Raw genomic sequence first — 57,671 nt, forward strand, 5'->3', positions numbered from 1 at the left:
CGTTCTGCAAGCGCGGCAACCATATCTTCATCGACGGCACCGTTCTTGAAAGGCGTGACGAGCGCAGTGATGGAGCCCTTGAACATGTTTCAATCTCGAAAGCTGATTATGAGGCGGCGGACCATATCGGGGCAATCGGTCTGGGCCAAGCTTTCTCAACAAGGCTGGACAGCTGCGTCTGATTGCGGTGAAGTGATTTCGCCCCAAACCCCAGGACGCGTATTGCGAACAATGATCGCCCGTAGCCTTTCCGTGCTTGTTATGCTGGCTGTCATGGCCCCCGCCATGGCCCAGACCCCGACGCCGCGCATGCGGCCTGCTCCCGAAAACCATTCGGCCTATCTCGATGATGCCGATTTCCACCTGTTCCGCGCCGGACTGGATGCGGCCGAGGATGATCAGTGGAGTGAAGTGCGCGACGTCCGCGATCGCATTACCGACCCGGCTTCACGCTCACTCCTGTTGTGGATGATCTCCCTGAATGATCCCCGCGCGACTTTCCCGGAACTCGACATGGCCCTGCGCGAGCTGGACAACTGGCCGCGTGACAGCTTCATCCGCTCCGAGGCCGAATCCAAGATTTCCACCTCCGGCCTGTCGGCGCCGTTCATCGTCAGCTGGTTTGAGAACAACCCTCCGGTCACCGGGCGGGGTCGTATCGCCCATGCCGAGGCCCTCTTGGACATGGGCCGGGTTGATGAAGGTGAAGCCCTCTTGCGCGAAACCTGGCGCACGGGCCGCCTGCCCCTGCCCGAGCAGCGCCGCGTCTACCGGACCCACACAGACCGCTTCACCGATGAAGACCATCTGGCGCGGGTCGACTATCTGATCTGGTCGGGCCAGCGCACAGCCGCCCGCCGTGTCGTGCCGCTACTTGAAGGCGGCAACCGCCGGGTCGCCGAGGCCCGTCTGCGCCTGGCCGGACGCCAGAGCGGTGTCGATCGCGCCGTGGACGCGGTGCCGACCAGCCTGCGCAATGATCCCGGCCTGGTTTTCGAGCGCGCCCGCTGGCGCCGCCGGTCCGGCCTGCGGGACAGCGTGCTGCCGCTGCTGCTGCAATTGCCCGATGCGCATACTGACACCAATGCGCTCGACCTCATGTGGACCGAGCGCAAGCTGATGATCCTGACACTGATCCGCGACCAGGATTACGCCACGGCCTATGAACTGGCGCGGGCGCACGGCATGGAACGTGGCGCCGATTTTGCCGATGCTGAATTCCTCGCCGGCTGGCTCGCCTTGGTCCATCTCGACCGGGCGCCCGATGCAATGGCTCATTTCCGCCAGCTGCGTGAAAACGTCTCGACGACCGTGTCGGTCTCCCGCGCCGCCTACTGGATTGCCCGCGCCGCGGACGCGATGGGCGACCCGGTCATGGCTGCGGAATATTACACCGAGGCCGGTGAACACAGCACCGCCTATTATGGCCAGCTGGCCATCGCCCAACTGGCGGGAGACGAGGCCCAGCTCACCTTCGAGGCGGACCCGGAGCCGTCGCTCGAACGCCGCAATGCGTTTGAAAACCGGCTTGAGATCCAGGCCATGCGCCGTCTCGCCGAACAGGGCGAGGACTATTACTACCGCCTGTTCAGCTATCGCATGGACGACCTGGTGGATAATCCGGAAGATGCTGTCCTTCTGGCCAGTCTGGCCAATGAATATCTCTACACCCGTCAGTCCGTGCGCGCCGCCAAGGCGGCTCGCCAGCGCGGCATGGTGTTGCCGCAAAGTGCCTATCCGACGATCGACCTGCCGCAGACCGGCGCTCAGGTGTCGCGTCCGTCCGATGAGATCGTTCACTCGGTTATCCGCCAGGAAACCGAGTTCTCCCAGCGGGCCGTCTCGGGTGCGGGCGCGCGCGGCATGATGCAGCTGATGCCGGCAACGGCGCGCCAGACCGCCCGCGAAATCGGCGAAAGTTATCGGAGCAACTGGCTCACCGATGACCTGGATTACAACCTCACTCTGGGGATGCACCATCTCGCCGAGGTGCTCGAGGAATATGACGGCAACTATGTCATGGCCCTCGCCGCCTATAATGCAGGCGGACACCGGGTGCGGCGCTGGATCCAGGACTATGGCGATCCGCGTGACCCCGATGTCGATCCGATCGACTGGGTGGAGAGCATCCCGTTCTCCGAAACACGCAATTACGTCATGCGCGTCTTGGAAAATATGCAGGTCTATCGCACCCGCCTGGCTAATGATGAGCCGGTGGCCCTGACGATCGAGGATGACTTGCGGGCCGGTTCGACGGCCGCGCCGGATCCGTCCAACTAGTCTTCGCCGCGTTCCAATGCCCGCTCGAACATCGCCCGGTCGACATTGCCGCCGGAGATGATGACGAGTGCAGTCTTACCGGCCAGGTCGACCTTGCCGGTCAGCGCTGCAGCCAACGCAACGGCGCCGCCGGGCTCGACAACGATCTTCAGATGGCGCCAGGCAAAGGCCATGGCGGCCAGAACCTCGTCATCGCTGACGGCCGTGCCGCCGGCCAGCTGGTGCGAATTGACGCGCCAGGTGAGATCGCCATGGGTCGGCGTGATGATGGCGTCGCAAATCGAGCCGGCGAGCTGGTCATTGGTCACCTTGATGCCGGTCTCGATGGTCCGCTTCATGTCATCAAAATCGACCGGCTCGGCAGCCAAGATCTGGGCGTCGGGATGGTGCTGCTTTATCGCCAGCCCGACACCGGCGATCAGACCGCCGCCGCCTGCACAGCACAGGACATGGTCCGGCACCGCTCCGGCTTCGGCCATCTGCTCGACCGCTTCAAGCCCGGCCGTACCCTGGCCGGCAATGATATATTTGTTCTCGAAAGGCGGCACCAGGGTGCGGCCCTCTTCCTTGGCGACGCGGGCCCCGATTTCCTCGCGATTCTCGCTGTAGCGGTCATAGCTGACGACTTCGCCGCCCCAGAAGCGCACGCCCTGCACCTTTACCTCCGGCGCATCGGCCGGCATCAGGATCTTGGCGTGGGAGCCCAAAAGACGGGCCGCTGCGGCAACGCCCTGGGCGTGATTGCCAGACGAATAGGCCATCACGCCGCGCTTGAGCTGATCCGCGCTCAGACGGGAAATACGGTTATAGGCTCCGCGGAATTTGAAGGAACCAGTGCGTTGGAGCGCCTCCGGCTTGACGAAGACCCTAGCCCCCGTGCGCGCATCAAGCTGGTCGTTGCGGAGCAAGGGGGTTCGCACGGCCTGACCGGCAATCTGCTTCGCAGCCTCCTCAACATCTGCGTAGACCGGGATCTCGCTTTCATCGAAGGGCATGAAGATTCTCCAAAAATTGCCTGTCGGGGGCTCTTGCCGCCAAAGCCATAAGCAATATCGTTACGCCGTGCAAAGGGATTGCGCCGCGGTGCTAGAAGCCTTTTGATAAGACAATACCAAAACGCCCAACCGGTTGAATAAAGGGGAGAGAGATGACCATGCGCGGACTCATGATGGATTGCCCGCTAATGATCTCGGACATTCTGGTCCATGCCAGCAAATGCCATGGCGACCAGGAGATTGTGACACGCCTGCCTGAGAGCGGTGAAACCCATCGCCAGAATTATCGCACCACGCATGAGCGCACCAAACAGCTCGCCAATGCGCTGATCGACGATCTCGGCATCGAGATGGGCGATGTGGTCTCCACCATCGCCTGGAACTCGCACCGCCATATCGAGCTCTATTACGGCATCTCCGGCATCGGCGCGATCGTACACACGGTCAATCCGCGTCTCGACCCCAAACAACTGATCTGGATGCTCGCCCACGCAGAAGCAAAGGCGGTCTTCTTCGATATCCAGTTTGCCCCGCTGATCGACGGCATTGCCCAGCATTGCCCGAATGTGAAGCACTGGATCCTGATGGCGGAGGATGGTCATCTCAGCGCTGTGCAGACTGAGTGCCGCAGCTATGAAAGCCTGATCGCGGCCAAATCCTCCGATTTCACCTGGCCGGTCTTCGACGAGCGCACGGCTCTGGGCCTGTGCTACACGTCCGGCACGACGGGTGACCCCAAGGGCGTTCTCTACTCCCACCGCTCCTCCATCCTGCACGCTTTGGCCTGTTCCGGCTCGGATGTGATTGGCGTCGGAGCCAGCGGTGTGCTGCTGCCGGTCGTTCCGATGTTCCACGTCAATGCCTGGGGCATCCCCTACGCGGCCCTGATGAATGGCGCCAAGCTGGTCATGCCAGGTCCGCAACTCGATGGCGAGAACCTGCACGCCATGATCGAGGAAGAGGAAGTCAGCTATGTCGCCGGCGTCCCCACCGTCTGGCTGGGTCTGCTCAACTATCTCGAGCAGAACAACAAGCGGATTGACACGATCCAGCGCGTTCTGATCGGCGGCTCGGCCCTGCCGGAAGCCCTGCTGCGCGCTTATGAGGACAAGTATGGCGTGACCATGCAGCAAGGCTGGGGCATGACCGAAATGTCCCCGCTGGGCACCGTCAACGCGGCCCTGCCCAAGCACGCCGATCTCGACCGTGAGGAAGAGATCAAGATCAAGCTCAAGCAAGGCCGCCTCGTCTTTGGTGTCGGCATGCGCATTGTCGATGATGAGGGCAAGGAACTGCCCTGGGACGGCGAGAGCTCCGGCCATGTCCAGGTCCGCGGTCCGTGGATCGCCTCGGGCTATTTCAAGGGCGCAGGCGCGGAAAGCTTCACCGAGGATGGCTGGTTCATGACCGGCGATGTCGCCTATCTCGACAGCGACGGCTTCATGACCATTACTGACCGTTCCAAGGACGTCATCAAGTCCGGCGGCGAGTGGATTTCCTCCATCGACCTGGAAAACGAGGCCATGGGCCACCCGGATGTGGAAATGGCCGCGGCTGTCGGCATGCCGCACCCGAAATGGCAGGAACGTCCGCTGCTCGTGGTCCAGGCCAAGGCCGGCGCACCAAAGGATGCGGAGAGCATTCGCGCCTTCCTCGCCGACAAGGTCGCGAAATGGTGGATCCCGGATGGTATCGAATTCATCGACGCCATGCCGATCGGTGCCACGGGTAAAATGCTCAAGACCAAGCTGCGGGAAATCTACAAGGATTACGAATTCCCGGCGGTCGACGCCTAATCATCCTAACCGCGTGACGCGACAAGAGAGCCGGCAGATCCATCTGCCGGCTCTTTTTGTGAACGTGGGCAGGCTTTCAAGGAGCGGGACGCCGATCCGTATATTCCCCCCTCCCACACCCTTGCGCCATACCGCACCCGCTCCTACATTCATATCGTAATTCGATAAGGACCAGGACGGCGACGGGCCTGGGTAGAGACAGGAACAGGAATGGGACCGGAAATTGTCATCGTCAGCTTTCTCTTCGGCTTCTTGCCGACGCTGATTGCGCTGCTTCGCGGCCACGACAATACGTTCGCGATCTTCCTGACCAATCTGCTCTTGGGCTGGACCGGCATTGGCTGGGTCATCGCCCTGATCTGGTCCTTCACAGCCATCCGCTCGCGCGTGCGGTCATAGCCCGGCGTCCCCTCCCCGCCGGATAAAACAGACAAACGCGTCTCCTCCCCAAGGACGGAGCACCCGGGCCAACCTCACGGCCCGGGTGTTCTCGTTTGGGAGCTCTGCTAGGCTGGGATGTATCGGAGGCCCCAATGAGCACAGACACCAAACACAGCGCCCTGGAGAGCATGATCGCCAACATGCCGGAGAAGACCGGCAAAAGCCTGGACGAATGGCTGGCTCTACTGGGCCCCGTTGGAGACCGCAAGCATGGCGAGTTGTTGAAACAGCTCAAGGGCGAGCATGGTTTGAGCCATGGCTATGCCAATCTCGTCGCTCACACCGCGCGAGACAGCTTGTCCAATGACCAGCCGGACGACCCGGTCGCCGCACAGTATAACGGCAAGGAAACCCTGAAACCGGTCTACGAGGCCCTGATCAAACTCGTCGAGGACTTCGGCAATGATGTCGAGATCTCGCCCAAGAAAGCCTATGTCAGCCTGCGCCGGGCCAAGCAGTTCGCCGTGCTGCAACCCTCGACCAAGTCCCGTCTCGATGTCGGCATCAAGCTCAAGGATGTCGAGCCAGAGGGACGCCTGGAAGCCTCAGGCAGCTTCAATGCCATGGTCACCCACCGCGTCCGCACCTCGAGCCTTGATGACATCGACGCCGATCTGAAGGCCTGGCTAAAAGCGGCCTATGACGCAGCGGGCTAGACCCAGCTGGAAATATCCTCGAGGGATTTCTTGATCAGCGCGTGCTCGGGCACGGTGGCATCCTGCGTCGGATGACCGGCGACGATCAGCATGTAAGCTTTCTCGTCGAGCGGCCGCTCGCAGACCTCGTTGAGGAAGCGCATCGGATTGGGCGTATGGGTCAACGTCACCAGACCGGCCTGGTGCAGGGCTGCGAGCATGAAACCGCAGGCGATGCCGACGCTTTCATTGATGTAGTAATTCTTCTTGCTGTCCTCGACCGACACCCCGCCGCGCTTTTGCGCAAAGACGGCGATGATCACCGGCGCGGTTTCCAGGAAGGGCTTGTCGGCGTCGGTGCCGAGCGGTCTGAGCGCTTCAAGCCATTCATCGCCGGCCTTGCCCTCGTAGAAAGCCCGTTCCTCGGCCTCTGCAGCCTCGCGCAACGCCTTGCGCTTGTCCGCATCGACGATGACGGAGAAGTGCCAGGGCTGATGGTTGGCGCCCGAGGGTGCAGAACCGGCTGCCTGGATCGCTTGCTCAATGATCGCCCGGTCGACCGGCCGGTCATCGAAATCGCGGACCGTGCGGCGACGTTTCAAGTCCTGCGTGAAATCGGTGATCCGCGACAGCATCTGCTCCGGCGGATAATCGACCACGTTTTGCAGCGGTACGCGTTTTTCGGACATGACTACCCCCAGTCCAGAATGACTTTGCCGGACTTGCCCGACCGCATCGCGTCAAAGCCCTTCTGGAATTCGTCGGCGCCATAGCGATGCGTGATCACGCGGCTGACATCGAGACCACTCTCGAGCATGGCGATCATCTTGTACCAGGTCTCGAACATCTCACGCCCATAGACGCCTTTCAGCGTGATGGCCTTGAGGACCAGCTGCCCGAAATCCACCGGGATCGGCTTGGCGGGCAGGCCGAGCATGGCGATCTTGCCGCCCATGATCATATTGTCGAGCATGGATTTGAAGGCTGGCTCAGCGCCGGACATTTCCAGGCCGACATCAAAACCCTCGCTCATTTTCAGCTCGCGCATCACGTCTTTCAGGTCTTCCCGGGAGACATCGACGGTTCGGATATTCGGCGCGACCTGGCTGGCTAGGTGCAGGCGGTGGGTATTGATATCGGTCAGCACGACATGGCGCGCACCGACATGGCGGGCGATGGCGGCGGCCATGATGCCAATCGGCCCCGCGCCGGTGATCAGCACGTCTTCCCCGATCAGGTCGAATTTCAGCGCCGTGTGCACCGCATTGCCGAGCGGGTCGAGAATTGAACCGAGCTCATCGGTCACCGCTTCGGGCAGCGGCACGACATTGAAGGCCGGCAGTTTGAGATATTCGGCGAACGCACCGGGGGCATCGACACCAATGCCACGGGTTTCCGGGTCGAGGTGAAAACGGCCGGCACGCACCGCGCGGGACTTGTCGCCGACCACATGACCTTCACCGGACACGCGCTGGCCGACCTTGACCCGTTTCACATTACCGCCGACCTCAACGATCTCGCCGGCATATTCATGCCCGACCACCATCGGGGTCGGGACATGCTTTTGCGCCCAGTCATCCCAGTTATAGATATGGATATCTGTGCCGCAGATGGCGGTCTTGCGAATCTTGATGAGAACGTCGTCCGGTCCGATCTGCGGGACCGGCTCATCGCTCATCCAGATGCCTTCTTCAGGCTTGGCCTTCACCAGCGCTTTCATGGGGATCTCCCGCCATTCCTATTTTCCGGCGCGAAGATAGACGATTGCGATCACAGGAAAAGAGAGCATTGCAACAACAAGCAGCGGATAGGTCATGGCCATGACACTGCCATCGGGCTGGGTGAGCCAGCCGATGACAATCGGTACCGCCCCCAGAACCGGAAACAACGCCAACATGCGGCGCTTTTCGAGAAACAGGACGAGGCTCATCCAGACCATATAGCCGGCGATTGCCCACCATTTGATCCAGCTGTGCGAGTTGAGGGCATCGAGGCGCTCGGTCGGGTCAGCACCGGCCTCCAGGTCAGCCAGGATGCGATTGGCCACTTCATTCTCGGCGAGGTCGGCGCCGATGACGAACAGTGCGGTCAGCGTTCCGACCCAGGCCAGGTGCACGCCACGCAGACCAAGCGCGGTGAACAGGCAGGCCGCCAGACCGGCAAAGGCGAAGGGGAAATACATGTCATAGGCCTGGACCTGCATCAGATATTCGCGCAAGGCCGCCCCCGCGTCTCCGGTGATGAAGGCGAGGTCATCCAGCGATTGGGCGAAGTAGAGCGCCAGAATCTCGCGCTCATGGCCATTGGGCAGAGGCTCAGCGCCGGCAGGCGCGGGCTGCCCCATCATATAGGCCAGAACCAGAGCGGCCACGGTCAGGGCCAGACTAAGCAGCAAGAAGATGCGTGAAAGTGACATCGAACCTCTCCCGGGGTTTCCCCGACGCTCCCATGCGAAACGGGCGGAGGCAAGCCCCGCCCGTTGGTCAGCTTATCGCTTTCAGCGCGCGATCGGCCGTGAGGCCTCCAGGATCGGCAACCCCGCCTCGGTGGGGATATAGATCACATCCTGACCGTTCTCGCCGAGCGACTGGATCCAGAGATAGCGCAGATATCCTTCGGGCCCGCCAAGACCCTCCGCAACAATCGAGTTGGCTTCCGCGACACCGCGGGCCCGGGCGACTTCAGCCTCGGCATTGAGCTCTTCTGCCTCGAGCCGGGCCTGTGCCTCCAGCACGGCAATGCGGCGGTTTTGCTCGGCGCGCACCAGCTCGGCCCGTCCGGCCAGCTCCTGTTGCCAGACGCCATATTGCGGCAAGCCCCACAAGGCGCCGCCAATCAGGGCCACTGCGGCCACGCTCAAGGTGATGATAGAACCCGTCTTCATACAGCTCTCCTGTTTGCGCGCGGGGAATTACCCACGCGATGGCAACAGGTTAGCGACTTCGCAGCCGCACAATAGAAGGAATGGCGTCGTAAGAATCCGGGGTCCCTATATGACCCCGAGTTCCTTGCCGACCTTGGTGAAAGCGGCCACGGCGCGATCGATCATTTCCGGTGTGTGGGCAGCCGACATCTGCGTGCGGATGCGCGCCTTGCCCTTGGGCACCACCGGGTAGAAGAAGCCGATCACATAAACGCCCTCATCCATCAGCTTGGATGCCATTTTCTGACTCAGCGCCGCATCACCCAGCATGACCGGGATGATCGGGTGTTCGCCTGGCAGAAGGTCAAAACCGGCGGCGCTCATGCCGGCACGGAAGCGCTTGGCATTGTCCTGCAGCCGGGCGCGCAGATCATCGCCCTGCTCGACCATGTCCAGCGCTTTCAGCGACGCTCCGACGATGGACGGGGCCAGCGAATTGGAGAACAGATAGGGCCGCGAACGCTGACGCAGCATGTCGATGATTTCCTTGCGCGCAGCCGTGAAGCCACCCATGGCCCCGCCGAGCGCCTTGCCCAACGTACCGGTGATGATGTCGATCTCGCCGAGAACACCACAATGCTCCGGCGTGCCGCGGCCCTTGGCGCCCATGAACCCGTGGGCATGACAATCATCGACCATGGTCAGCGCATCATATTGCTTGGCCAACGCCACAATGGATTTGAGATCGGCGATATAGCCGTCCATTGAAAACACACCGTCAGTGACGATCAGGATGTGTCGCGCGCCATCGGCCCGGGCCTGTTTGAGCAGAGCCTCCAGGTCGGCCATGTCGGAATTGGCATAGCGATAGCGTTTGGCTTTGCACAAGCGGACGCCATCAATGATGGAGGCGTGATTGAGCGCATCGGAGATGATTGCGTCTTCCGGCCCGAGCAGCGGCTCGAACACGCCGCCATTGGCGTCAAAGGCCGCCGCGTAGAGGATCGCATCCTCGCAGCCGGTAAAGGCGGCGATCTTGGCTTCCAGCTGTTTGTGAATGTCCTGCGTACCGCAGATGAAGCGCACTGAGGCGACACCGAAACCGTGCGTGTCCAGGGTCGCCTTGGCCGCGTCAATCAGCTCCGGGCGATTGGCCAGGCCGAGATAGTTGTTGGCGCAGAAATTGATGACATGGCTGTCCTTACCGTCTTCGCGCACATCGATTTCGGAAAACTGCTCGGAGGTGATGACCCGCTCGCGCTTGTACAGCCCGTCCGCTTCGATCTGCTTCAGTTCGCCGGCGAGAAAATCATAGAAGGCAGAGGACATGGGTTCGCTCCAAATCGGGCCAAAACAGTTTGGTCTGCGCCCCTTCTATTCAGACCGGTAGCGCTTGTCATCCCGGTTGGATGTGAGACACGGCGAGGCACTACCCGATGTGATCGCTCATATCGTATGACTAGGTTTTTCCTCGCCCTTAAGCCGTTCCGGTTAAGCCTGTGGACAATAAGAATGAGTGGGGCATGGCGTGAAAGCCAGCGAGCGGAACGCACAAATCCAGGACGAACTCGTCACCACCTTCCGTCCCATCGTGAATGGCGCGGGCCTGGTCGGCATGGCATTTTTCGCGTTCAACGCTGTCAACGCTTTGCGTTCTCTGACGGCCTTGGGCAGATTGTTATGGGCCCGCTGGCGATCTTTTTCTGTCTGGCCAGCGGCGCGATGTGGTTGTGGACCCGTAAGCATCGCACCGCGTTTGAACTTGAAATCTGCAGCGCCGTCATTTGTAGCGCCTTGTTCTCCAACACTCTGATCCACCTGTTGGTCGGATTTGAGGCGGAGAACCTGATGTATTTCGCCATCATGATGCCGGCCTTCGCCATGATGACACCCAATCTGCGGATCGCCATATTCTGGACGGTGCTGTGCGTCGGCGCCATGCTCGTCATTGTGCATATCAACCTTCCGAGCATGTTCACCGAATATGTCTCGGTCGGTATTGCCGGCGCTCTGGGCGCTGCCGGCGCGACGACCCTGGTGCGCGGGGCCATCTTCAACGCGGTCTCCGCTCGTCTTGAAGCAGTCAAGGAGCGCGAAGAAGCATTGCGCATCTCGGTCAAGGACACGCTCACCGCCCTGCCCAACCGGCGCAGCTTCTTCGATGCATTTGAAGACCGCCTCGACGGGCTGCGCGAGGACGGGCGCAAATTCCTTCTCATCCTGATCGACCTGGACGGGTTCAAGCCGGTCAATGATGTTTACGGGCACAGCACTGGTGATGACTTGCTGCGGGCGGTGTCCGGGCGGCTGCTGGCGGCCAGCCCTCGCGGCGCCATGGTGGCGCGCCTCGGCGGCGATGAATTTGCCCTGCTGGCCGACCACCGGGCCCAGACCAATGAGGTCCGGCGCATCGCCTCCCGTCTCGTCGACGCGCTGGCCCTGCCCTATTCGCTGCCGGCCGGAGTCGTACGGATTTCCGGGTCGGCCGGCGTCTATGTCTGCGATCGTGGCGAGCTGGAATGCAGCGCCATGATCGAGCGCGCTGACCACGCGCTCTACCGCGCCAAGAATGCGCGTCCGGGGGAAGCCGTGGTCTTCTCCGACCTGGATGAGGTGGACCTGGCCAATGTGAACCATGTCGACCGCTGTCTGCGTCAGGCCGATCTGGAAAAGGAAATGTCGCTGGTCTTCCAGCCGCAATTCGATCTGGTCAACCAACGGGTCTCCGGGTTCGAGGCACTCGGCCGCTGGAACAGCGCCCAGCTCGGCGCGGTCCCCCCGAGCATTTTTATCGCCGCCGCTGAACGGACCACGCAGATGAGCCGGGTTACCCATATTCTGCTCGGCAAGGCGCTCAAGGCGATGGAAAGCCTGCCAAAGGACGCACGGCTCGCGATCAACCTGTCGGCTCACGATCTGATGTCGGAATCCAATGTCCAGAAAATCGCCGAACAGATCCGTCTGAGCGGTGTCGATGCATCGCGGCTGGAGCTGGAGATCACCGAGACCGCCATGCTCGACGACCAGGACTTCGCCGCCCGCTCGCTCGGCGAGCTACAGGCGTGTGGTGTCTCTATCGCCCTGGATGATTTCGGATCTGGCTATTCCAACTTCAGCTATCTGCAGCGCCTGCACGTCTCCAAGTTGAAAATCGACCGCAGCTTCGTCAAACCGCTGATGAGCGAGGCGTCCGCGGCCAAGATCCTGCGCACGCTGATCTCGCTGTCGAAATCACTCAACATGGAATGCGTGGTGGAAGGCATCGAGAAACCGGAAGAGATGGCCTACGCCACCGCCTTCGGCGCCCGCTACCTGCAGGGCTTCCTGCTCGCCAAGCCGATGCCGGCCGAAGAGGTGCCGGACTTCATGGCCAGGGTCCCGGCCTGGATCGAGCAGATGCGGGACCAGGTTGGCGAGGTGGATATCGATGCGGCCATGCCGCAGCCTGCACTCAACCTGTCAACAATCCGGCGGGCCCAGTCCTAGTCCACTGACGGCAAATCAAGACCCTGCTCGCGCGCGCAGTCCAGGGCGATGTCATATCCGGCATCGGCATGACGCATGACGCCGGTCGCCGGATCATTCCACAACACCCGCTCGACCCGCTTGGCCGCCGCCTCGCTGCCATCGCACAGCACGACCTGGCCGGAGTGCATGGAATAGCCCATGCCGACCCCACCGCCATGATGCAGCGAAACCCAGGTGGCGCCGGACGCGGTATTGAGCAGAGCGTTCAGCAACGGCCAGTCTGCCACGGCATCGGAGCCGTCCTTCATCGCCTCGGTTTCGCGATTGGGTGAAGCCACCGAGCCACTGTCGAGATGATCGCGACCGATCACCACCGGTGCAGACAACTCGCCCTTGGCCACCATCTCATTGAAAGCCAGTCCCAGACGGTGACGATCACCCAGTCCCACCCAGCAGATTCGCGCCGGCAGGCCCTGGAACTGGATCCGCTCGCGCGCCATGTCGAGCCAGCGGTGCAGATGCGTGTCGTGCGGCATCAGCTCCTTCACCTTGGCGTCGGTCTTGTAGATATCTTCAGGGTCGCCGGACAGGGCGGCCCAGCGGAAGGGCCCGACCCCGCGACAGAAAAGCGGGCGGATATAGGCCGGTACGAAACCAGGGAAGTCGAAAGCGTTCTCAACGCCCTCATCCTGAGCCATCTGGCGGATGTTATTACCGTAATCGAGGGTCGGGATGCCCTGTTTCCAGAACGCCAGCATGGCGCGGACATGCACCGCCATGGATTTCTTGGCCGCGGCCTCGACCTCCTCCGGAGCAGTTTCACGCTTGGCATCCCACTCCTCCAGCGTCCAGCCGGCCGGCAGATAGCCATTGACCGGATCGTGGGCCGATGTCTGGTCGGTGACCATGTCGGGATGCTCGCCGCGACGCACCAGCTCCGGGAAGACCTCAGCCGCATTGCCCAGAAGGCCGACCGAAATCGCCTCGCCGCGGGCACAGGCGGTCTTGATCATCTCCAGCGCCTCGTCGAGCGTATCGGCGCGCTTGTCGAGATAGCCGGTCTTGAGCCGCATCTCGATCCGGCTGGGCTGGCATTCCACCGCCAGCATGCAGGCCCCGGCCATGGTCGCAGCCAGCGGCTGGGCCCCGCCCATGCCGCCAAGCCCGCCGGTCAGGATCCACTTGCCGCTCAGATCACCGTCATAATGCTGCCGCCCGGCCTCAACGAAGGTCTCGTATGTACCCTGCACAATGCCCTGGCTGCCGATATAGATCCAAGACCCGGCCGTCATCTGGCCGTACATCATCAGGCCCGCCTTATCGAGCTCACGGAAATGCTCCCAATTGGCCCAGCCGGGTACGAGGTTGGAATTGGCGATCAGCACCCGCGGCGCGTCGGCATGGGTGCGGAACACGCCGACCGGCTTGCCGGACTGGACCAGGAGCGTCTCGTCTTCCTTGAGCCGTTTCAGTGCGGCAACAATCCGGTCAAAGCTCTCCCAGTCCCGGGCGGCACGGCCAATCCCGCCATAGACGACGAGTTCTTCCGGTTTCTCGGCGACCTCCGGATCGAGATTATTCATCAGCATGCGCAAGGGCGCCTCAGCCCCCCAGTGCAAGGCTTCCAGCTCGCGGCCATGTTTGGCGCGAATGATACGGGCATTGTCGAGACGGGTTCCGCTCATGATGAAGCTCCGGCATGAAATTCGGCCGCGGCATCAAGCGCGGCGCTGATAATGGAATTGAGTACGGGACGCAGTCGGGCGGCCTTGGCCGGATCGAACGCGTATCCGGGGGCGCCGCCCATATAGGCGTTTTGGCCGATCTCCATTTGCAGGGCGTGGACGCCCAACTCCGGCCGGCCATAGTGGCGGGTGATCCAGCCGCCCTTGAAACGGCCATTGCTGACCGAGGAGAAATCCGTGGCCGCCTGCATCATTCGGACGGCCTCGGCTTCGATGACGGGCGCGCAACTGGCGCCGGAATTGGTCCCGAGATTGAGATCAGGCAAGCCGCCCTCGAACAGGCGCGGCACTTCACTCGCGATCGAGTGCGCATCCCACAGGAACGCATAGCCATGACGTGACCGGGCCCGCTCAAGCGCGCGCTCAAGCGCGGCGTGATAAGGCTCGAAATAATCGCGCTTGCGGGCCTCGGTCTCGACTGTATCGGGTGCCTCGCCATCCCGATAGATGGGCTCGCCGTCAAAACGGGCCACGGGTACAAGAGCAGTCGTGGCCTGGCCCGGATAGAGCGACTGGCCGGACGGGTCCCTGTTTAGATCGATGACATAACGGGAATACTCGGCGGCAATAATGGTGGCATTGAGCGGTGCCAGGAAATCATAGAGCTCCGGAATGTGCCAATCGGTATCCGGCAGCGCCCGAGCTTCGGGGCTCAAGCGCTGCTCGAGCCCGGGCGAAAGCTTGAGCCCTGAATGGGGCATGGAGACCACCAGCGGGCCGCCTCCGATGTGTTCGGTCACCACCATCATTGCACCGCACCGGGAAGACCGCGCACCATCGCAGCCGCGCCGATCAGTGCCTTGGCGGCCTCCAGGTCCGGCGCGAGATAGCGATCATCACCCAAATGCGGGATTTCACCGCGCACCTGGTCATGAACGGTGCAGAGCACCGGCGAGCTCTTCAACGGAGCGTGGAAATCAAGTGCCTGGGCAGCCACAATCAATTCGATCCCGAGCACGCCGCGCAGATTGTCCGCCATGTCCAGCAGCCGCCTGGCCCCATGCGTCGCCATGGAGACGTGGTCTTCCTGGTTGGCACTGGTGGGGATGCTGTCCACGCTGGCGGGATAGGCACGCTGCTTGTTTTCCGACACCAGGGCAGCCGCCGTGACATGGGCAATCATATAGCCGGAATTCAGCCCCGGCTCCGGAGACAGGAAGGCCGGCAGACGGCTCTGGCTGGCATCCGTCAGCAAGGCGATGCGGCGCTCTGACAATGATCCGATTTCTGCCGCCGCCAGGGCCAGCTGATCGGCCGCAAAGGCAACCGGCTCGGCATGGAAATTACCGCCGGAGAGCGCTTCATCCTGACCGGGGAAGATCAGCGGGTTATCGGTGACTGCATTAGCCTCGGCATGAAGGACACCGGCGGCGGACCGCATCAGGTCGAGGACCGCGCCCATAACCTGGGGCTGACAACGCAGGCAGTAAGGATCCTGGACCTTTTCGCAATCGGCATGCGAGCCGAGAATTTCACTGTGCTCCAGCAGGCTGCGTATGCCGGCCGCTGTTTCTATCTGTCCCGGCTGTCCGCGCAGCGCGTGAATTCGGGCATCGAACGGTACCATAGAGCCCTTCGCGGCATCGACGCTGAGGGCGCCGCAGACCAGGGCATTGCTGAAAGCGGTATCGATCTCAAACAGGCCAGCCAGAGCCAGGGCAGTCGAAACCTGGGTGCCATTGAGCAAAGCCAGGCCTTCCTTGGGCGCCAGCTCTACCGGTTCGAGCCCAGCCGCGTTGAGAGCCTTACCCGCCGGCATCCGCGTGCCGCGATAGAAGACTTCGCCGCCGCCCATCAGGGCCAGCGACATGTGCGCGAGCGGCGCCAGGTCACCGGAGGCGCCGACCGAACCTTTTTCCGGGATCAGCGGGAGGATATCGGCATCAGCCATGGCCTGAAGCGCCATAAGGGTCGACCAGCGTATGCCAGACGCCCCGCGGCCGAGACTGGCCAGCTTGAGCGCCATGATCAGGCGAACAATGGCCGCCGGCAAAGGCTCTCCGAGCCCGACCGCATGGGACTCCACCAGGCGCTGTTGCAGCAGACCCAGTTGATCGGCGGCAATGCGCGTATGTGCCAGTTTTCCGAAACCGGTATTGAGGCCATAGACGGTCCGGCCGGAGGCAATCAGCCGCTCTACGCTGGCCGCAGAGGCATCGACATCGGTTTTCGCCGCCTCGGCCAGCGTAAATCCTGCGCCGAGGAAAATCTCCCGCCAGTTCGCCAGCGCCATCGCACCGGGCTTGATCACAACCTGGCTCATTGCCACTCCCCATTGAGAATTCGAGCATGCAGCGGGCGGTGTCCGACCCACTGGATAAGTTCTGCCGGCCGGTCGATATCCCAGACCGCCAGATCGGCGCGTTTGCCGGTTTCAAGTGTCCCGATCTCGCGCTCCAGCCCGAGGGCGCGCGCAGCTTCCCGGGTGATGCCCGCTAACGCCTCTTCAACTGTCAGGCCGAACAGCGTGCAGGCCATGTTGGCGGCGGTCAGCAATGACAGGAGTGGCGAGGAACCGGGATTGGCATCGGTCGCCACCGCCATACAGACACCTTTTGCGCGCAGCACAGCGATCGGCGGCAGCTGCGTTTCGCGCAGCGTGTAGAAGGCCCCCGGCAAGAGCACAGCCACGCTGCCGGCCTTTGCCATCGCCGCGACGCCCTCTTTGCTGGTGTATTCAAGATGATCGGCAGACAAGGCGTCAAAACCGGCTGCCAGGGCCGCACCACCACAATCGCTGAACTGGTCGGCATGCAGTTTCACCGGCAGGCCGGCCTCCCGTGCCGCCTCGAAAACACGGCGGGTCTGCTCAGCCGAAAAGGCGATGGTTTCGCAATAGGCATCAACCGCGTCGGCAAGACCTTCGCGCGCTGCTTCACGGATCAGGGGCAGGCAGACTTCGTCGATATAGGCATCGGACCGGCCGGCGTATTCTGCCGGGACCGCATGAGCGGCGAGGAGCGTCGTCACCACCCGCAGCCCGGAGGCCCGGCCGCAAGCGCGGGCTGCCTTGAGCATGGCGAGCTCGCTTTCGAACTCGAGACCATAACCCGACTTGATCTCAACTGTCCCCACACCCTCACGGGCGAGCGGGTCGAGCCGGGTCAGCGCCGCTGCAGCGAGCTCAGCCGCATCGGCCCGGCGGGTTTCGCTGACCGTGCGCGCGATCCCGCCGCCGGAACGCGCAATGTCCTCATAGCTCTCGCCCTGTAGCCGGCGGGCATATTCATCCGAACGGTCGCCGGCAAAGACGATATGGGTGTGGCAATCCACCAGGGCGGGCGTCACCCAGCGGCCCTCAAGGTCCACAGTTTCGCTGACATCCACCGGAGCCTCGCTGCGCGGCCCGACATAGGCGATGCGGTCACCGGCGATACCGAGAGCGCCATCATGCACTTCGTGCAGCTTGCCACTCTCTTCGGACACCATGGTCGCGAGCTTGGCGTTGATCAGCAATTTATCCAGACGCATGGGGCAGTCCCGGCTTGGCTTTATTTGTATATGCAAATAATAAGAAGTCGGAGCGCTGTCCACTGGCCGAGTGAAGATGAAACATCTGTTTTTTGACCATGCCCTGCTGCAAACCGGTTGGGCTAATCAGGTCCGCATCGCCATTGATGCGGATGGCCGCATCGCTTCGGTTGCGCCCGGCGCGAAGCCAGGGGGCGATGATCATCGCCACCGGCTTGGTCTTCCCGGAATGGCCAATCTGCACTCGCATGCCTTCCAGCGCGCCATGGCGGGGTTGAGCGAGTTCCGCGCTCCGGGGCGCGACAGTTTCTGGTCCTGGCGCGAGCTGATGTACCGCTTTGTCGCCCGGCTAACGCCAGCGGATGTCGAGGCCGTGACCAGCCTGGCCTATTGCGAGATGCTGGAAACCGGTTTCACCAGCGTCGGTGAATTCCATTATCTGCACAATCAGCCCGACGGGCAGAGCTATGCCAATCCGGCCGAGATGGGTCTGCGGGTGGTGGCTGCGGCCTCAACAACCGGCATCGCCCTCACCTTGCTGCCCGTGCTCTATCGCTGGGCCGGTTTCGGCAAGCGCGCGCCCGAGCCGCACCAGGCGCGTTTCGTCAACACATTGGACGGCTTTGCCGATCTGCACGGTGCGGCGGCCGAGGCCATCAAGCACCTCCCGCGTGCCAGGCTCGGGCTGGCCCCTCATTCGCTGCGCGCCGTGGACCGGGATGAGTTCGACGCCTTGCAGGCCCTTGCCGGGGATGGGCCAGTTCATATCCATATCGCCGAGCAAATGGCCGAGGTTACAGCCTGCCAGGAAGCCGTGGGCACAACGCCGGTGGATTATCTGCTCAACCAGGTCGAGGTCGATGAACGCTGGTGCCTGGTTCATGCCACCCACATGACACCCGCGGAGACCACGGCATTGGCACAGACCCGTGCCATCGCCGGGCTTTGCCCACAGACCGAAGCCAATCTTGGCGATGGTCTCTTTCCCGCGCCCGATTATCTCGCCGCCGGGGGCCGGCTGGGGATCGGAAGCGATAGCCAGATCCGCATTGACCTGGCCGAGGAATTACGTCTGCTGGAATACGGCCAGCGCCTGCGCTCGCAGCAACGCAATGTGTTGAGCCAGCCGGGCGAAGCCACCGGCGTGTCGCTCTATGGCGCGGCGGCCAGCGGCGGAGCTCAGGCCATTGCCCAGGGCTCCGGCCAGCTGGAAGCCGGTCAGCCCGCCGACATCGTGACCCTGAACCTGGATGCCCCCGCGCTATGGGCCGAAGACCCAACTGCGATAATCAGCAGCTGGATATTCAGCGGCGATGGACGCTGCATTGAAACGGTCTATGTCTCGGGTCGAACAGTCGTTGAAAACGGGCGTGCCAAGGCACGCGATGAAGTCGAGCAACGCTATGGGGCGAGCATAAGGCGACTTCGCAATTGGGCCTGTTAGTCTATGAGTGAATGGCGCGAACAACTCGAACTGGACGGACAAGGCGCCGTCTATGAACAAATCAAGCGCGCGCTTTCAGTGAACATCCGATCGGGTGACTGGGCGCCGGGACACCGCGTACCGGGTGAAGAAGACCTTGCCAATCATTTCGGTGCGGCACGCATGACGGTTCACCGGGCCCTGCGCGAGCTGACCGATGAAGGTCTGATCATCCGGCGCCGGCGCGCCGGCAGTTTCGTCGCCCTGCCCCCGCCGCCCGCGGCTATGCTGGAAATTGTCGACATGTCCAGCCTGATCCCGGCGCGTGGTCAGCATTACCACTATGAGTGCCTGGTCAATGAAACCGTGAACGCGGATCAGGAAACCGCCGAGCGCATGCGCATCGAAACCGGAAGCCCGGTCCAGCGCATATTGTGCCGCCATTATGCGGACGAAGCCGTGGTCGAGCTGGAAGAGCGCTGGATCAATCTGTCACTGCTCCCCGAGGCCCGCACGGCGGCGTTTGATCGCTCCAGCCCGGGCGCCTGGCTGCTCTCCGTCGCCCCGTGGACCGAGGCGGAGCATACCGTCTCGGCTGCCAATGCCGATACGGCGACCGCGGAGCTTCTGGACGCCGCAATCGGCCAGGCCTGCCTGGTCCTGGAGCGCCGGACATTCCAGGCCGAACGTGTTGTAACCTATGCCCGTCTGACCCATCCGGGTGATCGCCACAGCATGAGCGAACGCTTCATTCCGGGCAATGGTTCGCAATCGTAATAAATTGCTTTTGCACGTCGCATAATTCATTCACGGCGCTAAACGACTGGATTTCCCGAATCGTGCGTTACACGATAGGGAGCCTGTCGATATGCGTACCATTCTTGTCTATACCGCCCTGGCATTCGCCGTGTTTTTCCTGCCCCCGCTGACCGAGGGCGGGGCGCAATCCATGGCGGGGTTACGGGCGGATAGCGGCCATCAGGTGCTCAATGAATGCACCGCGTTCGCGCGCTTCGATCCAGCGCACGACGGCGACAATGTCATGTTCGGGGTCGATATAGACCATGTTGGCCCCTGCCCCCAGGTAGGCGAAGCTCGTCTGCGGAGCAGCCTCTACTGAAATCGTTGCGCCCGCGATATCCGGGCGGTTGAGGAAGAAATTCATATATCCATAATGCGGCGCCACATCGGTCGGCGTCAGCGACGCCTCGAACCAGGCGTCGGACAAGACCTGTTCCCCGTCCCAATTGCCGCGATGCAGACCCAGCAGGCCGAGCCGGGCCTGGTCATAGGCCGAAAGCATCATGCCGCCACCCCAATGGCCGCCACCGGAGACCGACCACATCTGCTCGCCGTCAATCTCGACATAGGAATTGCGATAGCCATGCCATTCCCAGCTGCCCGATGAGCCGATCGGGGTCATGACCTCGTTCGCCAACACGTCCGGCAGGGGACGCTCGAAGACGTGCAGTGCAGCCAGAGCCAGGGCGTTGACGCGGACATCATTATATTCCCAGGCCGCCCCAGGCTCGGGCGGCCCCGCCACAAGATCACGGGCCGGATTGTCCCGGGCCGGTCGGTCGGCCCAGGCCGGCTTGTCCCACAGCGTGCCCCACCAGCCCGATGTCTGGCGCAGCATCTGGTCCCAGGTGATGGCGCGATTGTGCTCGGTCTGGAACAGCGGATCGTCGACATAGTCGGAGACGCGGTCATCGACGCTGGCGATCAGTCCGTCATCGACGGCGACACCCACGACATGGCTGAGGAAGGTCTTGGAGATGGAGAAGGTCATGTCGACCCGGTCCAGATCCCCCCATTCCGCAACGATATAGCCATTGCGCATGATGATCCCGGCCGGCTCGCCGCGGCGGCGAAACTCGCCGAGCGGGCTGGAATGCGGCTCGAAGGCCCAGGTTAGCGGGACCATGACCGACAGGTCGCGGACATCAACCCCCTCCCAGCCCTCACGCGGCTGGGTCTCATTGTCGATCGCGAACTGGACCGCCGCCTGCAGCGCGTCCGGATCAAATCCGAGGGCCTCTGGATCCCGGCGTTCCCAGGCCGCATCGCCCTGCGGGGGGAAATAGTCCTGCGCCCAGCTCGAGGACGCGATCAGTATAAGAGATAATCCCGCGACAAACCGCATCACAGCCCTCCCCGGCCTTGATTAGTATTCCCAGCGCAGACCGATGCTGACCGCCCGGGGTTCGCCCGGGAAGTAGCGGTCATTGCCGAAAGCGAAGTCCGCGCGCTTAGCATAGCGCGTATCCAGCGCGTTGCGCACCGCAAGGAAGCCGGACAGCCCCTCGGACAGCACATGACGGGCGCGCAAGTTCAACACATCATGGCCGTCATAAGCGCGCGTATTCGCAGCATTGGTCTGGTATTCGCCAACATGCACCCATTCGGCAGAGACACGGGTCTGCGGGCGAACCTCCCAATTCAACCGGGCATTCCAGAGCCATTCCGGAGCCGTATCAATGGCCGCGCCATCGCGGATCACCTCGCTCTGATTGCCGACATTGCGGTCAAAGGCGTACCGGTGCTCCGCCCAAACCGCACCAAGATCGAATGTAAACGCCTCCGACAGCGGGTAGGATATCTCCACCTCCACGCCCTCATGGGTGGTCTCGCCATCGGTCACATTGATCCCGTCGGCATCGCGGAAGAACACATTCTGCTTGGCCATGGTAAAAGCGACGAGCTCAACCCGGCCGCCATTATTGAAGTTGCGGCGATAGCCCAGCTCAACGCTATCAATGGTTTCCGGTTCGATATCGTCAATGATCTGGTTGAGTTGCAGGCGGTAGAGCTCGGCGGTCTGGGGGGCACGAGCGCCCCGCGCCAGACGGCCAAAGAGTTTGGACGCGGCATCGACATCCCAGGTGAAACCGAGATGCGGCGTCACCGTGGTGAAATCATCTTCCCGGTCGGCAAGCCGCTGGAAACGCCCAATCGTGTTGTCTTCCAGTGCGTTGTGATAATCGTAGCGGGTATTTTCAAGGCGCAGGCCGGCTTGCACATCGAGCCGCTCGCTCAACGCCCAGCGGGCTTGAGCGTAGGCAGCGATGACATCGGCATCGACGTCATAATCATAGTGCTCGCCCTGCACGAATGAGAAGATCGTCGGACGTTCCTGGGTTTCGCGCAAATACCCGTCAGTGCTGTCAAAATCTGCACCGAGGATCAGCTCGACACCGTCCCAGGCTCGCGCCATTGAGGCCTGCAGGCCGAGACTGTCATGGCCGCTCTCCTCCAGCGCCTCGGACGGCAGGAAATGCATCAAGAAATCCATGGCGTTCGACCGCAAATACGGCGTCACCGTCCAGTCCCAACCGTTGGTGTTCCCGTCCAGCCTCAGGCTGGCGCGGACGGCATGGGCATCGCGAAATGCCTCGGGATCATTATTGACCCGCGACAATGCCTCGCTCTCATAGGCATCCGTACCGACGATGAAGCCGGCGGTCTCCTGATTGAGATTCACCGCGGTCAAGGTAAAGCGCCAATCGACACGCTCGGTCGCGCCGGACAGTCGCAACACGCCAGATTGCCGGTCCATGCCCGACATGTCGCGCCAGCCATCTTCATGCTGCAGCGCGATGCCAAGATAGCCGCCCTCCCACTGGGTCATGCCCCGTCCGCGCAGACGGCCAAAGGAGCCTGCTTCGGCCTCGAGGTAATTACTCCCACTCTCCGGCAAACGGACATTGATCACGCCATGCAGGCCGTTGGAGCCTTGCAGGGCACTGCCTGGGCCACGCAGGACCTCGATCCCGCTGGACAAGCCCGGAAGCGCTTCAAACAGCCCGTTGACATTGGCAAAGCCGGCAGCGCGCAGCGGAATACCGTCTTCCAGATACAGGAAGGATCCCGCGCCCGCGCCACCGGTGAGGACCGGAGACCGGATCGCCGTCAGGTGCTCAGCTCCATTACCGCGATGCAGGAAGGCGCCCGGCACACGATTGACCAGCTCGGCGGGATGATGCGCACCGGTTTCGACAATGGCCTCGGCGTTTACCAGGCCCGCGGCCATCACCGCGCTGTCGCGCGTCTCCCCGGTCCGGTCGGCGGTCACGATAATGGTTTCCTGGGCCAGGGCGGGGGCTCCGGCCAGGGCAAGCAATACGCTGAAGATCGGCTGTTTCATGCCGCGCAAGCTAGGCCGAGAAGGCGATATGTCTACTTATTTGCTGCGCGGACCGCGTGGCGCTTGCGCAGAAGCTCAACGCAATCGTCCAGGCTGAGATCGCGGGACTCCAGCAGCACCATGAGGTGGAACAGCAAATCCGCCGCCTCGCCAACCAGCGCCTCGTCATTTTCCGACACGGCCGCCATGGCCACCTCGACGCCTTCCTCACCGACCTTTTGTGCCGGTTTCTTGGGTGCCCTGGCCAGAAGGTCACCCACATAGGATCCCTTGGGCTTTTCCTTGCGGCGCTTCTTGATGATGGAGCGCAGATGCGCGAGGAAGCCCAGCCCCGGCGCCGGGTCGTCACCGAAACAGGTCACTGTATCGAGATGGCAGGCCGGGCCTTTCGGTTTGACTTCCACAAGCAGTGTGTCGGCATCGCAATCGACCGAGATATTGATCAGTTTGAGGATATTGCCGGAGGTCTCGCCCTTCTTCCAAAGCCGTTGCTTGGTGCGGCTGTAGAAATGGACCTTCTTGGTCTCCTGCGTCTTTTCGAGCGCCTCGGCATTCATATAGCCGAGCATCAATACCTGGCGCGTTGCCACATCCTGGATGATCGCCGGCATCAGCCCGTCGACCTTTTCCCAGTTGAGAGACTTCACTTTGATCATGGCCGAATCGAGATCCCCTCGGCGATCAGATAGGATTTCAATTCTCCTATACCGATCAGACTTTTATGAAAAACGCTGGCGGCCAGCGCCGCATCCACATTGGCGCGTTCGAACACGGTTTTGAAGTGGTCTTTACGCCCCGCCCCGCCCGACGCCACCAGCGGCGTCGGGCATAGCTCCCGGGCCGCGGTGAGCTGGTCGATGTCATAACCATCACGCACACCGTCCTGATCCATGCAGTTGAGCACGACCTCGCCTGCGCCGCGATCGATGCCCTCGCGGAGCCAGTCGAGCGTATTGCGCCCGGCGAGCTGAGTCTTGGCAGGGTCACCGGTGTACTGGTGGACCCGCCAATCGCCATCAATCGTTTTGCTATCAATGCCCAGCACAACGCACTGGCTGCCAAATTCACGCGCCAGCGCGTCAATCAATTCCGGCGTTTCAAGAGCGGGTGAGTTGACGGAAATCTTGTCAGCCCCCGCGAAAAGCCGCGCCCGGGCATCGTCGACACTGCGGATACCGCCAGCGACGCAGAATGGAATGTCGATGACCGAAGACACGGCGCTGATCCAGGCTGGCTCCACCGTGTCACCACGGGCGCTGGCTGCGATGTCATAGAAGACCAGCTCGTCTGCCCCCTCTTTCGCATATCGCGCCGCCAGAGCGACGATATCGCCGACATCCTCGTGATCGCGGAAGCGGACGCCCTTGACCACACGGCCATCGCGTACGTCGAGGCAGGGAATTATGCGCCGCGCGAGCATGCCAGAGCCTCCTCGAGCCTGAACTTGCCCTCATAAATCGCCCGCCCGGTGACCGCACCGGCACAACCGGATTCGCGAAGGGCCTCGATATCCTGCAGGGAGGAGATACCGCCAGAGGCCTGCCACTGGATCCCAGGATAAGCGCGCATCAGCCGGGTATACAGCTGGCCATTCGGGCCACTGAGATCCCCGTCACGGGCAATATCGGTGACCAGCGCATGCTGCAGCTCACAACCGCTATAGGCCGCAATGACATCATCGATGGTGACGGTGAGAACATCCGTCCAGCCCCGCACCGCCGGGCGATAATCGCCGTTGATGTACTGGACATCCAGGGCCAGCGTGACGCGTTCGGCGCCAAAACGGTCCAGCCAGGGCAAGACCGTCTCGGGTTCGGTAATGGCCAGCGAGCCAATCACGACCCGGCTCACGCCCATGTCGAGCAGTGCTTCGATATCGGCCGTATCACGTACACCGCCGCCGGCCTGGACCTTGATACCGGTCCCGGCGATCGCTTCGATCGCAGCCGACTGCCCGCGCTTGCCGTCACGCGCACCGGCCAGGTCGACAACATGGATCCAGTCACTGCCAGCTGTTTTGAACGTTTCGGCGACGGCTCCCGGATTGTCGCCATAGACCGTCACGGCGTTGAAATCACCTTTCAGCAAGCGAACAACGCCCCCGTCCAGCAGATCGATAGCGGGATACAGAATCATGCGTCCAACTCCGCGAAATTTTTCAAAATTTGTGCGCCCGCGGCGCCCGAGCGCTCGGGATGAAACTGACACCCCCAGACATGGCCCTGTCGCACGACCGCCGAGCACTCTGCTCCGTAGGTCGTCGACGCCACGGTGTAGGGACCGACCGGGGCGAAGAAGCCGTGAACGAAGTAAACATATTCACCCGCCTCAATACCTTGGACCAGAGCATCGTCAGACCGCTGCAGGTCCAGCGTGTTCCAGCCCATATGGGGCCAGACACTCCCCGCATCCCGCGGCAGTTTCTCGACAGCGCCATCGATGAGTCCGAGACAGTCAATCTCGTCTTCAGCCGAACGACTGAACAGGAGCTGCATCCCGAGACAAATACCCATGAGCGGACGTTGATCTTCGTGCAAAACCTTGGCCCAGCCACTCTTCTGCAGCTGTTCCATGGCCGGACGCGCAGAACCCACTCCCGGCAAGATCAACCGGTCACAATCGGCCAACTCCTCCGGTGCGACGCCGGTTCGGTAATCTAGCCCTGCCCGTTCCAGTGCAAATCGGACCGAGGCCAGATTGGCGCAACGGGTGTCTATCAGGCCGATCGTCATGCCAGGTGCTCCTTGGTCGACGGCAGGCGATCCCCCTCGACTCGCACCGCCTGGCGCAAGGCCCGACCGAAGGCCTTGAACGTGCCCTCGATCATATGGTGAGCATTCTCGCCCTCGACCTTCACGTGGATCGCCGCCTTGAGGCTTTCCGCGATTGAACGGAAGCAGTGCGCGGTCATCTCGACCGGGAACTCGCCCACGCTCTCACCCGGGATTTCCCCCTCAAACTTGGCAAAGGGGCGCCCCGAAAGATCGATCCAGACCCCGGCACGGGTCTCATCCATCGGCAGCTCGAAACCGAAGCGGGCAATTCCGCGCTTGTCTCCCAGAGCCTCGCCGAGCGCTTCGCCAAAGGTCAGGCAGACATCCTCGATCGTGTGGTGGGCATCGATTTCGAGATCTCCCTCGACACTGACACGCAGGGCAATACCGGCGTGGCGCGCGATCTGATCGAGCATGTGGTCGAAATAGCCGACACCCGTATCGATCTGGCTGGGGCCATCCTGGTCAAGATTGATCGAGACTTCCACGTCGGTCTCGGCCGTCTTGCGACGCTTGGCAGCGGCCCGAACGGTGGGTTTGGACCGCTCGACCTGTTGCGCTTCTGCCGCCTGACGCCGCAGCCGCATGGCCAGGGCGTGGGCGTCCAGCCCCTCAATCTCGGCCAGGCGCTCGACCGTCGGTGCGATCGCTCGGGCCCCCTCGACCGTGGCGCGCAGAATGGTCGTGGTTTTCTGGAAGGCTTCAACGGTAACACCGCCATAGGCCCGGGCCGCGCCACCGGTGGGCAGCGTGTGGTTCGGGCCGGCCGCATAATCACCGGCCGCCTCAGGGGTCCAGGCACCGACAAAGATGGAGCCGGCATGGCGGATCATGCCGACCAGCTCGTCCGGCTCGGCGGTCTGGATGATCAGATGCTCAGCGGCATAGGCATTGGCGACATCCGCCATTTCCTGACGCGACGCACAAACAATACTGCGCGACTTGGCCAAAGCCGCCCGGGCAATATCAGCGCGCGGCAGTGCGCCGAGCTGGTTGTCGATGGCCGCCTGGAAGCGCGCATTATTGGCCACATTGTCGGTGACCAGCACGACCTGGGCATTGGGATCGTGCTCGGCCTGGCTGAGCAAATCGGCTGCGACGAAATCGGCGCGAGCCGTATCGTCCGCAATCACCATGACCTCGCTGGGCCCGGCGGGCAGATCGGTCCCGGGCCCGCCCGGCAGAGCCGAGACATAAGCCTTGGCGGCTGCAACATAGGCATTGCCCGGACCATAGATCTTGTCGGCGCGCGGCAAACCTGCGGCACCGGTAGAAAGTGCCGCGATCGCCTGGGCGCCGCCGAGCGCATAGACCTCATCCAAACCGAGCAGGCCGGCTGCGCCCAGCACAACCGGGTTGAGTTCACCATCCGCTCCGGGCGGACTCACCACGACAATGCGAGGAACGCCGGCGAGCTGGGCCGGCACGGCCAGCATGATCAGGGTCGACACCAGCGGCGCCGAGCCCGCCGGCACGTAGAGCGCGGCCACATCGACCGGTCCGGCCCGACGGCTGGCCTCGAGCCCCGGCCAGGTCTCGACGGAATATTCAGCATAGCCCTGACGCACATGGAAGCGTCGTACAGCATCGGCCGCGGACTTGATGGCGTCCTTGTCCTGTGCCGTCAGCGCGTCCCGGGCGGCGCGAATGGTCTCCGTCGCGATGCGGAAATTCAGCGGCGCATAGCCGTCCAGTTTCTCGGCGTAGGAGCGAACCGCATCACCGCCCTTGGCGCGGATGGCATCAACGATCTCGCGCGCGGCTGCATCGGCGGCGCCGGTTTCTGCCGGCCGCGACAGAGCCGTCTCGCGCTCCACCGTATCGGCCTCGCCCCAGTTGATAGTCGTCAACATGACAGGCCCCTATGCCAGCATTTTTTCAATCGGGAGCACGAGGATCGCCCGCGCACCCTCGGCCTCGAGGGCTTCGAGCGTCTCCCAGAAAACCCGCTCGCGGCAAACCGCGTGCAGCGCCACGACATCATCACGCCCGGCGATCTGGGCCACGGTCGGGGCTTCGGCGCCCGGCAGCAGGGCCTTGATCGCCTCAAGCCGGTCGACCGGGGCGTTCATCATGATGTATTTGGTCTGTGCCGACGCGATTACACCCTGGGCCCGGCGCATCAGGATCGAGGCAATCTCGTCCTTGGCCGGATCCCGGTTCTGCGCCGGGCGGATCATCACAGCTTCGGAGTTCAATACGGTTTCGAAAGCGCCCAGCCCATTGGCCTCGAGCGTTGCACCGGACGACACCAGGTCACAGATCGCCGCAGCAATATTGAGCCGCGGGGCCACTTCCACCGAGCCGTGCATTTCGACGATTTCCGAGACCACGCCGCGCTCGCGCAGATAGGCATCGGTGATCGCCGGGTAAGAGGTGGCAATCGCCTTGCCCGCGAGATCCTGGATCGAAGTAATCTCCCCGCCCTTGGGGGCCGCAAGCTTGAGCGTGCAGGTCGCGAAGCCGAGCCGCAGAGCGACTTCCAGTTCCTTCGCCCGGCGCCCTGCCAGCTGCTCTTCCTTCAGCACATTCTCTCCGACAATGCCGTAATCACAGGCCCCCGAAGCGACGAAGTTCGGAATGTCATCATCCCGCACCAGCATCAGATCGACCGGCATGTTTTCCGCGCTTTGATGCAGCTTGTCGCGACCATAGGCGAAGCGGAGACCGCAACGCTTGAGCAGATCCATACCACCCTCAGAGAGGCGGCCCTTGCTTTGAACGGCAATACGCAAACGGGTCACGAGCTTTGTTCCTTCAAACGATCGAGGATAAGGCGATAGCCCTGGTGGGGTTCCTGGCTGAGAAAACGGGAGACGCGTGTAACGGTCGTTGTACTCGCTCCGGTCAACTCACTGATTTCGCGATAAGAGTGGCCACCCTGATCAAGCAGGCAGGCGACCCGCCAGCGTTCACTAATCGTCTTGATTTCACCCGGCGTGAGCAGATCCCGCAAAAAGCGCTCGGCTTCTTCCGGAGCCTTCAGGCGCAGCAAGGCCTCTGACAAAGCGTCCAGATCTGTAACGGTGACTTCGGTCATTTTATCGCATCCGATGAGTTCGGGGAGCGATATAGCGTGTTAGCGCGATAACACAATAACGCAATACAGCAAATTCGACTGGCGGACTGGTTTGCTCGGGGCGCACGCCTTATCTTGGGAAAACTCTAGCTACAGACCTGCATAGGTACGCAATGAACTATCGCGAAATGCAGCCGGTCGCCGAAGACCTCGCCGACGTCATGAAAACCCTGGCTCATCCGAGCCGGCTTATGGCTTTGTGCGCTATCATGGAAGAGGAATTGCCCGTCGGCGCCCTGGCCGAGGCCGTCGGCCTGCGACCGCAAGCCATGTCGCAGCAATTGGCAATTTTGCGCAATAAGGGTCTCGTTTCGACCCGCCGCGACGGCCAGACCATCTATTACGCGCTTGCCGACGCGAATATTCGCCAATTGATGCAGGCGCTCTACCGGACCTATTGCGAGCCCAATACCCGCTAGCGCAGCTGGATAACGACAAGGGCCAGGAGAGCGACCACGATGACGCCGACAACGAGGCGTCCGAGCCCCCCGCCCGGCTTGCCCTTTACCGTCTCATACCCCGCCGATTTCCAGGCCATGATCCCGCCGGCGAGATGACCGGCCAGCTTGCGGCCGCTGGCTTCCGCCTGGGCAAAGGCGCGCGCTGAACGTCCACCGGACCGGCAAGACAGCACCACGGATTTGTCGCCGGCCTCCGGGATTGCGGCGACATCAAAGGTCGAAAGCGGGTTCAGGATTGCTCCGGGAATATGTTCCGCCTCGAACTCACCGGTCTCGCGGACGTCGACGAGGATGAGCGTTTCATCCGCCATCCCCTCTTTGACTTCCTTCGGCGTAAAATCTCGCGGCTCGCTCATTCCATGCTCCCGGGATATTGTCGTTGTGAATCGCATTACCTACATATTTGCGTAGGTCTGCACAAAAGGATAAACCGGATCTGTTTCCCGGCAAGTTGAAAACCCATGCATCAAGCTCCCGACGTCAAAGCCTTCTTCGATCCCGATACTTATACCGTCAGCTACATCGTCTCCGACCCGTCCACGGGCAAGGCGGCGATTATCGATTCCGTTCTGGATTACGACCCGGCCTCGGGACGTACGCAGACGCGCTCGGCCGATGCGGTCATCGCGGATATCAAGGAACGCGGATTGACGGTCGACTGGATCCTGGAGACCCATGTACACGCCGATCACCTCTCCGCTGCCCCCTATCTGCGGGAGAAGCTGGGCGGCCGGATCGGTATTGGCGAGCATGTCAAACAGGTTCAGGGCGTATTCGGTGATCTGTTCAATGCAGAGCCGGGCTTCTGCCGTGACGGGTCGCAATTCGACCACCTCTTTACCGATGGTGAAACCTTCCAGATCGGCGAGATCGAGGCCACGGCCATCTGGACGCCGGGACACACACCGGCCTGCATGGTCTATCACGCCGGCAATGCCGCCTTCGTTGGCGATACGCTGTTCATGCCCGATTTCGGGACCGCGCGCTGCGACTTCCCGGGCGGCGACGCGCACACGCTGTACCGGTCGATCCAGAAAATCTTCGCCCTGCCGGACGAGACCCGGCTGTTCATGTGCCATGACTACAAGGCACCGGGTCGCGACCACTATGCCTGGGAAACAACCGTGGCCGAGGAGAAGGCGAACAATATCCATGTCCATGAAGGCACCAGTGAAGACGACTTCGTGGCCATGCGCGAAGCGCGCGATGCCAAGCTCTCCATGCCAACCCTGATCCTGCCCTCGGTCCAGGTGAACATGCGGGCGGGCGATCTTCCGGAGCCGGAAGACAATGGCACGCGCTATCTCAAGATCCCGCTGAACGCCGTCTGATATGTTCAAACTGGCCATGCGCATCTTCCCCGGCCTGAACTGGCTGCGTGGATACAATGCCAAGCTCTTCGCCGATGATGCCCTAGCCAGCATTATCACGTCCATCCTGCTGATCCCGCAAAGCCTCGCCTATGCCCTGCTGGCAGGTCTGCCGCCCCAGGCCGGACTGTATGCCTCGACCACGCCGCTGATCGCCTATGCCCTGTTCGGGTCCAGCCGGGTGCTGGCGGTCGGTCCAGTGGCGGTCGTTTCGCTGATGACCGCCGCTGCCATCGGTGAGTTGGGACTGAACGATCCAGCCCAGCAGATGGCGGCCGCAGGTGCCCTCGCCCTGCTTTCCGGCGGCTTTCTGCTTGTCTTCGGCCTGCTCAATCTGGGCAGTATTGCCAATTTCCTCAGCCGTCCGGTGATCAGCGCCTTCATCACGGCGTCGACCCTGCTCATCATCGCCAGCCAGCTGCGCCATATCCTCGGCATTGAGGCCTCGGGGGCGACCCTGCCCGAGCTGGTGCTTTCCATGGCGCAGAGCATCGGCCAGCTGAATCTCCTCGCCCTGGCCTTCGGCGCCGGCAGCCTCGCCTTCCTGATTTTCATGCGTGGCGGTTTGCAGCCCCTGCTGACCGGGCTGGGCGTGCCAGACGGCACGGCCTCGACAATTACCCGCGCCTCTCCAGCCCTGCTGGTGGTCATCACCACGCTCATCGCCGCCGGCATGTCGCTGGCCGACCGGAACGGGCTTTCCATTGTCGGCGAGCTTCCGACCGGGCTTCCACCCCTGCAGCCGCCGCTTGTTCCACTGGAAATCTGGCGCGAACTGCTTGGCCCCGCGGCCCTCATCTCCCTCATCGGTTTCGTGGAAAGCGTATCGGTCGGACAGAGCCTCGCGGCACGCCGCCGCGAAAGCGTCAATCCGAACCGGGAGCTGTTCGGCCTCGGCGCAGCCAATGCCGCCGCTGCCTTTACCGGAGGCTATCCGGTGACTGGTGGATTTGCGCGCTCGGTCGTCAATGAACAGGCCGGAGCACAAACCCCGCTAGCCGGCGTCTTCACAGCCCTCATTATCGCCATTGTGGCGGTCTTCCTGACCCCGCTATTCTATCACCTGCCCAAGGCCGCGCTCGCGGCCACGATCCTCGTTGCGATCTGGAAACTGGCCGATTTCCATAGCCTGCGCGATGCCTGGCGCTATTCGCATTCTGACGGGGCAGCCGCCTTCCTGACCCTGTTCGGCGTGCTTTTTCTCGGCGTCGAGATCGGGCTCACACTCGGGGTCACGGTCTCGATCGGCTCAATCCTGTTGCGGACCATGAAGCCGCACTGGGCCCAGGTCGGCCAGGTCCCCGGAACACACCATTTCCGCAACCCCAACCGGCATGACGTGATCCTGTCGCCGCACGTCTTTGCGATCCGGGTCGACAGCGCGCTTTACTTCGCCAATGCCCATTTCCTGGAAGACCTCCTGGCCCAGACCATGGCCGAGCACGAGGGAATTACCGATGTGGTGCTGATGTGCCCGGCCGTGAATTTCATCGATGCCAGCGCCCTTGCGAGCCTGAGAACCATCAATCAGCGCCTGTCCGACAGCGGCGTGACCCTGCACCTCTCCGAGGTCAAGGGACCGGTCAATGACCACCTCATGGCGGCCGGATTTGCCGACGAACTCAGCGGCGAGATCTTCCTGTCGCAATATGCCGCCATGCGCACCCTCGATCCGCAAACCACCTTGCGTGCAGAAGGCGTCGATTGAGCGTCTTGCGCGTCTCGGGTCAGGGCGTATCGTAGCGTTCAGTCTGTTGATGCGGCGCTTGTGCCGTGGCCTGCCCGGAGATCGCGATGACCCACCATGACCCCAACGAGATTTTCCCGCTCGATCCGGAGTTTGCAGCCGCAGCACACATCAATCCGGAGCGGTATAATGCGCTCTACGAGCAGTCACTGGCAGATCGCGAGGGCTTCTGGCGCGAGCAGGCTCGCCGCATTGACTGGATCAAGCCCTTCACCGAGATTGAGGACGTCTCCTGGGACAAGGATGATCTGCATATCCGCTGGTTCGCCGATGGCACGCTGAATGCCTGCGTCAACTGCATTGACCGGCACTTGCCGGAAAAGGCCAATGACACCGCGATCATTTGGGAAGGTGACGACCCGGAGGTCGACAAGACCATCACCTATAGCGAGCTCTATGCCCAGGTCGGTCGCCTTGCCAATGGCCTGCGCGAGCTTGGCGTCAGCAAAGGCGACCGGGTCACCATCTACATGCCGATGGTGCCGGAAGCGGCCTATGCGATGCTGGCCTGTGCGCGGATTGGCGCGGTGCACTCCGTCGTTTTCGGCGGTTTCTCTCCCGACGCCCTCGCGGGTCGTATCACCGATTGCGAGAGCGATTTTGTCATCACCGCCGATGAAGGCGTGCGCGGCGGCCGGCCGATCTCGCTGAAAGCCAATGTCGACCGGGCGATCGAGATCGCGGGGCGCGGCCAGAAAGTCGTCGTCGTACGCCGGACCGGCGGCGATATCGGCTGGGCGAACGAGCGCGATGTCTGGTACCACGACCTGGTCGCCGGTCAGCCGGATGATTGCGACCCGGAAGAGATGAGCGCCGAGGATCCGCTTTTCATCCTCTACACCTCCGGCTCGACCGGAAAACCCAAGGGCGTGCTGCATACCACGGGCGGCTATATGGTGTGGGCCTCACTGACCCACGAAACCGTTTTCGACTACAAGCCCGGCGACATCTATTGGTGCGCCGCGGATGTCGGCTGGGTCACGGGCCACTCCTACATCGTTTACGGCCCGCTCGCCAACGGCGCCATCACGCTGATGTTCGAGGGGATCCCGACCTATCCGGGTCCCGACCGCTTCTGGCAGGTCGTCGACAAACACCAGGTGAACATCTTCTACACCGCGCCGACCGCAATCCGCGCCCTGATGCGCGAGGGCGATGAGCATGTCACCAAGCATTCGCGGCAATCCCTGCGCCTGCTCGGCAGCGTGGGCGAACCGATCAACCCGGAGGCCTGGACCTGGTATTACCGCGTCGTCGGCGATGAACGCTGCCCCATTGTCGATACCTGGTGGCAGACCGAGACAGGCGGCATCATGATCACCCCCCTGCCCGGCGCCCATGACCTCAAGCCCGGCGCCGCATCCAAACCGATGTTCGGAGTCGAGCTGGCCCTGATGGACGGAGACGGCAAGCGGCTTCCCGACACCGGGGAGCAATCAGGCAATCTGGTTGTGACCCGGTCCTGGCCGGGCCAGATGCGGACAGTCTATGGTGACCACCAGCGCTTCATCGACACCTATTTCTCGACCTATGACGGCCTGTATTTCTCCGGTGACGGGGCCCGCCGTGACAGTGATGGCTATTGGTGGGTCACGGGACGTGTCGACGATGTCCTCAACGTCTCTGGTCACCGCCTCGGCACGGCCGAGATCGAAAGTGCCCTCGTCGCCCATGACGATGTCGCGGAGGCCGCCGTTGTCGGCTATCCCCATGATATCAAGGGCCAGGGGATTTATTGCTTCGTGACCTTGTACCAGGGCCGCGAGCCGGACGCTGAGGACGTCAAGGCGCTGAAAGCCTGGGTGCGTCAGGAAATCGGGCCGGTCGCAACGCCCGACGTCATCCAGTTCGCACCGGCCTTGCCGAAGACGCGGTCCGGCAAGATCATGCGCCGCATCCTGCGCAAGATCGCCGAGAACGAATACGGCAATCTGGGCGACATCTCGACCCTGGCTGACCCCTCCGTGGTGCAAGATCTGATCGCCAACCGGGCCGAGGCCTGAGGCAGGCAGCGTGTATCAGACCTCGCGAAGCGGATCAGAACCCGCTATAGGATTTGCACCAGTATTCCCGCTTCAGGAGCGTGTTTTGCGTATTCGTCTTCTCGCCATCGGCCTTTTGGCCAGTTTTGCATCTGCCTGTGCGACCAGCACGCCTGTCTGCCGGGCTCCGTCCCAGGCCGAGATGCAGGCCTTCACCGCCATTATCAGTCATAATCCGGCGGGCCTGTCCGAGGCGATGGCACCGGGTGCGACGCAAAACGCACTGTCTCAGCAAGACCCCAATCTGCGCAGCCACATCTGGGGTGCCCAGGGCGAAACCCGCGGCACCGTGATTGGGATGCTCTCGCGCCCGCCGCTGTGCGTTGTCGACAACCAGGCGGCCAATGCGGCCAATGACGACCGCAATATCGTGGTCTATCCGCAAAGCAATTTCGACGCCCTGCTGCCCTCTGCCGAAGCCGGCGCGGTCTTCCCCTATGGCGTTCGCATGCGCGATTACATGACCTGTCGCTTCACCGAAACGCCTGACGGTATGCGCCTCGCCGATGCCTGCGGCTACCGTCCCTACACGGCTCCGGCAGTAACGGGTTAATCAAACGGAACAGGCCGCCCTTGAAGGGGCGGCCTGATCTTGCCATTGCCGGTCAGCGAGGACCGCATCAGTCCTCGAACTCGGTCAGCTGCATCGGCTTCTTCAAGCCCTCGGTGATGTACTCATAGGCCGGCAGGGTCAGGAATTCCACGAACTCGTCGGACAGAACAATGTCGCGCAAGAGGCCCGCGGCAACGCCGATGCGCTCTCGCACATCCGGCATGTCCGGCACCTCGCCCTGGATGGATTCGCGGAAGGCCTCGATCTTGGCGCCGATGGTTCCGGCCGTGATGGGCGTCCCTTCTTGCGTGCTGCGCTCAAACACGCGCCACTGCCACAGCTGGGCCCGCGCGATCTCTGCCGTCGCCGCATCTTCCATCAGATTGTGGATCGGCACCGCACCGCGTCCGCCCAGCCAGGCCGCGATATAGCGGATGGCCACATCGATATTTCCGTCCACGCCGGCGTCCGTGATCGTGCCCTCGGGGGCTTCAAGAAGCGCCTTGGCCGTGATCGGAAGCGCCATTTCCTCCTCGCGGTCGATCTGGTTGGCGCGCGGCATTTTCTGGTCGAAGACCTCAAGCGCAACCGGGATCAGATCAGGGTGAGCGACCCAGGTACCGTCATGGCCGTTGAGCACTTCGCGCATTTTGTCCTCACGGACCTTTTCCTGCGCAGCCGTGTTGGCTTCGGCGTCATTCTTGACCGGGATGAAGGCGGACATGCCGCCCATGGCGTGGGCGCCTCGGCGATGACAGACCGAAATCACCCGGCGGGAATAGGCATCCATGAAGGGGACCGCCATGGAGACTTGCGAACGATCCGGCAGGACACAATCCGGGTTCGCTTTCAGGCGCTTGATATAGCTGAAGATATAGTCCCAGCGACCGCAATTGAGACCGACCACATGCTCCTTGAGTTCGTAAAGGATCTCGTCCAGCTCAAACGTTGCCGGCAGGGTTTCGATCAGCACGGTGGCCCGAATGGTTCCGCGTTCCAGGCCCAGCTCGTCCTCGGCGTGCTGGAAAGCCAGATTCCACAGGCGCGCCTCATAGCGGCTCTCAAGCTTGGGCAGATAGAAATACGGTCCGGTTTCACGGGCTTTGAGCGCCTCGTGATTGTGGAAGAGATAGAGGCCGAAGTCGAACAATGAGGCCGACATCGCCACGCCATTGACGAGCACATGACGCTCATCGAGATGCCAGCCGCGCGGGCGGACAATAAGAACGGCAGCATCCTCATTGATCGAATAATTCTTGCCGGACTTCTCGTCCGTGAAATCGATTTCGCGCTTGTTGGCATCGCGCAGATTGATCTGGCCCTCGATCAGATTGGCCCAGTGCGGCGCCGTCGCGTCCTCGAAATCGGCCATGAAACACTTCGCACCCGAATTGAGTGCATTGACGACCATTTTCCGGTCAACCGGGCCGGTGATCTCGACCCGGCGATCCTGCAGATCGGCCGGAGCCGGGCGGACCTTCCAGTCGGCGGCACGAATATCCGCGGTTTCATGCGGGAACAACATCAGCGCGCCGGCATCGAGCTCGGCCTGACGTTCACGGCGATAGCGCAGCAGGGATTGGCGGCGGCGCTCGAAACGGCGATGCAGTCCGGCGATAAAGCTCAGCGCGTCATGGGTGAGGATATCGCGGTAGCCCGGCTCGAGATGGCCGAGAATTTCTACACCGGTGGGAGAAATATGCGTCATGATCGTGTCCTGCCTGTGTGCCTGCTCTGGGACGAGCGTCATTCCTGCGTGCGAGAGAGTACCGGGAGGGTTCGCGATACCGAGGGCGCCCCCTCCCGGCCGGGCTGCAAGAGCCCTGACTTATTCCGCTGCGAACTGCGAGGTTTCGGTCGATTCAGCCATCGCCGTGGTGGAGGACTGACCGCCGGAAATGGCCAGCGAGACCTTGTCGAAATAGCCCGTGCCGACTTCGCGCTGGTGACGCGTTGCGGTGTAGCCATTGACCTCGGACGCAAATTCCAGCTGCTGCAGCTCGGAATAGGCCCCCATGCCGCGATCCTTGTAACCGCGCGCCAGTTCGAACATGCCGTGATTGAGGCTGTGGAAGCCGGCCAGGGTGACAAACTGGAACTTGTAGCCCATCGCACCCAGCTCACGCTGGAACGTCTCGATCGTGGCCTTGTCCAGATTGGCTTCCCAGTTGAAGGACGGCGAGCAGTTATACGCCATCATCTTGCCCGGGTATTCCTTCTGGATGGCTTCAGCGAAACGCTTGGCCTCGTCCAGGTTCGGCTTGGAGGTTTCCCACCACAGAAGGTCGGCCACCTTGGCATAGGCCAGGCCGCGCTTGATGCAGTGCTCGACACCCATGCCCGATTTGAGGCGGTAGAAGCCTTCCGGCGTACGACCGGCGTCGAAATCGATGAATTCGTGGTCGCGCTCATCGACGTCGGAGTTGATCAGCGTCGCGGACTCAGCATCCGTACGGGCCACGGTCAGGGTCGGAACGCCCATTACATCTGCGGCGAGACGGGCTGCGGCCAGATTGCGCTCGTGATGGCTGGTGGAGATCAGCACCTTGCCGCCCAGATGGCCGCACTTCTTCTCGGCTGCAACCTGGTCTTCGAAGTGTACGCCGGCAGCGCCCGCTTCAATGAAGGCCTTCATGATCTCAAAACAGTTCAGCTGACCGCCGAAACCGGCCTCCGCATCGGCCACGATCGGCGCAAACCAGTCGCGGGTCGCCTTGCCGTTCTCGGAGACTTCAATCTGGTCGGCGCGCTGCAGGGCGCGGTTGATCTTCTTGGCCAGCTCCGGAGCCGAATTGGCCGGATAGAGCGACTGGTCCGGATACATGGTGCCGGCGGTATTGGCGTCGGCCGCGACCTGCCAGCCGGACAGGTAGATGGCTTTCAGGCCAGCGCGGACCTGCTGCATCGCCTGGTTGCCGGACAGGGCGCCAAGCGCATTGATGAAGGGCTCGGTCTTGAGCAATTCCCAGAGCTTGTTGGCGCCCCGTTCGGCGAGCGTGTGCTGGATCTGAACCGAACCGCGCAGACGCAGAACGTCTTCCGGCGTGTACGGGCGCTCAATGCCGTTGAAGCGATCTTCGGCTGCATTCGGGACGAGGTCGTTAAAGCTGGTCATGGGTATCCCCGGTCTGACAATTACGTTGCAAACAAGTTGTCAAACGGAAGCAAGCCCGTCGATACCCCCTTTCCTATAAAGCGGATTGCGTGTAGCGTATTTACATTGTCAATTTGTCGGTTTGTAAATTTTATCACATGACTGAAGACTCCAGGCCGCTTGAAAAACTCTTTGCCGGCGCGCGATTGCGGCGCTTGCGCCGCGAACGCGGCCTCACCCAGGCCGACGCCGCACAGGCCCTTGGCGTGTCTGCCAGCTATCTCAACCTGCTGGAACGCAACCAACGTCCCGTCACGGCGCGCGTGCTCCTCGCCCTCGCGGAGAATTTCGACGTTGATGTTCGCGCGTTTGCCAATGAAAGCGACCGGCAGCTGATTGCGGATCTGCAGGAAGCCGCGGCCGATCCGGTGCTCAATGGCTTTGAACTGGACCGGCTCGAGCTCAACGAACTGGCCGATAGCCACCCGCGCGCGGCCGAAGCCTTTGCCCGCCTCTACCAGACCTATCGCGAGACCAGCGCGGCCACGGCCGACCTGGCGACCCGCATGTCCGGCCCGGGATCCACGCTGGAGAGCGTGCGCGACGCCATCGATGCGAGCCAGAATCACTATCCCGAACTCGAGGCGGCCGCGATTGACTTGCTTGAGCGCAGCGGCACCAAGCGCCGGGACCGTGAACGTACGCTGGCCAAATACCTGCTCGATGAGCACGGCTTTACCGTGCGCGTTCTCGACGAGGAGATGATGGCCGGTGCTCGCCGCCGACTCGATTTCCACGGCCGACGCCTGCTGTTGTCTGAAGTCCTCCCCAGCACCTCGCGGGCCTTTCACATGGGCGTGGCGCTGGCCAATCTGGAATGCGGTGAGCTGATCGACAGCCTGATTTCCAAGGCCAACCTGCCGAATGATGACTCAAGACGGCTTTACCGGCTTGGCCTGGCCAACTATCTCGCCGGCGCCATCCAGATGCCTTACGAGGCCTTCCTCTCGGCCGCAGAAGAGAGCCGCTATGACCTCTATGTCCTGCAACGGCGCTTCGAGGCGAGCTATGAGCAGGTCTGTCACCGGCTGACCACGCTTCAGCGCAGCGGGGCGCGCGGCCTGCCCTTTTTCATGATCCGCGTCGACGGGGCGGGCAATGTCTCCAAGCGATTTGGCGGCGGGATCATGCCCTTTGTGCGCTCCGGCGGAGGGTGTCCCAAATGGAATCTCTATGACGCCCTGCGGCTGCCCGAGCGCATTCACGCCCAGAGTTTCGAGCTCCCGGACGGGCGCCGCTTCCTGTCCCTGGCGCGCGGCCAGGTCAGCCCCGCCCCGGCCGGGCAGACGCCGGTGCTGCACGCCATTGCGCTGGGATGCGACTGGGATCATGCGAGCCGGATCATGCATGCTGACGGCCTCGCCGATAGCGCGCCGCAGGCCCTGGGCATAGCCTGCCGCCTGTGTGAGCGCGCCGATTGCGCCCAACGCGCCTTCCCGCCGATCAACCGCAAGCTCGATGTCGAGCCGCATATCCTCGGCGGCTCGCCCTACGGTTTCGACCCAACAAGCTAGACACCCCGCCGGACAACAAAAAAGGCCCCGTCGCCATGACGGGGCCTTGTTCGTTAAAACGGTCAAACCGGACTATTCGGCAGCTCCAGCCACCGCGTGGACATAGGCCATGCGGACATCCTGGTGATTGACCGTGTCCAGGTCCTTGGCGATCTTTTCGTCCTGAGCGGCAAGCTCATCGAGATCCTGGTCGGCGTAATGCATCACGCCCATATCGGTATAGGCCTTCTGGATCTTGTCGCCCCACAGGCCGATATCCTTCACCACCGGAACGATGCGCTGGAACAGCAGGGTGCGGAAGAGCTTGTTCATTTCCGACTGCTCGGCATAGGCTACGCACTCTTCGACCGGCAGATCCATGGTTTCATAAACCTCGCGCGCCTGGAAACGATCGCGCATGTGATAGCAGGCCTCGACCAGGAATTCCTCGCGCTCATCGCGCTCGGCCTGGGTCAGTTGCGGATAGTAATCGCGCAGTGTCAGGCGACCGAAGGCGACATGGCGCGCCTCGTCTTCCATGACATAGGCGTTGACCATCTTGGCCAGCGGGTTCTGCGCCAGGTCACGGATCGTGCCAAAGGCTGCCAGCGCCAGACCTTCAATCACGACCTGCATGGCCAGATAGGTGAAGTCCCAGCGACTGTCGCGCAGAGCATCGTCAACCAGAGCCTTGAGCGGTGCGGTCATCGGATAGGCGACGCCGAACTTCTGCATCAGATTCTTGTAAGCTTCGACGTGACGGGCCTCGTCCATCACCTGGGTGGCGGCGTAGAATTTGGCGTCGAGGTCAGGGACCTGCTCGACGATCTTGGCGGCACAAATCAGTGCAGCCTGCTCGCCCTGCATGAATTGGGAGATATTCCAGGCCTGGGCATGACGGCGGAATTCGATCTGGTGCTTCTTGGACATCTTTTTCCAGATATCCGAACCATGAAGCGCGATGCCTTCATCGGGCAATTGCATCGGGTTCTCGACGTCGAGATCAAGGCTCCAGTCGATGCGGTTGACCGCATCCCACTGCATGTCCTTGCCCTTCTGATACAGGTGCATCAGCGTGGTCCGGCCCTCGCCGTACTCGAAGTCAAACGTGGCATCAAATTCCTGCGGGACCGACCAATGCTTGTCGATGTCCGGCATCGGATAAAGTTCGCGAAGCGAGCCCATGGCGCTAATACCTCCCCAGGTGCGACCAACACTGTTCTATCTGTGAACACCGTTCACTTTCGGAAGAGTGTGTCAATTTCACGTTAAAGGCAAGGGGCAGTCAGGCGACTTCGCGCGATTTTTGATTACTCGGCCGGGGCCTCGTTCGGTGCAGGACGACTAGCCCGCTCACCTTGCTGGGATTTCCAGCGCTCGTAGATGTCTTTCGACGTGCTACGCGATCCATCCGGCGACCAGCCCGGAGGGGCCAGCAGGAACATCATCGCATCGCGCAGATTGCCGGCCTTGCGCATGTCATTGGCAATGCCGAGCCACTCATGCAGCGAGATCTTGATCGGATTGTAGGTGCCGAGATTCTTGATGATACCGTAGCGGATCGGCTCATCGTCAAGCTCGTGCTGGAAGGTCCCGAACATCTTGTCCCAGATGATGAAGACGCCCGCATAATTCTTGTCCAGATACATCGGGTTGATGCCGTGGTGTACGCGGTGGTGCGAGGGCGTGTTCATGACCGCCTCGAACCAGTCCGGGCATTTGCGCACGACCTCGGTATGGATCCAGAACTGGTAGATCAGGTTGAGGCCGCCGACGAAAGCGATCATCACCGGGTGGAAGCCGATCAGCACCAGCACCGAGCCCAGCCACATCCATTTCAGCGTCAGCACCCCGAACCAGGGCTGACGCAGCGCCGTGGTGAGATTGTAATGCTGGGAGGAATGGTGAACGACATGGTCGGCCCAGAACCAGCGCACGGTATGCGCCCAGCGGTGTGACCAGTAATAGACGAAATCGTCCAGCACGAAGGCGACAATCCACGCCCACCAGGCGAAAGGAATATCAAACACCCGGAACTGGTAGACGAATAGCAACCAGCCGCCGACGATACCGGCGAACAGGACACCGGCAATGACATTGCCGAAGCCCATCATCAGGCTGGCCGCACTGTCACGCGGTTCGAAGGTCGCGCCTCCGCGTTGCCGGGCGAAGAACATCTCGGCAAAAATCAGCGCTGTGAACAGCGGCACTGCAAGCCAGGTCGGGTTGATCAGATCGGGAATATTCATCTCAGGCCTGCAATGCGTTGAGTTTATCGGCCCACATGCGGGCCTCGCCGGCATCGCCCAATCCCAGGCGGATCGGCGCGAACGTAAAATCATTCAGCGACAGCGTGATCGCCCCGCCCTCCTCCATGCGCGCAGCGCGGACCGATCCGGGGTCGAGATAGCGGATCACAACGGTATCGCCCTGGGTTGACAGCAAGCCGATACGCGAAGCGCCGGCCTCTTCCACCAGGGCCGAGCGTCCGTCTTCCGCCAGCACGCCGCGACCGGGCTGAAAGCCGACGGCATCGATATCAAGCTTGCGTTTGGCGTCATCAAGCGAGGCAATCACGGCCGGCGTATGCAGGCCCAGATAATGATTGGCCGCGACCATCGCTGAAATGCCGACAATGGAGCCCAGCAGAACCCAGATGAGAGCCAATGCGATCTCCTCAGCGCAACAAGAGGTCAACGAAACAAGCGCGAAGGCTAAACAGGCTTCGCCCCATTTCAAAGCAGAAATTGAACAACGTTCACGCACCGCGGACGCAGACGGTTTGCGCCAGCGCCTTGCCCCACTATTGCGCAGGGAGCTGCCTCGCTGGAGACCATAGCAGCAAAGCAGGGTGTGAAAGCTTGCAAAAGAAACGGCGCCGGGAGTACCCCGGCGCCGCTCAAAATGCTGGCTTCTAAAAGCTGGCCGGTCAGGCCGAACTCCTTAGAAGCGCGTCCGCACGGTCAGACCATAGGTCCGCGGCTGGTTCGGATAGACCGAGAAGGATCCAGCCTGCAGCGTGGTCGGGAAACCGGACGTGTAGTACTCGTCCTCGTTGAGGTTGCGAGCCCACAGCAGGGTTTCCACGCCGTTGTTGAAGTTCACACCGATCGAAGCGTTGATCGTGCTGACCTGACGGGAGATCGACTCCGGCAGGTTCTCCAGAAGGCGAACTTCGGATTCATACTGCCAATCACCGCGCAGCATCAGCTCACCGAAGGACATCTGACGGATGTACTCGACACCGAAGGAGCCAGCGAAATCCGGGATGCCCGCAACGGTCTGACCGCTCAGATCGCCGGTTCCGTCCTGAACACCGTCAGCGAGGTCGACAGTGCCGCCGGAAACAACCGGAGCGCCCTGGAAGTCGTCATACTGAGCATCCATCCAGATACCCGACATGGTGAAAGTCAGGCCCTCAATCGACGGCGGGGCAATGACGGCGTCAAATTCAAGACCGGTCGCAGACTGCTCACCAGCATTGATGACCGCGAAGCCAGCGCCCTGGAAGACCGAGGACTGGAAGTCCGTGACGGTCTGGTCGAAGTAGGCAACGTCAAGCGAGCCGAAGTCGAAGCGCGTCTTGAAACCGATTTCGAACGTCTCGGTGATTTCCGGACGGGCGAAACGCTGGTTACCCGCGACGCCGAGGGCTTCTGCCGTATTGACGATGGTCGGAGCGCCGAGCGCATTGTCAGCGGCCAGTTCACCGGCAGCCCGCAGAGCAGCAATGTCAGAGGAATTCGGACGCGTATCCGGCGTCAGGTTCCAGGACGATGCCTTGAAGCCACGGGAGAACGAGCCGTAGATATTGGTACGGTCGGTGGCGTCGAACGCGAGGCGCACCGTGTACGGCGTGTCCGAGTCAGACGTGCGACCGTCTTCGACGGAGTTCGGGAACGGCGTCAGAGCACCAAGCGGCTGCAGACCGAGGGCGAAGAAGTCGAGGAGCGGGTTCGCCAGCGGCAGGCCGGTCAGCGGATCCACGACAACACCGCCAACCAGAACACCACCGTTTGCTAGGCCAACAGCGTTAAACGTGGACGAAGCGTTCACGAACGCACCGAAGACAGCCGGCTGGGCAGCGGCGAAAGCACCGACCTGAACCGGGTCATTCGGGTTGACGCCAGCGGAGGCGAGGAAGCTGCCCAGACCGATCTCAACCAGGTTGAGGTCAGAGAACGGGTTGGTGCGGACAACATTGAGGAAGTCCACTTCCTTTTCCGACTCGAAGTAGGCCAGACCAGCGGTGAAGACCAGGCGATCCGTCAGGTTGAAGTCAACCTGGGAGAAGATCTGGAACTGCTCGTCAGACTGCTCTGCGGTGAAGGTGGTACCACCCCCGTCGGCGAAGAAGGAGCCCGGCGCAAAGCCGGTTGCAGCTTCAAGTCCACCCAGTGCACCACCGGTCAGGATATCGACATAAGCGCGGGTATCGCTGCCGTAGAGACGGGAATCGTCGACCGTCATGTCTTCCGTGGAATAGTAGGCACCCAGCAGGAAGAAGGCACGGTCGCCCCACTCACCGGTCAGGCGGAATTCCTGGCTGAACGTATCAACGTCCAGACCGCGAACGTTGGCACCAAGCAGCTCGAGCGTGGTGAAGTCACCTTCGTAATCGATGAAGTCTTCATACATGCGATAGGAGGTGATCGAGCTCAGCGAAAGCGTGTCGCTGAGGCTCCAGTCTGCCTGAGCCGAGATGCCGGAATTCTCGATCCGGTTCTCGTTCGCGAAATCGGTCGCGATCTCGTAGTTGAAGCCAGCGCCAGCGGAGGTCTGACCGCCGAGAAGGCCACGCAGAACCGGACCAGCCGGGCCATCGAGCAGACGGTCGGTACCACAGCAGGCCTCTTCGATTTCGTCATGGTCTGCGATCACACGCAGGCTGAACGTATCGCTCGGCGTGTAAAGCAGCTGGCCACGAAGCGACCAACGATCGCGATTGTTGAAATCGCCAGCCGGGCCGAGATTCTCGTAGTAGCCGTCGCGCTGGTTGACGCTGCCGCTGAGCGAGAAGGCCAGATTGTCGGAGAGCGGCCCGGTAACGGAGCCGCGCGTGATGATGCTGTTGTAATTGCCCAGGGTGATCTCGGCCGTGCCGCCGAACTCGAACTGGGGCGATTCGGTGATGATGCTCACCACACCCGCGGTTGCGTTCTTACCGAACAGGGTCGACTGCGGACCGCGAAGAACCTCGATGCGCTCAATGCCGTTGAGGTCAGACAGCGCCGTACCGGCACGGCTGCGGAACACGCCATCGATATAGACAGCAACCGAAGGCTCGATGCCCGGGTTGTTCGCGCCGTTACCTTGACCACGGATGATAAAGGTGGCGTTGGAGCTGCGCTCCAGCTGGCTGACGCGGAGCGACGGCACAACGGATTGCAGGTCGATCGCATCGACGATCTGGGCGTTTTCCAGGGTTTCAGCCTGGACAACAGAAACTGCGATCGGAACTTCCTGAAGCGTCTGCTCGCGCTTCTGGGATGTAACAGTGATTTGCTCGATCTGAGCGTAGGCGCCGGTAGCACCGACAAGACCAGCAAGCATAGCGGTCGTGCCCAAAGCGGCCGCCTTCGAGAACATTTTCATTGGAATTTACTCCCCTCATTAACGCGGTACCAAGCCAACCGTCCGCGCGTAGAAAACGATATGAACATTATGCGACGAGGCTGTCAGCCCGTTTCTTCGCTATTGGCAAAAAAGATGCCGATGCAGTTGCATGCCTGCCGCACTCTAGAATTCCTAGCGCCCTCTTATGCCTCCTCTTTTCTCCGCCGTGAACTCTGCTAGGCTGCAAAGTGAACAGCGTTCAATAAGCTGGCTATGGGGAGAGTAATGGGCCGTATTTTCATAGGCTTAGGCGTCATTTTGGCGCTTCTGATTGTTACTGCTGCGGGATGGTATTACCGCCCCTGGTCTGAGTATTCGCCCGCCGAAATCCAGGCTGCGACTGCGGATGCAGCTCTGGCGGACACTTTTCGCGATATGGGCGAAGTGTTCCCGTTCAGAACAATCCATGCGGGAGAGAACGGCGAATCCCTTGCCCGTCAGACCCGTAACGATACGGTTCGTTTTGAGCTCGATGGCCAGGAACGGGACATTACCGACTGGCTCGGGGCTTCTGGCAGCACCGGTCTGATGGTGTTGCACAACGGCCGGGTCGTGCATGAGGAATACCTGCTCGGCTCGACCCCCGAAACGCTTCACACATCCTGGTCCGTAGGCAAGAGTTTCGTCGCCACCCTTGTGGCCATGGCTCTGCATGAGGGCCGTATCAGCAGTCTCGACCAGACGGCGGAGATGTTTGCCCCGCAACTGGGCGGCACGCCCTACGGCCAGACGACGTTGCGGCACTTGCTGATGATGTCCGCCGGTGTCGATTTCAATGAGGATTACAGCGCGCCGGACAGCGACATCCGTCGCCTCTTCCTCGGCGCCAACATCTGGGGCCGCAATATCGACGACATGGTCGCCGAGGTCGAACGCGACCGGGCGCCCGGTGAAGACCTGCACTATGTCAGCGCCAACACCCACGTTCTCTCCGCAGTTGTGCGCGGCGTCTATGACGCGCCCCTGGCCCAGATCGTCGAAGACCGCATCTGGACACCGATCGGCATGACCTCTGACGCCAACTGGAACCAGAATATTCCTGGTGAGAATGGCCAGGCGATCGGCTATTGCTGCCTCAATGCGACGCTGGAGGATTACGCCCGCTTCGGTCAGTTCTACCTGCAGGACGGCGTCTGGAATGGCGAACGTCTGGTCCCGGAAGGCTGGGTCGAGATGGCGACCCGCCCGAATGCGGATTTCCAGGAGCCCGATTATGCCGAAGCGCCCTACCCGATGCGCGGCTATGGCCTGCACTTCTGGGTGCCTGAAAACTATGACGGCGAATACTTCATGGCCGGCGTCTACGGCCAGTATGTCTGGGTTGACACGCGGCGGAACATCGTCATCGCTCGGACGGCAGCCGATACGCAATGGGGCGCGCGCACGCCGGAATCGCTGGCGGCCATGCGGGCACTCGCCGCGCATTATGGTGACCCGATCGCCGGTGAAGCGGCCATGTCCGAAGAAGGTGTGAGCGAAACCGAAGATGCAGCAGAAGCCGTGGATGCAGGCGATGAGTAAGACCGAATTCGATTATATCATCTGCGGTGCCGGCTCAGCGGGCTGCACTGTTGCTGAACGCCTGTCGCGCGACCGTTCTGTCTCGGTGTGTGTGCTGGAAGCCGGAGGCTCGGACCAGAACGCCATCATCCGCACGCCTATGCTGCTGCAATTCGCCGTGACCGGTGAACAGTTCAACTGGGGCTATTGGACCGAGCCGCAAAAGCATCTGAATGACCGTAAACTGCTCTGGCCGCGCGGTAAGACGCTGGGTGGGTCCTCCTCGATCAACGCCATGCACTATATGCGCGGGGCCAGGGAGAACTACGACGAGTGGGAGAGCGAGTACGGTGCCGAGGGTTGGGGCTGGGACAATGCCCTGCCGGCCTTCAAGGAAGTTCAGGGACAACAGCGCGGCCCATCCGAGCTGCATGGCGCTGAAGGCCCGCTCTCGGTCGAGGACATCACCCCGCTCAACCCGCTCACGGAGGCCTTCTTCAAGGCCGGTGACCAACTGCAATATCGCCGCAATGACGATTTCAACGGTCATCGTCAGGAAGGATTTGGCCCCTATCAGGTGACACAGAAAGACGGCAAGCGCTGCTCGGCCGCCGATGCCTTCCTGCGCCCGGCCCTGGAACGCGACAATTGCTCGGTGACGATCAAGGCGATGGTTCACCGGATTATCATCGAGGACGGCGCGGCTACCGGCGTCGAGGTCGATATAGACGGTACACGTACAGTACTGACCGCACGCAAGGAGGTCATTCTCTCCGGCGGTGCCATCAACTCGCCGCAGACCCTGCTGCTGTCCGGTATCGGGCCGGCCAATGAGCTGCGCGAGGCCGGCGTATCCGTCGAGCATGACCTGCCCGGTGTCGGCAAGAACCTGCAGGACCATCTCGATGTCACCGCGCAGATCTGGACCAAGTCCAGCCTGTCCATCGGCAATTCCTTGCGGTCCATTCCGCACCACGCCTATATGATGGGCCGGATGTTGTTGATGGGCGACGGCCCGGCCTTTGTGAACCCGGTCCAGGGCGGTGCCTTTATCAAGTCGGCCTATGCGGACGATCTGCCCGACCTTCAGCTCGTCTTCATCCCGGCGATTTCCAACCCTCACGGCATCGAGAAGGCCTGGGGTCATGGCGTGACCCTGCATGTGTGCCAGCTCTACCCGAAGAGCCGCGGCGAGATCCGTCTGAAAACCACCGATCCAAATGATCACCCGCTGATCCAGCCGAATTATCTCGAAGACCCGTTCGATACCGATGTGATGACGGACGGGCTGGCCAAGGTGCGTGAGATCCTCGCCGCGCCAGCCTTCGACTTCGATCGCAAATCGGAACGCTACCCGGAGCCGGAAATCACCACCCGGTCCCAACTCGAAGATGATGTACGCGCACGCGCGGAAACCCTGTATCATCCGACCTCGACCTGCGCGATGGGCTCGGGCGAACTGGCCGTCACCGACAGCCGCTGCCGGGTCAAGGGCGTGAAGAAACTCCGAGTCATAGACGCCTCGGTCATGCCGCGCCTGGTGGGCGGCAATACCAATGCGCCCACCATCATGATCGCCACGCGCGCCGCGGCGATGATTGCAGAAGACAACGCCTGAGGAGGCAGCCCATGAGCGAAGCTGAAGCCAAACAGATCGAACGCATGAAATCGATTCTGGCGGCCCAGAAAGCCGCCTTCCGCGCCGAACGTCACCGGCCGCTCGACAAGCGCAAGCAGGATCTCGACAAGATCGCCGATCTCTGCCGCAAGAACGCAGATGCGATCACCGATGCGATCAGCCAGGATTTCGGCAATCGCGCCCATATCGAAACGGCGATCGCCGAGCTGGCTTTCGTCATCCAGGACGCCGCCCATATCAAGAAGCATCTGAACAAGTGGACAAAGCCGAAACGCGTCGGCGTACCGCTGACCCTGATGCCTGGAAAGGCCGTCATCCGTCGCGAGCCTATCGGTGTGGCCGGCATTATCTCGCCATGGAATTATCCATTCCAGCTCGCCATGGCCCCGCTTGCCGCTGCGCTTGGTGCAGGCTGCCGGGCGATCATCAAACCCTCCGAATACACACCCGCCACAGCGGAGATCATGAAACGCCTGATCTCGGAGAATTTCGAGGAGGATCATGTCAGCGTGGTGACGGGTGGCCCCGCCGTGGGCGAGGCTTTCACCAAGCTGAAATGGGACCACCTCTTCTACACCGGATCGACCCAGGTCGGACGCCTCGTCGCCCTGGCGGCAGCCGACAACCTGGTTCCTGTCACCCTCGAACTCGGCGGCAAATCCCCGGCCATCGTGGCGCCGGACTATCCGACCGAACAGGCCGCCAAATCGATCGGCTGGGGCAAGCTTTTCAATGCCGGCCAGACCTGTGTCGCGCCGGACTACGTCCTCGCGCCGAACGGGCGGGAGCGGGAGATTGGCCAGGCGATCATCGATGTTGCCCAGCACCAATTCCCGGAGGCCGCTTCCGACGACGCCTATACGTCGATCGTCTCCGATCGCCATTACGAGCGGCTCAATGCGATGATCGAGGAAGCCCGGGCCGCTGGCATCGAGGTGCTGCAACCCGAGCACGACAGCCAGGCCGCTCAGGCGGCGCGCAAGATCCCACCCACCGTGGTCATCGATCCGCCGGAAGACAGCGCCATGATGACCGAGGAAATCTTCGGTCCCATCCTGCCGATCAAAGGCTATGCAGAGCTCGATGGCGCGCTCGACTTCGTCAATGACCGCGAACGCCCGCTGGCGCTCTATGTCTATTCCACGGACAAGACGCAGGCTGAGCGCGTGCTCGACGAGACGATCTCGGGCGGCGCCGGGGTCAATATCAACCTGATGCACCTCTCCGTACCCGATCTGCCATTCGGCGGGGTCGGCGCGTCCGGTCAGGGTGCCTATCACGGCGAGACCGGTTTCAAGGCCTTCACTCACGAACGCTCGGTCCTGTCGACCGGCAAATGGCACCCCTCCCGCCTTCTCGCACCGCCCTACGGCAAGTTCGCCGAGCGTGTGGCCCAGCGGCAAATGAAATAGGTCAAAGATGAGCGGACCACTTTCGGGCCAGCGCGCCCTGATCACCGGCTCCAGTCACGGGGTCGGCCGGGCAGCGGCGTTCCTGTTCGCCCAGCAGGGCGCGGAGGTCATCCTGCACGGCAATCAGAACATGGCCGACGCCGATGCGGCGGTACAGGAGATCGGTCCGCGCGCCCTTGGAGCGGTGCAAGCGGACCTGATGATGCCGGGTGCCGGGCGCGAGCTGTATACGCGTGCCGCGGACCTGGCGGGCGGCCGGATCGACATCGTCGTCAACAATGCCGGCATCCACTGGGAAACGCCGATCGACGCCACGGATGAGACCTGGGAAGCCAATTGGGCCGGCCTGCTCCAGGTCAATGTCATGGCGGTCGCAGATATCTGCCGTACCGCCCTGCCCGACATGATCGATAATGGCGGCGGGTCCTTCATCAATATCGCCAGCCGCGCCGGCTATCGCGGTGAGGACAAGGACCATATGGCCTATGCGGCTTCCAAGGGCGCCGTGCTCTCCCTGACCAAGACCATTGCCCGGCAATGGGGCGACAAGGGCGTTTACGCCTATGCCCTCGCCCCGGGGTGGATCAATACCCGCATGGCACCGCAAAACGCGGCCGGTATTGCCGCCGCCGCCAACGAAATTCCGATCGGCCGCATGGCCGAGCCCGAGGAGATCGCGGCCATGTGCGCCTTCCTCGCCTCCGGCGCCTGCGCCAGCGCGACCGGCTCGTGCATAGATATCAATGGCGCGAGTTACGTGCGTTAGTGCCCGGGAATGACTGAGGAAAAGGCGTCAAAACAGGCTTGGTCAAAACGGCTGGGCACCGCGAAATGCACGCGCCGAAAGGAACCGGCAAACCGCCCGTCAAGCGAGCGCACGAACGTTCGCGCGACCCGGTCGGGATCATTTCCGAAGACGCCGCACCCCCATGCTCCAAGCAGAACGCAGTCATGCCCTTTGGAAGCGGCGATCTGAAGAATGAGGGCAACCCGGTCCTCAAGACATCGATCAAATGCATCGCTCTTTAGCCGTTCCACGCCCTGCTCCCGCGCCGCCCTCCTATTGGGCGCCGCGACAGTGATCACGGAAAACAAGTTTGATGCCGGCTGCACCGATCCATGGTCATCTCGGATCTGCCGCACCTTCGGGGTGTAGAGCCCAATATCCGCGTAACACGTATCGATGGAGGCCTTGTTGCGCGCATAGTAGGCCTCCTGCGTCTCCAGAGCGTGATAAAGGGTCGTCGCGCGACAGAGGCTCTCCTCCTGCGCCGTGCCACCGCGCAGGAATCCACCACCTGGTGTCCGCGCCGAGGCGAAATTGAGCACAGCCGGGTTGGCGACACCCGCCTGCTGAAGACTGTCCAGCCCCTGCAGCGTGTCCTCATCCCCGATAGTGATCTCCGTGTCATACAAGCCTGCTGGCACGGCCCTGTCAGGTTCGACAATGATCGTTTCTTGTCGCGATAGACTCAGGTCGGGTTCAAGCCCGCACCATTCACCATCAGGCGTGGTGTAGCCCCCGCTGCGGAAGATCTCGAGATTCTCCTCGGCGACGGCGCGATATCGATCCCGCCGGTTCATTGCAATTGGGCACTGACGGCGGCAATAGCGATCTCGAGATCAGGACCCATCCCGCTCCATCCGCGCCGCCAGAAAATCGCCCCCAACAACGACCAAGACCAGCACCAAACTCACCCAGTTGCGGCCGCCGCCTTCATCGCTGATCCAGCCGAAATCAATAGCCAGTCGCGTCCCGAGGGCCGAGGCCAGCAAGGCGCCGCCACCGACCATGGAGGCGCGAATGGCGGCCGTGGATTTGGTGGGCCGGTTCCGCCCGGCCCAGCCAAACAGGATCCAGCCGGCGACCGGCAGGAAACCAAGCGCCAGCAGGGCGACCCACCAGCTGGCCGGATCGGCGATAATGACGGCGACCGATAAGACGGCGACAACGAGGGCAACCGCCGTGACAATGGGCGAACCGGGTTTCACGTCTATTCGGCCGCCTCAAGCACGTCCTGGCCGGCGCGATACAGCCCGCCTGGCCGCGCGCCAGTAAGCTTCCCATCAGCCATCACCACCTCGCCCTTCACGAGCGTTGCGGTATAGCCCGTCGCGCCCTGCAGCAGGCGCTGACCTCCGGCCGGCAAGTCCTGTTTCATGTAAGGCGGTTCGAGCTGAAGCGCATCAAGGTCGATGACATTGAGATCGGCCCGCATCCCCTCGCGGATGTAACCTCGATCGCGCATACCGAGATAATCGGCCTGGGCGCCGGTCAGCATGCGGATGGCGCGCGGCAGGTCGAGCTTGCGGCCGCGCTCGCGATCACGGGTCCAGTGCGTAATCATATAGGTCGGCATGGAGGCATCGCAGACAGTACCGACATGAGCGCCACCATCGGACAGGCCATAAAGCGCCTGAGGATGCTCCATCATCTTGAGCACATTGTCGTAATTGAGCTCGGTATAATTATAGAGCGGCAGATAGATCAGCTCCTGACCATCACGCTCAAGCAGCGTGTCATAGATCATCTCATAGATCGACACGCCCTTGGCCCGCGCCTTGGCAGCCAGCGAGTTTTCCGGCGGCTGCTCATAGTCCGGCGGATTGCCGAGCTGGAAGAATTTCTCCGCGACGAACTCGATATGCTCGAGCAGGAGATCCGCCAGAGGCGGCACCGAAGAGCCGGGCCCGGACACCTTGTCGGTTTTCTCGGACAGGATCTGTGCCTTGAATTCCGGCGTCTTCATCTTGGCCACGCGCTCGGCCAACGGCAGGTCGGCGATGGTCTTGTAGCTGGGATAGCCCATGAAGGGATGGAAGGTGCAGTTGAAGCCAAGGAAGACCCCGATCGCTCGCGGCGCTACCTGCATGCGCGCATCGACCCCCTCTTGCTTCAGCTTTTCGGAGAGCTCGGTCAGCTTGACCCATTGTTCCGGCGCAAAATCGCGCTGCATCAGCGAGAAGGAAAATGGCCGGCCGGAGGCCTTGGCGTAGTCGGCGACGATCTGCCATTCCTCGTCAAAATCCTGCTCGCCTCGCTCGAGGTTGAAATCACTCACCGCCTGGACAACACCGAAGTCGAGCCCCTCAAACGCCTTGGCAATACCGGTCAGCTCGTCACGCGTGGCCTCGGAGGACGGCGTCCAGTCGCCATCGGCCGTCTTGTGGACATCGGACCGCCCCGTCGCAAAACCGATCGCTCCGGCCTGCAGCGCCTCGCGTGTCAGGCGACGCATCTCGGCGATGTCATCATCATTGGCCGGCTCGGAGAACACGGCCCGATCGCCCATGACATAGACCCGTAGCGGGTCGTGCGGCACCATCGCCGCGATATCGATCGTGCGCGGCATTTTGGCCAGCGCGTCGAGATAGTCCGGGAAGCTTTCCCAGTCCCAGGTCAGCCCCTCGTAAAGCGCTGTTCCGGGAATGTCCTCAACGCCCTCCATGAGCTTGATCAGCTTGTCGTGGTCCGCTTCGCGCACCGGCGCAAACCCGACCCCGCAATTGCCCATTACCGCGGTCGTGACGCCGTGGTCGATCGACGGGCGTAGCTCGTCATCCCAGCTGGCCTGGCCGTCATAATGGGTGTGAATGTCGATAAAACCGGGCGTAACAATCTGGCCCTTGGCGTCGATCTCGCGTTCGGCCGGTCCGAGCCCGGTGCCGATCTGGGCAATCACACCATCGCGGATGGCGACATCCGCCTCCAGCGGCGCTTCGCCATCGCCGCGATGAAGCATCCCGCCCCGGATCACGATATCGAACATGTCAGACCTCCCGGCTTTTCCCGATTATGTTTCTTGATTGTGCCCAATCATAGCTGCGGAACAAGGCAACAACGACGAAACCGGCTGCGATATGCCAGATACTCCACAGGCCGGTAACCGCGACCGCCCCGCCGACGCCGTCAAACTGGGACAGGAGGATCAGCAGACCCAGGCCGGCATTCTGGATTCCGACCTCAAAGGTCAGGGACCGCCGCCTTGCCATCGACATGCCGAAGATCCAGGCCGTCAGCCCGCCCATGGCAAAGGCCAGACCGTTATGCATCAGCACGACGGGGAAGAGGCCGTGATCGGTGGCGAAAAGGACATCACGATTGGTGTAACCACCGACCAGGATCAGGCCGAAAAGGATAGCCAGCGCCACCGGCGACAGCGCCGTGCGCAAGCGGGCCGCCAGCTCCGGCTTTTTTTCCGACATCAACATGCCCATCGCCAAGGGGAAGGCCAGCAGCGCCACCGTCTGGGTGATGAAGGGCCAGGGGGAAATATCCAGCGTTCCGACCAGTGCATTCGTCGGCGCATAGAGCTCTGACCAGAACAGGATTGACACCGGGGTGATCAACGCTGCAGAGACACTGGAAATGGCCGTCAGGGAGACCGAATAGGCCGTATCTCCCCGCCCGAACATGGTCAGGGCATTGGACACATTCCCCCCCGGACAACAAGCCACGACAATCATCCCGAGCGCCACGCTCGGCAACGGTCCGAGCAGGTAGATCAGACCCAGGGTCAAAAGCGGCAACCCCAGGATCTGGGCAATTGCTCCGATAATGACCGGTCGCGGCTCGGATTTCAGCGACTTGAAATCGGCGATCTTCAATCCCAGCGCGACGGTGAACATCATCACCACAAGGCTGGCCGACATGGCCAAGCGGAAACCGCCGCTCAACTCAACATACAACGCGTCTGCGCCGGTTGGTTCCATGCGTCACTTTCCTCCCCGAAAACGACCGGTAAACCTTATTTCAAATTGCGCCGATCCGAAGCGCAACACATTTGGTACTAGGATAAAATCATTTTTGGGTCGCCAAACCGCTCAGACTCTGTATCTTATGTGACACGGTTTTGACAGCAGCCTGCTGACTGTCGAAATCCTTTCGTGCGGGAAAGGATGCTGGAGCGGGAAGTCCAAGTGATTTCACGATGCGGCGCCCATTTGTCTATTGAACGGCGTATCTACGCATTAGTCTTTGGGGGACTAAGTATGGGTCGGAAACGTTTCGACGAAATGCCCTGCGCGATTGCCCAGACGCTGAATCAGGTCGGCGACTGGTGGACTTTGCTGATTGTCCGGGATGCCATGAAAGGCGCCCGCCGCTTCAGTGATTTTCACGACAGCACAGGCATTGCCAAGAATATCCTGACTGACCGGCTCAACAAGCTGGTCGAAAACGGAATCATGACTCGAGAAGAAGTCGGTGTGCGCGGTCAGCGGCAGGAATATGTCTTGACCGATCGCGGCGAAGCCCTCTTCCCGATCCTGATTGCCATGCAGCAGTGGGGTGACCAGTGGATCTACGGCCGCGAGAAGCAGCCTGTCGTCCTCTATGACACCCGTAATGGCGAAGAACTCACCCCGGTGAGCGTCGCGAATGAAAGTGGGGACGAGGTGACACATCACTTCGTCGGCACACGCGACCAGGCCGATGAGGCCACGGACGACGACAGCGTTTCGCAAGCTGGCTAGGCTATTCGCCGCGGTCCGGACGGGAACGTCTATGGGCGGACGGCCCGTTCGGTCGCGGCGTGCTCGCTCATGAGCACATGATCTCGGCACAGACAAGTCGAACGAATACCCCTGGGCGTTCGCGCCTCAGGGGAAATTTGCTTCCAGGCTACATTGAGCTCGCGAATTCATTTGGCTAACATCACACACGGGCGCACGGGCGGACCGCATCGCGGCTCGCTCCAATGACACAGCAATCAACGCCATTTGAAATGGGGAGATAAATATGATTCTTACAGCCATGCTGGCCGCCACGGCCCTGCAGATGGACGCGCTCCTGGAGCACGGCCTACAGATCACCACGCCGAGCGTCACCTACACGACCTTCTTCAATGCTGACGGAACCTACACGACCGATGTCGGTATCGAAGGCACTTGGGAAGTCCAGGGCGAGGAAATCTGCGTCGTGCGCTCGACCGGCGAAAGCGGTTGCGCACCGCTGATGTCCGACGCGGCGCTGGGCGATAGCTGGGAAGGCGAGAACGCTGCCACAGGCGAGACGGTGACCTACACCATCGTTCCGCGAGGCTAGCAGCCCTGCATCGCAAAAAAACGCCGGCGGTGACCTTCACACCGCCGGCGTTTTCTTTTGTCGGACGGCGAGACGCTATTCGCCGAAGGATCCCGCCGGTCCCGGGAAGACGACCGGCGTCTCCGAACCGTCATGCGCCACGGCCGAAACACCGAAATAATAGTTATCGATCACAATATTCTCGACCACATATTCCCCCGTCACGCCGACAAAGCGGCTATGGGTCCATTGCGGTGCGTCGGTCAGGCGCCAGTAGACGCGATAACCGGCGAGATTTGCTGCCGCTTCACCTTCCGGAACGGTCCAGCGCAGCGTGGTGTCCGGCGAGACTGCGCCCTCGACCTCGACATTGGCGGGGAATGGTGGTGCACCGGCGATCTGGGCCAGCACCGCGACATTGAGCGAGGTCAGCTTGGCGGCGTGATCGAAGTCCACACCGTCAATCGTGTCCCCGAACTCCCGGCCGGTCTCATCGGTCCGCAAGTCCTGATGCTGGCGGTCGTAATGCTCGTGCGTCTCCATGATGCGGACACCCGGGATGCCGACATCATTGAACGGGCGGTGGTGACCGCCGCGGCGGAACCGGTCGAGACGATAGACCATCATGACATCAAGATTGGGAATGTACTGATCCGCGGTCCGGTCCACGAAACGTGCCAGATTACGTGACGGGCTATCCACCTCACCACCGGTAAAGCGCCGCAGGCGGGCCTCTTGGGCGGTTTCATTGGCCCGCGTGCCTTCGGAGAAGACCCGGGCGGTCGTATTGTTGATGACGCCATCAATGCCTTCGATATTGCCGATCATGTCGTTATTGAGAACGGCCTTGATCCGCCAGCCACTCTCCAGCGCGTGATCGGCCACGATCTGTCCGCCAAAGAGCCCCTGCTCCTCCCCCGACAGGCCGGCATAGATGATGGATCCGGCAAACTCGTACTGGGTCAACACCCGCGCCGCCTCGATCGTGCCGGCCATGCCGGAGGCGTTGTCATTGGCGCCCGGGCTGTCATCGGTGAAGTTGAGCGGGTCGGTGACGCGACTATCAATGTCACCGGACATCATCACATAGCGATCCGGGTCCAGCGTGCCGCGTTGAATGGCCACCACCGACACGACATCGGTCGGATCGGGAATACGGGTCTGCCCGAAAACCTCACCGGTAATGTACATGACCTCGAGACAGCCGCCGCAATCGGCGGAAATGCGCTCGAACTCTTCATAGATCCAGCGCGTCGCAGCCCCGACGCCCCGGGTTTCGCTTTCCGTGTCCGACAGGGTGTGCCGGGTGCCGAACCCGGCCAGGGCGCGAATATCTGTCTCGATCCGGTCGGCAGAGAACGCAGCGACATAGTCATGCACCTGCAGCACTTCAGACGGCGGCGCATAACGCCCCTCCTGAGCTTCAGATCCGCAAGCGGCCAGGACCAGAGCCAGCCCGGTAATTCCGATTCGCGTCATCTCATCCTCCCCAGATCGCGATACTGGGCGTCAATGTTTCACGATTGGGAAGCGGGTCAAGCA

General features: G+C 61.9%; 51 protein-coding genes. 20 read left to right on the top strand and 31 right to left on the bottom strand.

Annotated features, from left to right (window positions below):
- Together Q1V51_RS12320 and Q1V51_RS12325 are read left to right on the top strand one after the other, a co-directional pair.
- Window positions 1-182: hypothetical protein (locus Q1V51_RS12320; protein ID WP_300556782.1), on the top strand; the 182-nt coding region annotated here is incomplete at its 5' end.
- 49 nt (window positions 183-231) lie between these two features.
- Window positions 232-2,280, top strand: coding sequence for a lytic transglycosylase domain-containing protein (locus Q1V51_RS12325; RefSeq protein WP_300556784.1), 2,049 nt, complete (start codon window positions 232-234; stop codon window positions 2,278-2,280).
- On the opposite strand, the gene Q1V51_RS12330 is transcribed toward Q1V51_RS12325, so the two are convergent.
- The gene (locus tag Q1V51_RS12330; protein WP_300556786.1) at window positions 2,277-3,275 is read right to left on the bottom strand and encodes a threonine/serine dehydratase; all 999 of its coding nucleotides are present in this window, start codon (window positions 3,273-3,275) and stop codon (window positions 2,277-2,279) included. The genes Q1V51_RS12325 and Q1V51_RS12330 overlap by 4 nt on opposite strands.
- 152 nt (window positions 3,276-3,427) lie before the next feature.
- Here Q1V51_RS12330 and Q1V51_RS12335 point away from each other — a divergent pair, with 152 nt between their 5' ends.
- From Q1V51_RS12335 to Q1V51_RS12345, 3 genes are all read left to right on the top strand, one after another.
- Complete coding sequence (locus Q1V51_RS12335) at window positions 3,428-5,071, top strand: long-chain-fatty-acid--CoA ligase (protein ID WP_366522748.1); 1,644 nt, start codon at window positions 3,428-3,430, stop codon at window positions 5,069-5,071.
- 210 nt (window positions 5,072-5,281) lie between these two features.
- A complete protein-coding gene (locus Q1V51_RS12340; RefSeq protein WP_300556790.1) occupies window positions 5,282-5,470 on the top strand; it encodes a superinfection immunity protein in 189 nt (62 codons plus the stop codon).
- 134 nt (window positions 5,471-5,604) lie between these two features.
- Window positions 5,605-6,168: a DUF4287 domain-containing protein gene (locus Q1V51_RS12345; RefSeq protein ID WP_300556792.1), complete on the top strand. Its 564-nt coding sequence runs from the start codon at window positions 5,605-5,607 to the stop codon at window positions 6,166-6,168.
- Here Q1V51_RS12345 and Q1V51_RS12350 read toward each other — a convergent pair.
- The 5 genes from Q1V51_RS12350 to kbl form a co-directional block, all read right to left on the bottom strand.
- The gene (locus tag Q1V51_RS12350) at window positions 6,165-6,836 is read right to left on the bottom strand and encodes a nitroreductase family protein (protein WP_300556794.1); all 672 of its coding nucleotides are present in this window, start codon (window positions 6,834-6,836) and stop codon (window positions 6,165-6,167) included. The two genes, Q1V51_RS12345 and Q1V51_RS12350, sit on opposite strands and share 4 nt — an antisense overlap.
- 2 nt (window positions 6,837-6,838) lie before the next feature.
- Entirely contained in the window at window positions 6,839-7,867 is a 1,029-nt protein-coding gene (gene tdh, locus Q1V51_RS12355) for an L-threonine 3-dehydrogenase (RefSeq protein ID WP_300556796.1), read from the bottom strand.
- A gap of 18 nt (window positions 7,868-7,885) precedes the next feature.
- Window positions 7,886-8,563: a hypothetical protein gene (locus Q1V51_RS12360; RefSeq protein ID WP_300556798.1), complete on the bottom strand. Its 678-nt coding sequence runs from the start codon at window positions 8,561-8,563 to the stop codon at window positions 7,886-7,888.
- Window positions 8,564-8,644: 81 nt separating this feature from the next.
- Window positions 8,645-9,031: a hypothetical protein gene (locus Q1V51_RS12365; RefSeq protein ID WP_300556800.1), complete on the bottom strand. Its 387-nt coding sequence runs from the start codon at window positions 9,029-9,031 to the stop codon at window positions 8,645-8,647.
- Between the two features lie 105 nt (window positions 9,032-9,136).
- On the bottom strand, window positions 9,137-10,339 hold the full coding sequence (gene kbl / locus Q1V51_RS12370) for a glycine C-acetyltransferase (RefSeq protein ID WP_300556802.1): 1,203 nt from the start codon (window positions 10,337-10,339) through the stop codon (window positions 9,137-9,139).
- A 351-nt stretch (window positions 10,340-10,690) separates the two neighbouring features.
- Between kbl and Q1V51_RS12375 the strand changes: the two genes are divergently transcribed.
- A complete protein-coding gene (locus Q1V51_RS12375) occupies window positions 10,691-12,496 on the top strand; it encodes an EAL domain-containing protein (protein WP_300556804.1) in 1,806 nt (601 codons plus the stop codon).
- Here Q1V51_RS12375 and hutU read toward each other — a convergent pair.
- The 4 genes from hutU to hutI are packed head-to-tail and all read right to left on the bottom strand — an operon-like array spanning window position 12,493 to window position 17,694.
- Window positions 12,493-14,163: a urocanate hydratase gene (gene hutU, locus Q1V51_RS12380; protein ID WP_300556806.1), complete on the bottom strand. Its 1,671-nt coding sequence runs from the start codon at window positions 14,161-14,163 to the stop codon at window positions 12,493-12,495. The genes Q1V51_RS12375 and hutU overlap by 4 nt on opposite strands.
- Entirely contained in the window at window positions 14,160-14,972 is an 813-nt protein-coding gene (hutG, locus tag Q1V51_RS12385; RefSeq protein WP_300556808.1) for an N-formylglutamate deformylase, read from the bottom strand. The genes hutU and hutG overlap by 4 nt, the downstream gene beginning before the upstream one ends.
- Complete coding sequence (gene hutH, locus Q1V51_RS12390; RefSeq protein WP_300556810.1) at window positions 14,969-16,486, bottom strand: histidine ammonia-lyase; 1,518 nt, start codon at window positions 16,484-16,486, stop codon at window positions 14,969-14,971. Before hutH ends, hutG begins: the two co-directional genes overlap by 4 nt.
- On the bottom strand, window positions 16,483-17,694 hold the full coding sequence (gene hutI / locus Q1V51_RS12395) for an imidazolonepropionase (RefSeq protein WP_300556812.1): 1,212 nt from the start codon (window positions 17,692-17,694) through the stop codon (window positions 16,483-16,485). The genes hutH and hutI overlap by 4 nt, the downstream gene beginning before the upstream one ends.
- Window positions 17,695-17,770: 76 nt before the next feature.
- Between hutI and Q1V51_RS12400 the strand changes: the two genes are divergently transcribed.
- Complete coding sequence (locus Q1V51_RS12400) at window positions 17,771-19,138, top strand: formimidoylglutamate deiminase (protein ID WP_300556814.1); 1,368 nt, start codon at window positions 17,771-17,773, stop codon at window positions 19,136-19,138.
- A gap of 3 nt (window positions 19,139-19,141) precedes the next feature.
- A complete protein-coding gene (gene hutC / locus Q1V51_RS12405) occupies window positions 19,142-19,894 on the top strand; it encodes a histidine utilization repressor (RefSeq protein ID WP_300556816.1) in 753 nt (250 codons plus the stop codon).
- Window positions 19,895-20,075: 181 nt separating this feature from the next.
- On the opposite strand, the gene Q1V51_RS12410 is transcribed toward hutC, so the two are convergent.
- Genes Q1V51_RS12410 through Q1V51_RS12450 form a run of 9 tightly spaced genes read right to left on the bottom strand, consistent with a single transcriptional unit; the run spans window position 20,076 to window position 29,078 of the window.
- Window positions 20,076-21,263, bottom strand: coding sequence for a serine hydrolase (locus tag Q1V51_RS12410; RefSeq protein ID WP_300556818.1), 1,188 nt, complete (start codon window positions 21,261-21,263; stop codon window positions 20,076-20,078).
- Window positions 21,264-21,284: 21 nt separating this feature from the next.
- Window positions 21,285-23,264, bottom strand: coding sequence for a TonB-dependent receptor (locus Q1V51_RS12415; RefSeq protein ID WP_300556820.1), 1,980 nt, complete (start codon window positions 23,262-23,264; stop codon window positions 21,285-21,287).
- Window positions 23,265-23,296: 32 nt separating this feature from the next.
- Window positions 23,297-23,920: a bifunctional phosphoribosyl-AMP cyclohydrolase/phosphoribosyl-ATP diphosphatase HisIE gene (gene hisIE, locus Q1V51_RS12420; protein ID WP_300556822.1), complete on the bottom strand. Its 624-nt coding sequence runs from the start codon at window positions 23,918-23,920 to the stop codon at window positions 23,297-23,299.
- On the bottom strand, window positions 23,917-24,684 hold the full coding sequence (gene hisF, locus Q1V51_RS12425) for an imidazole glycerol phosphate synthase subunit HisF (RefSeq protein ID WP_300556824.1): 768 nt from the start codon (window positions 24,682-24,684) through the stop codon (window positions 23,917-23,919). Before hisF ends, hisIE begins: the two co-directional genes overlap by 4 nt.
- Window positions 24,666-25,400 carry a 1-(5-phosphoribosyl)-5-[(5-phosphoribosylamino)methylideneamino]imidazole-4-carboxamide isomerase gene (hisA, locus tag Q1V51_RS12430; RefSeq protein WP_300556826.1) on the bottom strand — a complete coding sequence of 245 codons (735 nt, stop codon included), beginning with the start codon at window positions 25,398-25,400 and terminating at the stop codon, window positions 24,666-24,668. Before hisA ends, hisF begins: the two co-directional genes overlap by 19 nt.
- The gene (gene hisH / locus Q1V51_RS12435; RefSeq protein ID WP_300556828.1) at window positions 25,397-25,996 is read right to left on the bottom strand and encodes an imidazole glycerol phosphate synthase subunit HisH; all 600 of its coding nucleotides are present in this window, start codon (window positions 25,994-25,996) and stop codon (window positions 25,397-25,399) included. The genes hisA and hisH overlap by 4 nt, the downstream gene beginning before the upstream one ends.
- Window positions 25,993-27,891, bottom strand: a complete 1,899-nt coding sequence (gene hisD, locus Q1V51_RS12440; RefSeq protein ID WP_300556830.1) for a histidinol dehydrogenase — start codon at window positions 27,889-27,891, stop codon at window positions 25,993-25,995. The genes hisH and hisD overlap by 4 nt, the downstream gene beginning before the upstream one ends.
- Before the next feature lie 9 nt (window positions 27,892-27,900).
- Entirely contained in the window at window positions 27,901-28,782 is an 882-nt protein-coding gene (gene hisG, locus Q1V51_RS12445; RefSeq protein WP_300556832.1) for an ATP phosphoribosyltransferase, read from the bottom strand.
- On the bottom strand, window positions 28,779-29,078 hold the full coding sequence (locus Q1V51_RS12450; RefSeq protein WP_300556835.1) for a YerC/YecD family TrpR-related protein: 300 nt from the start codon (window positions 29,076-29,078) through the stop codon (window positions 28,779-28,781). Before Q1V51_RS12450 ends, hisG begins: the two co-directional genes overlap by 4 nt.
- A 152-nt stretch (window positions 29,079-29,230) precedes the next feature.
- Here Q1V51_RS12450 and Q1V51_RS12455 point away from each other — a divergent pair, with 152 nt between their 5' ends.
- Entirely contained in the window at window positions 29,231-29,536 is a 306-nt protein-coding gene (locus Q1V51_RS12455; protein WP_300556837.1) for a metalloregulator ArsR/SmtB family transcription factor, read from the top strand.
- Here Q1V51_RS12455 and Q1V51_RS12460 read toward each other — a convergent pair.
- The gene (locus Q1V51_RS12460; RefSeq protein ID WP_300556839.1) at window positions 29,533-29,934 is read right to left on the bottom strand and encodes a rhodanese-like domain-containing protein; all 402 of its coding nucleotides are present in this window, start codon (window positions 29,932-29,934) and stop codon (window positions 29,533-29,535) included. The genes Q1V51_RS12455 and Q1V51_RS12460 overlap by 4 nt on opposite strands.
- Before the next feature lie 105 nt (window positions 29,935-30,039).
- Between Q1V51_RS12460 and Q1V51_RS12465 the strand changes: the two genes are divergently transcribed.
- From Q1V51_RS12465 to Q1V51_RS12480, 4 genes are all read left to right on the top strand, one after another.
- Entirely contained in the window at window positions 30,040-30,909 is an 870-nt protein-coding gene (locus Q1V51_RS12465) for an MBL fold metallo-hydrolase (protein WP_300556841.1), read from the top strand.
- A gap of 1 nt (window position 30,910) precedes the next feature.
- Complete coding sequence (sulP, locus tag Q1V51_RS12470; protein WP_300556843.1) at window positions 30,911-32,656, top strand: sulfate permease; 1,746 nt, start codon at window positions 30,911-30,913, stop codon at window positions 32,654-32,656.
- An 86-nt stretch (window positions 32,657-32,742) separates the two neighbouring features.
- The gene (gene acs, locus Q1V51_RS12475) at window positions 32,743-34,698 is read left to right on the top strand and encodes an acetate--CoA ligase (RefSeq protein WP_300556844.1); all 1,956 of its coding nucleotides are present in this window, start codon (window positions 32,743-32,745) and stop codon (window positions 34,696-34,698) included.
- An 85-nt stretch (window positions 34,699-34,783) separates the two neighbouring features.
- The gene (locus Q1V51_RS12480) at window positions 34,784-35,290 is read left to right on the top strand and encodes a hypothetical protein (protein WP_300556845.1); all 507 of its coding nucleotides are present in this window, start codon (window positions 34,784-34,786) and stop codon (window positions 35,288-35,290) included.
- 67 nt (window positions 35,291-35,357) lie between these two features.
- On the opposite strand, the gene aceB is transcribed toward Q1V51_RS12480, so the two are convergent.
- Window positions 35,358-36,998 (bottom strand): malate synthase A, encoded by a 1,641-nt coding sequence (aceB, locus tag Q1V51_RS12485; RefSeq protein WP_300556847.1) that lies wholly within the window; start codon window positions 36,996-36,998, stop codon window positions 35,358-35,360.
- A 120-nt stretch (window positions 36,999-37,118) separates the two neighbouring features.
- Window positions 37,119-38,405, bottom strand: a complete 1,287-nt coding sequence (gene aceA, locus Q1V51_RS12490) for an isocitrate lyase (RefSeq protein ID WP_300556849.1) — start codon at window positions 38,403-38,405, stop codon at window positions 37,119-37,121.
- Between the two features lie 137 nt (window positions 38,406-38,542).
- Here aceA and Q1V51_RS12495 point away from each other — a divergent pair, with 137 nt between their 5' ends.
- The gene (locus tag Q1V51_RS12495; protein WP_300556851.1) at window positions 38,543-39,958 is read left to right on the top strand and encodes a short-chain fatty acyl-CoA regulator family protein; all 1,416 of its coding nucleotides are present in this window, start codon (window positions 38,543-38,545) and stop codon (window positions 39,956-39,958) included.
- A 72-nt stretch (window positions 39,959-40,030) separates the two neighbouring features.
- Here the strand turns inward: Q1V51_RS12495 and Q1V51_RS12500 are convergent, their stop codons facing one another.
- From Q1V51_RS12500 to Q1V51_RS12515, 4 genes are all read right to left on the bottom strand, one after another.
- Window positions 40,031-41,122: a ferritin-like domain-containing protein gene (locus Q1V51_RS12500; RefSeq protein ID WP_300556853.1), complete on the bottom strand. Its 1,092-nt coding sequence runs from the start codon at window positions 41,120-41,122 to the stop codon at window positions 40,031-40,033.
- Window positions 41,123-41,247: 125 nt separating this feature from the next.
- Window positions 41,248-42,186, bottom strand: coding sequence for a sterol desaturase family protein (locus Q1V51_RS12505; RefSeq protein WP_300556855.1), 939 nt, complete (start codon window positions 42,184-42,186; stop codon window positions 41,248-41,250).
- 1 nt (window position 42,187) lies between these two features.
- Window positions 42,188-42,604, bottom strand: a complete 417-nt coding sequence (locus Q1V51_RS12510) for a hypothetical protein (RefSeq protein ID WP_300556857.1) — start codon at window positions 42,602-42,604, stop codon at window positions 42,188-42,190.
- 276 nt (window positions 42,605-42,880) lie between these two features.
- The gene (locus Q1V51_RS12515) at window positions 42,881-45,532 is read right to left on the bottom strand and encodes a TonB-dependent receptor (RefSeq protein WP_300556859.1); all 2,652 of its coding nucleotides are present in this window, start codon (window positions 45,530-45,532) and stop codon (window positions 42,881-42,883) included.
- A gap of 279 nt (window positions 45,533-45,811) precedes the next feature.
- Here Q1V51_RS12515 and Q1V51_RS12520 point away from each other — a divergent pair, with 279 nt between their 5' ends.
- From Q1V51_RS12520 to Q1V51_RS12535, 4 genes are read left to right on the top strand one after another with little or no spacing between them, the layout of a single operon-like run.
- Window positions 45,812-47,074, top strand: a complete 1,263-nt coding sequence (locus tag Q1V51_RS12520) for a serine hydrolase (RefSeq protein ID WP_300556861.1) — start codon at window positions 45,812-45,814, stop codon at window positions 47,072-47,074.
- On the top strand, window positions 47,067-48,671 hold the full coding sequence (locus Q1V51_RS12525) for a GMC family oxidoreductase N-terminal domain-containing protein (protein WP_300556863.1): 1,605 nt from the start codon (window positions 47,067-47,069) through the stop codon (window positions 48,669-48,671). Before Q1V51_RS12520 ends, Q1V51_RS12525 begins: the two co-directional genes overlap by 8 nt.
- Window positions 48,672-48,682: 11 nt before the next feature.
- Window positions 48,683-50,104, top strand: coding sequence for a coniferyl aldehyde dehydrogenase (locus tag Q1V51_RS12530; protein WP_300556865.1), 1,422 nt, complete (start codon window positions 48,683-48,685; stop codon window positions 50,102-50,104).
- 7 nt (window positions 50,105-50,111) lie between these two features.
- Window positions 50,112-50,870: an SDR family oxidoreductase gene (locus Q1V51_RS12535; RefSeq protein ID WP_300556867.1), complete on the top strand. Its 759-nt coding sequence runs from the start codon at window positions 50,112-50,114 to the stop codon at window positions 50,868-50,870.
- On the opposite strand, the gene Q1V51_RS12540 is transcribed toward Q1V51_RS12535, so the two are convergent.
- From Q1V51_RS12540 to Q1V51_RS12555, 4 genes are read right to left on the bottom strand one after another with little or no spacing between them, the layout of a single operon-like run.
- Window positions 50,867-51,688: a TIGR02452 family protein gene (locus Q1V51_RS12540; RefSeq protein ID WP_300556869.1), complete on the bottom strand. Its 822-nt coding sequence runs from the start codon at window positions 51,686-51,688 to the stop codon at window positions 50,867-50,869. The genes Q1V51_RS12535 and Q1V51_RS12540 overlap by 4 nt on opposite strands.
- Window positions 51,689-51,727: 39 nt before the next feature.
- Entirely contained in the window at window positions 51,728-52,096 is a 369-nt protein-coding gene (locus Q1V51_RS12545; RefSeq protein WP_300556871.1) for a hypothetical protein, read from the bottom strand.
- A 2-nt stretch (window positions 52,097-52,098) separates the two neighbouring features.
- A complete protein-coding gene (locus Q1V51_RS12550) occupies window positions 52,099-53,874 on the bottom strand; it encodes an amidohydrolase family protein (RefSeq protein ID WP_300556873.1) in 1,776 nt (591 codons plus the stop codon).
- A gap of 1 nt (window position 53,875) precedes the next feature.
- On the bottom strand, window positions 53,876-54,817 hold the full coding sequence (locus tag Q1V51_RS12555; RefSeq protein WP_300556875.1) for a bile acid:sodium symporter family protein: 942 nt from the start codon (window positions 54,815-54,817) through the stop codon (window positions 53,876-53,878).
- A gap of 279 nt (window positions 54,818-55,096) precedes the next feature.
- Here Q1V51_RS12555 and Q1V51_RS12560 point away from each other — a divergent pair, with 279 nt between their 5' ends.
- Window positions 55,097-55,579, top strand: a complete 483-nt coding sequence (locus Q1V51_RS12560; protein WP_300556877.1) for a helix-turn-helix domain-containing protein — start codon at window positions 55,097-55,099, stop codon at window positions 55,577-55,579.
- 265 nt (window positions 55,580-55,844) lie between these two features.
- Window positions 55,845-56,150: a hypothetical protein gene (locus Q1V51_RS12565; protein ID WP_300556879.1), complete on the top strand. Its 306-nt coding sequence runs from the start codon at window positions 55,845-55,847 to the stop codon at window positions 56,148-56,150.
- Between the two features lie 75 nt (window positions 56,151-56,225).
- Here Q1V51_RS12565 and Q1V51_RS12570 read toward each other — a convergent pair whose 3' ends face one another.
- On the bottom strand, window positions 56,226-57,608 hold the full coding sequence (locus Q1V51_RS12570; RefSeq protein WP_300556881.1) for a M28 family metallopeptidase: 1,383 nt from the start codon (window positions 57,606-57,608) through the stop codon (window positions 56,226-56,228).
- Window positions 57,609-57,671 lie beyond the last annotated feature (63 nt).

This window comes from Maricaulis sp., assembly GCF_030149235.1.
Taxonomy (GTDB): Bacteria; Pseudomonadota; Alphaproteobacteria; order Caulobacterales; family Maricaulaceae; genus Maricaulis.

Excerpts from the sequence above, each read along its gene's own strand:
- sulP (WP_300556843.1), top strand. The coding sequence starts at position 30,911 with ATGTTCAAACTGGCCATGCGCATCTTCCCCGGCCTGAACTGGCTGCGT.
- Q1V51_RS12555 (WP_300556875.1), bottom strand. The coding sequence starts at position 54,817 with ATGGAACCAACCGGCGCAGACGCGTTGTATGTTGAGTTGAGCGGCGGT.
- hutH (WP_300556810.1), bottom strand. The coding sequence starts at position 16,486 with ATGAGCCAGGTTGTGATCAAGCCCGGTGCGATGGCGCTGGCGAACTGG.
- Q1V51_RS12515 (WP_300556859.1), bottom strand. The coding sequence starts at position 45,532 with ATGAAAATGTTCTCGAAGGCGGCCGCTTTGGGCACGACCGCTATGCTT.
- Q1V51_RS12335 (WP_366522748.1), top strand. The coding sequence starts at position 3,428 with ATGACCATGCGCGGACTCATGATGGATTGCCCGCTAATGATCTCGGAC.
- hutC (WP_300556816.1), top strand. The coding sequence starts at position 19,142 with ATGAGTGAATGGCGCGAACAACTCGAACTGGACGGACAAGGCGCCGTC.
- Q1V51_RS12500 (WP_300556853.1), bottom strand. The coding sequence starts at position 41,122 with ATGGGCTCGCTTCGCGAACTTTATCCGATGCCGGACATCGACAAGCAT.
- Q1V51_RS12535 (WP_300556867.1), top strand. The coding sequence starts at position 50,112 with ATGAGCGGACCACTTTCGGGCCAGCGCGCCCTGATCACCGGCTCCAGT.
- Q1V51_RS12540 (WP_300556869.1), bottom strand. The coding sequence starts at position 51,688 with ATGAACCGGCGGGATCGATATCGCGCCGTCGCCGAGGAGAATCTCGAG.
- Q1V51_RS12455 (WP_300556837.1), top strand. The coding sequence starts at position 29,231 with ATGAACTATCGCGAAATGCAGCCGGTCGCCGAAGACCTCGCCGACGTC.
- hisA (WP_300556826.1), bottom strand. The coding sequence starts at position 25,400 with ATGATTCTGTATCCCGCTATCGATCTGCTGGACGGGGGCGTTGTTCGC.
- Q1V51_RS12415 (WP_300556820.1), bottom strand. The coding sequence starts at position 23,264 with ATGAAACAGCCGATCTTCAGCGTATTGCTTGCCCTGGCCGGAGCCCCC.
- Q1V51_RS12350 (WP_300556794.1), bottom strand. The coding sequence starts at position 6,836 with ATGTCCGAAAAACGCGTACCGCTGCAAAACGTGGTCGATTATCCGCCG.
- hutU (WP_300556806.1), bottom strand. The coding sequence starts at position 14,163 with ATGAGCGGAACCCGTCTCGACAATGCCCGTATCATTCGCGCCAAACAT.
- Q1V51_RS12560 (WP_300556877.1), top strand. The coding sequence starts at position 55,097 with ATGGGTCGGAAACGTTTCGACGAAATGCCCTGCGCGATTGCCCAGACG.
- tdh (WP_300556796.1), bottom strand. The coding sequence starts at position 7,867 with ATGAAAGCGCTGGTGAAGGCCAAGCCTGAAGAAGGCATCTGGATGAGC.
- Q1V51_RS12375 (WP_300556804.1), top strand. The coding sequence starts at position 10,691 with ATGGGCCCGCTGGCGATCTTTTTCTGTCTGGCCAGCGGCGCGATGTGG.
- hutI (WP_300556812.1), bottom strand. The coding sequence starts at position 17,694 with ATGCGTCTGGATAAATTGCTGATCAACGCCAAGCTCGCGACCATGGTG.
- hisH (WP_300556828.1), bottom strand. The coding sequence starts at position 25,996 with ATGACGATCGGCCTGATAGACACCCGTTGCGCCAATCTGGCCTCGGTC.
- Q1V51_RS12410 (WP_300556818.1), bottom strand. The coding sequence starts at position 21,263 with ATGCGGTTTGTCGCGGGATTATCTCTTATACTGATCGCGTCCTCGAGC.
- hisD (WP_300556830.1), bottom strand. The coding sequence starts at position 27,891 with ATGTTGACGACTATCAACTGGGGCGAGGCCGATACGGTGGAGCGCGAG.
- Q1V51_RS12550 (WP_300556873.1), bottom strand. The coding sequence starts at position 53,874 with ATGTTCGATATCGTGATCCGGGGCGGGATGCTTCATCGCGGCGATGGC.
- acs (WP_300556844.1), top strand. The coding sequence starts at position 32,743 with ATGACCCACCATGACCCCAACGAGATTTTCCCGCTCGATCCGGAGTTT.
- Q1V51_RS12325 (WP_300556784.1), top strand. The coding sequence starts at position 232 with ATGATCGCCCGTAGCCTTTCCGTGCTTGTTATGCTGGCTGTCATGGCC.
- Q1V51_RS12365 (WP_300556800.1), bottom strand. The coding sequence starts at position 9,031 with ATGAAGACGGGTTCTATCATCACCTTGAGCGTGGCCGCAGTGGCCCTG.
- aceB (WP_300556847.1), bottom strand. The coding sequence starts at position 36,998 with ATGACGCATATTTCTCCCACCGGTGTAGAAATTCTCGGCCATCTCGAG.
- Q1V51_RS12450 (WP_300556835.1), bottom strand. The coding sequence starts at position 29,078 with ATGACCGAAGTCACCGTTACAGATCTGGACGCTTTGTCAGAGGCCTTG.
- Q1V51_RS12460 (WP_300556839.1), bottom strand. The coding sequence starts at position 29,934 with ATGAGCGAGCCGCGAGATTTTACGCCGAAGGAAGTCAAAGAGGGGATG.
- Q1V51_RS12340 (WP_300556790.1), top strand. The coding sequence starts at position 5,282 with ATGGGACCGGAAATTGTCATCGTCAGCTTTCTCTTCGGCTTCTTGCCG.
- Q1V51_RS12530 (WP_300556865.1), top strand. The coding sequence starts at position 48,683 with ATGAGCGAAGCTGAAGCCAAACAGATCGAACGCATGAAATCGATTCTG.
- Q1V51_RS12495 (WP_300556851.1), top strand. The coding sequence starts at position 38,543 with ATGACTGAAGACTCCAGGCCGCTTGAAAAACTCTTTGCCGGCGCGCGA.
- kbl (WP_300556802.1), bottom strand. The coding sequence starts at position 10,339 with ATGTCCTCTGCCTTCTATGATTTTCTCGCCGGCGAACTGAAGCAGATC.
- Q1V51_RS12505 (WP_300556855.1), bottom strand. The coding sequence starts at position 42,186 with ATGAATATTCCCGATCTGATCAACCCGACCTGGCTTGCAGTGCCGCTG.
- Q1V51_RS12570 (WP_300556881.1), bottom strand. The coding sequence starts at position 57,608 with ATGACGCGAATCGGAATTACCGGGCTGGCTCTGGTCCTGGCCGCTTGC.
- Q1V51_RS12465 (WP_300556841.1), top strand. The coding sequence starts at position 30,040 with ATGCATCAAGCTCCCGACGTCAAAGCCTTCTTCGATCCCGATACTTAT.
- hisIE (WP_300556822.1), bottom strand. The coding sequence starts at position 23,920 with ATGATCAAAGTGAAGTCTCTCAACTGGGAAAAGGTCGACGGGCTGATG.
- hisF (WP_300556824.1), bottom strand. The coding sequence starts at position 24,684 with ATGCTCGCGCGGCGCATAATTCCCTGCCTCGACGTACGCGATGGCCGT.
- Q1V51_RS12345 (WP_300556792.1), top strand. The coding sequence starts at position 5,605 with ATGAGCACAGACACCAAACACAGCGCCCTGGAGAGCATGATCGCCAAC.
- Q1V51_RS12360 (WP_300556798.1), bottom strand. The coding sequence starts at position 8,563 with ATGTCACTTTCACGCATCTTCTTGCTGCTTAGTCTGGCCCTGACCGTG.
- Q1V51_RS12525 (WP_300556863.1), top strand. The coding sequence starts at position 47,067 with ATGAGTAAGACCGAATTCGATTATATCATCTGCGGTGCCGGCTCAGCG.
- Q1V51_RS12565 (WP_300556879.1), top strand. The coding sequence starts at position 55,845 with ATGATTCTTACAGCCATGCTGGCCGCCACGGCCCTGCAGATGGACGCG.
- Q1V51_RS12400 (WP_300556814.1), top strand. The coding sequence starts at position 17,771 with ATGAAACATCTGTTTTTTGACCATGCCCTGCTGCAAACCGGTTGGGCT.
- Q1V51_RS12330 (WP_300556786.1), bottom strand. The coding sequence starts at position 3,275 with ATGCCCTTCGATGAAAGCGAGATCCCGGTCTACGCAGATGTTGAGGAG.
- aceA (WP_300556849.1), bottom strand. The coding sequence starts at position 38,405 with ATGACCAGCTTTAACGACCTCGTCCCGAATGCAGCCGAAGATCGCTTC.
- hutG (WP_300556808.1), bottom strand. The coding sequence starts at position 14,972 with ATGATGGTGGTGACCGAACACATCGGAGGCGGCCCGCTGGTGGTCTCC.